The organism is Aedoeadaptatus ivorii, from assembly GCF_900638585.1.
Lineage (GTDB): Bacteria > Bacillota > Clostridia > Tissierellales > Peptoniphilaceae > Aedoeadaptatus > Aedoeadaptatus ivorii.
On the sequence record NZ_LR134523.1, the window covers coordinates 515,814 to 573,484 of the forward strand.

The window sequence follows — 57,671 nt, forward strand, 5'->3', positions numbered from 1 at the left end:
CTTTAAGGGATCCAATCAAATCGCCCCCTATTTCGGCAAATGGATCCGGTACTTATACGAACAGGGAGATGTGGTCGTCACCCCTTCCGCCTACTCCAAGCGGCTCTTAGAAGAAGACGGGGTCGATAAGGATATTTACGTACTCAGCAACGGCATCGATCTCGATTTTTATACCGCCAAGGGCGATGAGCGCAACCGGTTCCGAAAACTCTACGGCTATGGGCCCGAGGATAAGGTTATTATGTCGGTGGGCCTGTGGATCGAGCGAAAGGGGATTTTGGATTTTATCGAATTAGCAAAGTCCATGCCCGAATACCGCTTTATCTGGTTCGGAAAGACCAGCCCGAGCCTGATCCCCGCCAAGGTCGCCCGTGCCATCGAACAGGCGCCCTCGAACCTTCGCTTTCCGGGCTACGTATCCCGCGAGGCGCTGCGCGATGCGTACTTCGGCGCGGATCTGTTCTTATTCCCTTCTTACGAAGAGACCGAAGGCATCGTCGTCCTCGAGGCATTGGCTTCGAAAATCCCCGTGCTCCTCAGAAACATCCCCGTCTACAAAGGCTGGCTCACCCAGGGCCGCGACGTACATATGGCGCGCTCCCACGACGAATTCGCCGAGAAGGCAAAAAAGATTTTGTCCGGTGAGATGCAGGATTTGCGAGAAAACGGGTATAAAGTTGCCCAGTCCCGTTCTTTCGAGAGCATCGGAAAACGGCTGGTGGATATTTATCAAAGCATCGACGCAAATATGTAAAGGAGACACCATGGAATACAAAGTGTATGGAGACGATATCGTCCTGCGCCTGGATCCGGGCGATAAAATCGCAGAGAGCCTCTTGGTATTGGCAGAGAAAGAAAACATTCAGGCGGCATCGGTCGTGGGCCTCGGCGCCACAGACGACGTAAAGTTCGGCATCATGGACCTAAACGCCAAAGAATATACCGAAATGCATCTGAAAAAGCCCATGGAAATCACCATGTTTATGGGCAATTTGACGAGAAAAGACGGCGAGGCCTATCTCCACAGCCATATCAATCTGGGAGATGTAGAGGGCAATGTTTTCGGCGGCCACTTCCACGAGGGCGTTATCTCCGTCACCGCGGAACTCTTTATCCACACCGTCGGCGGCACCGTGGAGCGCGTGTTTGACGAAAAGAGCGGCGTCAACAAGATGGTATTTTGATCGATTGAGAACGAGAGAGCCCGAGAGGGCTCTTTTTTGATGCCTGCATACGAAAACAGCCCTTTCTATGCCATCGCCGGGCGAGAAATTCTGTATTTCTTTCTTATATGTAAGTGGGAAGATAAAATCTGTGTTAAAATCAGATTAGTTAGCGAACTATCAATGTACCTTTGTTTTCGAGGTTCGTCCTTGAAGCCGAGGGAGGAGGTTTAGGAATATGGATGAAAAGTTGGGCATCATCGCCATTATCGTCGAATCCGGTTCCTCGGACTGTGTGGAGCGCATTAACGGGCTCTTGCACGAGTACCGCCACATTATCGTGGGCAGGCTCGGCATCCCCTATCCCAAGCGGGCGCTGTCTTTGATCAGCGTCGTGGTCGACGGGGAGCAGGACAAGATCAATGCGCTTTCCGGGAAGCTCGGGATGCTCGGCGATGTCACCGTAAAGACGACGTTGGCAGGTGTGCGATGATCGAAGGAATTTTAGAAAAAGCGGGAAGCGGCGCGGGCTTCGACCGACGGGAGCTGCGCTATCTCTTAGAGAACCGCGAACAGCTGGAGAAACGGGTGTTTCAGAAGGCGGAGGCAATCAGTCGGAAGCACTTCCACGGAAAAATCTACGTGCGAGGTTTGATCGAATTTACCAATTATTGTAAAAACAATTGTTTCTACTGCGGCATCCGCAGGGACAATGCCGGTTTGGAGCGATTTCGCCTCGATGTCGGGGCGATGGAAGATGCGGTCCGTGCCGGCGCGGCGATGGGCTTTCGCACCTTTGTGCTCCAAGGGGGCGAGGATCCCTATTTTACCGACGAGATTCTTGCCGATCGCATTGCACGGATCAAGGCGATCTGTCCCGACGCCGCCGTCACTTTGTCGGTGGGCGAGCGGAGCCGCGAATCCTATGCGCGGCTGAAGCGGGCAGGGGCGGACCGTTTTTTGCTCCGCCACGAGACCGCCGATGCCGATCACTACGGCAAATTGCATCCGTCGGAGATGGATCCGGAGAAGAGAAAGCGATGCCTGTGGGATCTCAAGGCATTAGGATACCAAGTGGGGAGCGGATTTATGGTGGGAAGCCCCTATCAGAGGATCGAGAATCTGATCGAGGACTTTATGTTCTTACAAGAACTCGAGCCCGCCATGATGGGGATCGGTCCCTATGTCCGCCACCACGCCACGCCGTTTAGGGACTTTTCCTGCGGCAGCGTGGATCTCGCGGCGTATTGTATCGCGATTTTGCGGATGCTCTTTCCCAAGGCAAATATCCCGTCTACGACGGCGATGCAGACCTTGGCAAAAGACGGGCGCAATCGGGGCATCCGGGCGGGCGCGAATGTTTTTATGCCGAATCTGAGTCCGCGGGAAAACCGCAGGCGCTATGCGATCTACGACAATAAGGCGTCCTTTGCATTAGAAGCGGCGGAGAATTTGGAAACATTGAAGGATCAAATCGCAGCCCTGGGCTATACGATCGATATGGGCCGGGGAGATTATAAAGTGGAGGGATGAGAATGTATAACAAGATGTCGCCGAAGGCGGAAGACTTTATCAATCACGAAGAGATACTCGATACCTTAGCCTATGCCGAGGCCCACGCAAAGGACCGGGCGCTTCAGGAAGAAATCCTGGAGAAGGGCAAGAAGATGGAAGGGTTGGACCACCGCGAGGCGGCGGTACTTTTAGTCTCGGAACTTCCCGATGTGCGGGAATCGTTTCGGGAACTCGCCCGGGCGATTAAAAAGAAATACTATGGCAACCGAATTGTGCTCTTTGCGCCGCTGTACTTATCCAACTATTGCGTAAACGGCTGCGTATACTGCCCGTACCACAAGGAAAACGCACATATCGACCGGGTAAAGCTTTCGCAAGAGGAGATCGAACGAGAGGTCGTAGCGCTCCAGGATATGGGACATAAGCGCCTCGCACTGGAATTGGGCGAGGACCCGGTGAACAATCCCATCGAATACGTGTTGGAGAGCATCCGCACGATCTACGGGATCAAGCACAAAAACGGCGCCATTCGCCGGGTGAATGTCAATATCGCGGCGACCACGGTCGAAAATTATCGAAAACTCAAAGAAGCCGAAATCGGCACCTATATTCTGTTTCAGGAAACCTACCACAAAGAAAATTATGAAAAGCTCCACCCGAAGGGACCGAAGGCGAATTGGGCCTACCACACCGAAGCGATGGACCGCGCCATGGACGGCGGCATCGACGATGTGGGTTTGGGGGTATTGTACGGCCTCAACAGCTACAAATACGACTTTATCGGCCAGTTGATGCACGCGGAGCACTTGGAAGCCTATAAGGGCGTCGGGCCCCATACGATTTCGGTGCCTCGAATCCGCCCGGCGGACGACATCGACCCCGATGCCTTTGAAAACGGCGTGCCCGATGCCATTTTCGAGGACATTATCGCCTTGATCCGCGTGGCAGTTCCCTATACGGGGATGATTATCTCCACCCGCGAGAGCATGGAGATGCGCAAAAAGGCCCTGGAACTCGGGGTATCGCAGATCAGCGGCGGCTCCAAGACCTCCGTCGGAGGTTACGACGAGGGGCGCGAAGAAGAAAACTCCGCCCAGTTTGACACCGACGATGCCCGGCCTCTGGACGAGGTGATCGCATGGCTATTGGAGCTAGGGTATTTGCCGAGCTTTTGTACCGCCTGCTACCGCGCGGGGCGCACCGGCGAGACCTTTATGGAAGAGGTAAAGAACTTTCAGATCGCGCAATTCTGCCAGCCCAATGCGATTATGACGCTGGAGGAGTACCTGTCGGATTATGCGACGGCATCGACCCGTGCGCTGGGCGAGCGGCGCATCGAAGAGTTTTTAGACGACGTGGAGCGCGCGGATCTGCGAGAAAAGGCGCGAGAAAATGTCGCCAAGATCCGCGCCGGCGAAAGGGATTTTCGGTTCTGATATGGAGACACAAAAGGGACTGCGCCTGCATATCGGGATTTTCGGAGCGACCAACAGCGGCAAAAGCACGCTGATGAATCTGCTGACGGGACAAAAGACCTCTATGGTATCGGATCTGCCCGGGACGACCACCGATCCGGTGTATAAGAATATGGAGATCGACGGTTTGGGGCCGGTGACGCTGATCGATACGGCGGGCTTTTCCGATGCGACCGCGCTGGGAAATGAGCGCATGCGGCGCACCGTCAAGGTGCTCGACGAGATCGATGCCGCCATTGTTTTGGGAGAGGGCGCCCCGGAGATCCGCGCGGCGCTTTTGGAAAAGAAGATCCCCGTGCTGGCCCTCAGTTGGCCGTTCGAAGCGCGCGATACGATTCTTCAGCGCATTCGAAATCTCTTCAAAGAAAAGGAGCGCGCACCGCGCCTTTTGGAGGGCATTGCATCGCCCGGCGATCATCTGCTCCTGATTATGCCCCAGGACGAATCCGCGCCCCGAGGGCGGCTGATCTTGCCGCAGGTACAGACCCTGCGAGAGATCCTCGACACACAGCTCACCGCCACCGTCGCCACCCCTGAAACTATGGAGGCGGCGATAGAACGCATGGCGGATCCCCCGGATTGGATTGTCACCGACTCCCAGGTTTTCGCCGAGGTGTTCGCGAAAAAGCCCGAAGGCACGAAGATCACCTCCTTTTCGATCCTCTTCGCCCGGGCAAAGGGCGATATAGAGCGCATGGTGGTGGGGGCGCGGACGCTCGATTCCCTTACCGAATCGAGCCGCATTTTGATCTCCGAAGCCTGCACCCACGCGCCCAAGGAAGAGGACATCGGACGGGTGAAGATTCCGCGGCTTCTTCGAAAAAAGATCGGCGAGAGGCTTTGCATCGATTTTTCCCGCGGCATCGATTTTCCCGAAGACGTGGCGTCCTATGATCTGATCGTCATGTGCGGCAGCTGTATGTTTCAGCGGCCCGTGGTGCAGGCGCGGATCGAGGCCGCCGTACGCGCAGGCGTACCGGTCACCAACTACGGGATTTTGATCGCCGCGCTTCGGGGCATTTTGGACGATGTGGATTGGCGATAGCTGTATTGAATGAAAAGAAGGACCCGCTGCATTTGCGGCGGGTCCTTTTTGTGCCCTTCCGTTGTTGAGGGAAACGGGAAGGTTCGTTATAATAGGGTGAGAAACATACGAATGAGGTGGAAGCGTGAATGTATCAATTATATTAGCAGCGGGGGAAGGCACGCGCATGAAGTCGCAAGTGCCCAAAGTGCTGCACAAAGTGGCGGGCAAGGCCATTTTGAGTTATGTGGTCGACAACTGCATTTCGAATGCGATGGACAAAAACGTTGTCATCGTCGGCCACAAAAAAGAAGAAGTGATTTCCTATTTTCAGGACAAGCCACTGAAATTTATAGAACAAAAGGTGGGAGAAGGCATCCCTTACGGCACGGGCTATGCCGTAAAATGCGCCATCGACGAATTCGACGAGGACGATACGGTCTATATCCTCACGGGGGATACCCCCCTGTTTAAGCAGGAGACCATCGCGCGTTTTATGAAGTATGTGGACTATCACGGCTTCGACGCCTGCGTGCTTACCGCCATCGTCAAAAAACCCTTCGGCTACGGCCGAATTATCCGCGGCCAGGACTCCAATATCCTGGGCATCGTAGAGGAAAAGGACGCAAGCGACAAGGAAAAGGCGATCACCGAAGTCAACACCGGGATCTTCGCCTTTAAGGGCAGTGCGCTCAAGGACAACTTGGGGGCGCTGACCAGCGACAACAGCCAACAGGAACTGTATCTGACCGATGTCATTCGCCTGCTCCGCGAACAGGGCAAGAACATCGGCGGATTTACCATCGGTTGTGAAGAGGAAATGCTGGGGATCAACTCCCGCGTACAGCTGGCGCAATGTGAAAATATTCTGCGTCGGCGCATCAACGAGCACCATATGAAAAACGGCGTTACCTTCCTCCATCCGGAATCCACCATGGTGGACTTCGACGTGGAGATCGCCCCGGATACCATTTTGGATCCCGGCGTCCATTTGGAAGGCAAGACGAAGATCGGCGAGGGCGTCAGAATTCGCGGCGCCTCGCGCGTATCGGACAGCGTGATCGGAGACGAGGTGGTGATCGACAATTCCGTCATCGAATCCTCCCAAGTTGCGGCGCGCGTGACCATCGGGCCTTTTGCCCATCTGCGTCCGAATAGCGTATTGGAAGAAGACGTGCACATCGGCAATTTTGTCGAGGTCAAAAAATCCCACATCGGCGTCGGCACCAAAGCGGGCCACCTCGCCTATATCGGCGACGGCGAAGTGGGAGAAGGGGTCAACATCGGCTGCGGGGTGATCTTCGCCAACTACAACGGCAAGGAAAAATTCAAGACCGTCGTGGGCGACCATGCCTTTATCGGCTCGAACTCGAATTTGGTGGCGCCGGTAGAAGTCGGCAAGGGCGCCTATGTCGCAGCGGGCAGTACGATTACGGAAGAAGTGGCGGACAACGCCCTGGCGGTTGCCCGAGACAGACAGAGAAACATTCCCGGCTGGGCCGAAAGAAAGGATAAATAATATGCACAATCACGGAGATATCGTAATTTTTTCCGGAAACTCCAATCCGGAATTGGTGGACAAAATCTGCAAGCTCCTCAAGATTCCCTTGGGCGACTGCAATGTCAACCAATTCAGCGACGGAGAAATTTCCATCGACATTAAAGAATCCGTACGCGGCAAGGACGTATTCGTCATTCAGCCCACCTCGGCGTCGGTAAACGACCACTTGATGGAACTTTTGATCCTGATCGACGCACTAAAGCGCGCCAGCGCCGGCCGGATCAATGCCGTGGTGCCCTATTACGGCTACGCCCGCCAAGACCGAAAGGTGCGCGCCCGCGAACCCATTACGGCGAAGCTCGTCGCCAATCTGATCGCCACCAGCGGCGCCAACCGCGTGGTCTGTATGGACCTGCACGCCGGACAGATTCAGGGTTACTTCGACATTCCCGTGGACCACTTGACGGCCATTCCCTACTTAGCGGATTACTTTAACGAAAATATCGACGTATCCAATGTCGTCGCCGTAAGCCCCGACCTGGGCGGCGTGACCCGCACCCGAAACTTCGCCGAAAAATTGGGCAGCGCCCCCATTGCCATCATCGAAAAGCGCAGACCCAAGGCGAATGAGAGCGAAGTTATGAACGTCATCGGTTCTATCGAAGGCAAGGACTGCATCCTGGTCGACGACATCGCCGATACCGCCGGCACCATGTGCAAGGCGGCGGAAGCGCTGAAGAAATACGGCGCGAAGAAAATCTACGGCTGTGCGAGCCACGGCGTGCTCTCCGGCCCCGCCATCGACCGCATCAACAACTCCGTGATGGAAAAATTCGTGATCACCGACACCATCCACCTGCCGGAAGAAAAGCGATCCGAAAAGATCGACATCGTCAGCGTGGCGCCGATCCTCGCGAGCGCCATTCAGCGGATTAACACCGACAATTCCATCAGCAAGATTTTTGACGAAGAATAATGCTGATCGTCGGTTTGGGAAATCCCGGAGATCGCTACCGACACACCCGCCACAATGTCGGTTTTATGGCATTGGACGCCATTGCAGACCATCTGAATATCTCCGTCAATTCCATACGCTTTAAGGGGCTCTACGGCGAGGGGCGCATACAGGGCAAAAAAGTGCGCCTGCTCAAGCCGAGCACCTATATGAACGAAAGCGGACAATCCGTCAGGGAATGTATGCACTATTTTAAGATCCCGCCGGAGGAGGTGCTGGTACTGGTCGACGACATCGACATCGAATTTGGCACCATCCGCATCCGAAAGTCCGGCAGTGCCGGCACCCACAACGGGTTAAAATCGATTATCTATCAAATACGATCCGATCAGTTCCCCCGGCTCAAGATCGCCGTCGGCAAAAAGAATCCCCATATGGATCTCGCCGACTTCGTCCTCTCCGGTTTTTCCAAAGACGAGATTCCGGTGATGGAGGAGACGGTGGAAAAGGCAAAGCGCGCGGCCATCGCCTGGACGATTGACGGCGTCGACAGCGCCATGAATATGTGGAACGGAAAATAAAAAGCAGCCCAAGATTTTGGGCTGCTTTTTAGGAGGAAATATGTCCGATCTTTATAAAGCATTACTCAATCAGGACCACGCCTTTCAAGAAATCCTCGGCGGCCTCAAAGAAGGGGAGACACCCGTGGGCGCCTTTGGGTTGCCGGGGCAGGTGATCCCCCTATGCGCCGAGACCGTGCGCGCCGCTTTGGACCGCCCGGTTTTAATCGTAACCCACGACCCGGTGCGGGCCAAAAAGCTCGCCGAAGACTTGAGCTATTACGCCGAGGGCGGCGTGTATAATCTCTCGGCCCGGGAGTTGTTTTTCTTTCATCGGGACGCCGGCAGTAACGATTTATTGATCGAACGGCTCCGCGCCCTGCACGGCATGGTAACCGGGCGGGCGAAAATCGTGGTGACCACTTTAGAGGCGATGGCGGGGATTTTTCTTTCGCCCGAAACCATGCGGGCGGGAATTTTTACCGTGGAGAGGGGCGATGTCGTTGAGATCGACGCCTTGTCCGAAAAGCTCTTGCGCGCGGGCTATACGCGGGTCGATTTTGTCGAAGGCATGGGGCAGTTTTCGGTGCGCGGCGGCATCGTTGACATCTACGGGCCCGAGCCCTATCCGTACCGAATCGAGCTCTTCGACGTGGAGGCGGACTCGATCCGCCGGTTCGACCCTAATACCCAGCGTTCCATCGAGAATCTGGAGCGAGCGGAGATCTTTCCCGTCCGCGACATTCTGCCCGATGCGGCGCTGTCGGAAGAGATCGCCGATGCCATGGAGCGGGATCTTGCCAGTGCCAAAAAACTCACGCGGGTGAGTTACGACCGGGCGCGGGAAAAATATTTGCCCTATATCGAAAAACTTCGCAGCGGCGAGACGATCTTTAATACGGACCTCTTGCTGCCCTATATTCCCGAAGAAAAGCGCGCGAGCATCAGCGAATACTTTTTTGCCCCGCCGGTGGTGATGATCGACGAGCCCCGGCGGATGGACGAGATTTCCGAAAAGCAGGCGCAGGCACTGGTAGAGACCATGACGGACCTCGCCGATGCCGGGGAGCTTTTGGAGACGCATTTACACATTCAACTGGACTACGCCGATGTAAAAGAACATTTGCGGTCCTATGATACGGTGGTATTCAGCAATATCGTGCGGAGTTTTCCTGAGTACCCCTTAAAGCGGATTGCGAATTTTCGCGTAAAGACCGTCACCAGTTTCGGCGGCAGGCTTCGCTATTTTCGCGAAGAGATTCGCCGGTATCTCGACAGAAACTACACGGTGGTGCTCTTGGGCGGCACCGAGGAAAAGACGGAGCGGCTCCGAGAAACCCTCGAAGAGATGGACTTTCCCGTTACCCGAAAAAAAGACGAATTTACGGCGGGAATCATTCAACTCGACGTGGGACATGTGCACGGGGGCTTCGAATTCGAAGAGCAGCGCTTCGTCTTATTGAATTCCACCGAGATCTTCGGCGACTTTCAAAAGCGAAAGCGCAAAAAAAAGAAGCGCCGCGCCTTTGACCCGGGCACCTTTCAGGTGGGGGATTATGTGGTCCACGAGATGCACGGAATCGGCCGCTTTTTGGGCACGACCAATTTGGAGGTTCAGGGCGTAAGCCGCGATTATATTTCGCTGCAGTACTCCGGCGGCGACAAGTTGTTTTTGCCCATGGATCAGATGTCTTTGGTGCACCCCTATATCGCGAGCGACGATGCGCCGCCCAAGATAAACCGCCTCAACACCCAGACCTGGAAGCGCACCAAGGCAAAGGCGAAGCGCAGCGTAGAGGAGATGGCGGAGGATCTGATCCGCCTCTATGCCAAGCGCGAAAACGTAAAGGGACACGCCTTTCGAGAAGATACGCCCTGGCAAAAGGAGTTCGAAGACGCCTTTCGCTACGAGGAGACTGACGGGCAGCTGAGCGCCATCGCGCAGATCAAAGAGGATATGGAAGAAGAGACGCCCATGGACCGCCTGCTCTGTGCCGACGTGGGATACGGAAAGACCGAGGTGGCGCTGCGAGCGGCCTTTAAGGCGATTATGGACGGAAAGCAGGTGGCATTTTTGGTGCCCACCACCATCCTCGCCCAGCAGCACTACAACACCATGCGCGAGCGGTTTTCGGATTTCCCCGTCGACATCGCCCTGCTTTCGCGCTTTCGGAGCAAAAAAGAGCAGGCGCGCGATCTCGAGGGGTTGCGGATCGGCTCGAAGGACATCGTCGTCGGCACCCACCGTATCCTTTCGAAAGACGTGGTATTTAAGAATCTCGGGCTCTTAATTATCGACGAGGAGCAGCGCTTTGGCGTACGCCACAAGGAAAAATTGAAGCTCTTAAAGGAAAATGTGGATACCTTGACGCTCACCGCGACGCCGATACCCAGAACGCTTCAGATGTCTATGGCGGGCATCCGCGATATGTCGGTGATCGACGAGCCGCCGGAGGAGCGCTTTCCGGTGCAGACCTATGTGGTGGAATACAACGACATTATGATTCGCGAAGCGATCCTCAAGGAGATCGAGCGGGGCGGGCAGGTCTATTTCGTCTACAATCGGGTACAGTCGATGGAAAAGATGCTCGCCGATTTGATGGACCTGGTGCCCGAGGCGACCTTTGCCATGGCGAACGGCCAGATGAGCGAGCGGGAGCTGGAAGATACTATGCTCCGCTTTGTGGAACGGGAGGTCGACGTCCTCTTGTGCTCCACCATTATCGAAACGGGAATGGACGTCGCCAATGCCAATACCATGATCGTGTGGGAGGCGAACCGACTGGGCCTTTCGCAGCTCTATCAGCTGCGGGGCCGCATCGGCCGCAGCAGCCGCATCGCCTACGCCTATTTCACCTATCGTAGGGACGCGAGCATCTCTGAAATCGCCGAAAAGCGCCTGGGCGCCATACGGGAATTTACCGAATTCGGCAGCGGCTATAAGATTGCCATGCGGGATTTGGAGATTCGCGGTTCGGGCAATATTTTGGGCGAGAGCCAGCACGGGCATATGAACGCCATCGGCTACGATTTGTATATCAAATTTCTCAGGCAGGCGGTGGACAAGGCCAAGGGAAAAGAAGACGCCGAAGAGACCGAGACCACTCTCGATGTCCTGATCGACGCCTATATCCCCAAGCACTATATTCGCGACGAGGCGCAGCGCATGGAGATGTATCGAAAGATCGCCATGGTCACCGACGAGGAGGAAGAGGCGGATGTGATCGACGAACTCATCGACCGCTTTTCCGATCCGCCGAAGCCGGTATTGCAGCTGATCCTCCTCTCGAAGATCCGCCACAAGGCGGCGCGGCTGAAAGTCGAGTCGGTGACGCAGAAAAAAGACGAATATATCTTCCAATTCGTGCCGGGCTATGAACTGCCCCTTTCTCTGCTCAACGAACTCACCAGCGTCTTCGGAAAACGGCTCGTGTTTTCCCTTTCCGACCCGGCTTCCATTGCCCTTACGCCGGCGGAGGATGCGTTGGCGGAGCTGGAGCGGGTTTTGGATATGCTGAAATTACACAATTCCCACACACGCAAGGACTGAGGAATTGTTATAATGGAAAAAAACCGAGAGTCAAAAGAAAGGAAAACTATGAAAATAAAAAACAAATTCGTAAAGATCGCCGTCCTCTCTACGGCCTTTGCCCTGGCGCTTACCGGCTGCAGCAGCAAGGATCCGAATCTCGCCGCCACGGTCAACGGCAAGGAGATTGCCAAAGAGGAATACGTACAGGAATATAAGCTCGCCGCCGAACAGGCCATGGCGCAATACGGCGACGACTTCTTAACCCAAGAGGGCCTCGATGGGTCGGGCAAAAAAATGGGCGAAGTCCTGCGTGAAAACACCCTGAAGGGCCTGATCCAAATGGAAATCTTGAAGCAGGAAGCCGCCAAGGAAAAGATCGAGGTCACCGACGAAGAAGTGGACCAAAACATCTCGCAAATGGCCGAAATGTACGGCGGAAAAGAAGCCCTCGATGCGGCGCTGGAAGAACAGAATCTGACGATGGATACGCTGAAGGAATACACACAAAGAAATCTCCTGATGCAAAAATACACCGAAAAGAAGATGAAGGATCTCGAGCCCACCGACGAAGAGATCCAAAAGCACTACGATCAGAACAAGGATAAGTTCAACACCGTAGAGGCGAGCCATATCCTGGTTGAAAAGAAGGAAGAAGCAGAGGCCATTAAAAAGCAATTGGACGAAGGCGGCGACTTTGCGGCCATCGCCAAGGAAAAGAGCAAGGATCCCGGTTCCGCGGAAAAAGGCGGAAGCCTCGGCACCTTTTCCAAGGGGCAGATGGTCAAGGAATTCGACGAGAAGGTATTTTCTATGAAGCCCGGCGAAATCAGCGATCCCGTAAAGACCCAATACGGTTACCACATCATCAAGCTCGACAAGATCAACGACGATTTCAAGAGCGTAAAGGATGCGGTAAAGAGCGATTTGGTACAGACGAAATTCCAAAACTATATGCAAGATCTCGAAAAAAAGGCCAAGGTAAAGCGCATCGTCGACACCTCTGAAGAAATTTCCGTAGAGGCGCCCAAGAAGGCGAATGCCGACACAAAAGCGGACGGCGACAAAAAAGCCGATACGAAAAACACGGCGGAGAACAAACAGACGGATGCCGCCGATACGAAGAAATCCGACACAAAAACAACCGATGCCAAAGCGGAACAGAGCGACAAAAAGGCCGCCGATACGACCGCCGATGCAAAGGACGAACAAGAATAATGAAGAAAGCGCCCGGTGCGCTTTTTTCTTTGTCGAGACGAAAAGAGCGAGACATAAGATACCGCACAAACGGCTGAAAACGGGCGGAAATGTCCGATTTTACTAGACAAAGACTATCGAGGATAGTACAATACATTAGGTAAAAGGAGGACGGAATGGGAAATATACGAATTGTCGGCCTCGGTCCCTCCGACGGATCGGATTTGACGGCCAAAGCGATCGAAGCGATTTCGGACGATTCCGAAAAGTTTCTGAGAACGGATCGTCACGATACCGTGTCGTATTTTCGCGCTCGCTCCATACCTTATACGAGCTATGACTACTTATACGAGACTATGGACGATTTCGACGCGATCTACCGCGCCATCGCGGACGATCTGTTGGAGAAATCGAAGACTCGTAGGATTAGCTATTTTGTTCCCGGCCATCCGATGATCGCGGAAAAGACTGTCACCTATCTATTGGCGGCGGATCCCGAAATCGAGATCGTGGACGGCTTGAGTTTTCTCGAGCCCGTCTTGCGCCTGGTAGGCCGGGACCCGGTAAAGGGTTTGAAGGTCGTCGACGGAGACGACTTTTCGGATTTGGACCTGGACGTGCACACGGACACGATTCTCACCCAGGTCTACAATCGGCGCATTGTCTCGGAGGTAAAGTTAGCCCTGGCAAATTTGTACGGGGACACCCACGAGGTATACGTCTTGTCCCACGCGGGGAATCCGAAGAAGGAATTCGTCGAACGAAGACCGGTATATACGCTGGATCGTTACGACGATTACGGCCATGAGACGAGCCTATACGTGCCCTGCACGGACCGCGTGAATGCGCTGAGAGATCTGATCGAATTGGTGCGCACGCTCCGGGGGCCCGAGGGCTGTCCGTGGGACCGCAAGCAAACCCATAAAACGATGAAAGCCAATCTTCTGGAAGAGGCCTACGAAGCTGCCTATGCTGTCGAATGCGACGATTACGCGGCTTTGGAGGAAGAACTGGGAGATGTCTTATTTCAAGTGGTCTTCCACGCGGAACTCGCGGCGAGCGAAGGGGACTTTACCCTAAGCGACAGCATACAGCGCGTCGTAGAGAAGCTCGTGGATAGACACCCCCATGTATTCGGTGGGGAAAAATGCGATTGGGAAGATAAAAAAGCCGAAGAAACGGGTAACTATCTACTGTCGCAACAGCTTCGCCATCTCGTCGGCTTGCCGGCGCTGATGCGAGGGCAAAAGATCGCAAGACGCATGAAGGATACCGATTTTCTCGCCGAATGTATCGACCAAACGGATGTGGACGACGAAAGCACCGAGCTCGGCCTGTCTCTTCTACGTACGGTAATCGCCGCAGAAGAGAAGGGGATCGACGCGGAATCGGCTTTGGCCGAGGTCCTATCGAAGCTCACGGAGCGCGTCGCCGCAAGAGAAGGCGAAGGGAAGAACAATCTTTAGGAGGAAACAATGAACAAATCTGAACTTATTTCCAGCATCGCTGAAAAGAGCAACTTATCCAAAAAAGACGCGGAAAACGCATTGAACGGCTTCTTGAGCACCATCGAAGAAGCCCTCTCCAAGAGAGAAAAGGTGCAATTGGTCGGCTTCGGTACCTTTGAAGTGCGCGACCGCAAGGCACGGGAAGGCAGAAACCCCAGAAATCCTGAAGAAGTTATTAAGATTCCCGCTTCCCAGGCTCCCGTATTCCGCGCCGGAAAAGCGCTGAAAGAATCCGTCAATAAATAAGAACAGGGCTCCTATGAGCCCTTTTTTTGCAGGTGAAATTATGCGTATCGATAAATTTTTAAAAAATGCCAGGATTATTAAACGCCGTACGGTGGCCAAAGAGGCCTGCGACGGCGGTCGGGTCAAGATCAACGGCAAGACCGCCAAAGCGGGCGACGAAGTGGCCGTAGGCGATATTATAGAAGTACAATTCGGCAATCGCGGCCAAAAGTTGCGCGTACTGGATATTCGAGACAATGTGCAGAAAAAAGGAGCGGAAGCGCTCTACGAATTGATGGCGGACGATTGAAAATATTGTGAAAACGTGCGATACTATACATGTCGAGGTGGTTAGATGAAAAAGCACGGGAAGAGAAACACGATACCGAGAAAAACGGCATATATAACCTTTGCGGTGGTCGTCTTCCTCTGTGCGGCCATCTCCTTGAATACGTATAGGGAGGCGCGATCCCGAGAGGCGCTTTTGGAAGAAAACAGAAAACGCATTCAGACATTGTCGAAGGACATCAAGCAGACCGGTACGGAAATTCGAAACAGCGACACCGCGGAATTCGCAGAAAAAGTGGCCCGGGAAGATCTGGGCATGGTCAAGCCGAGAGAAGTGATCTATATCGACAAGGATCGGGATCGCGACAACTCTCGCGACAAGAATATTGAGGAGGACAGAAAATAACATATGGCAGTGGAAGTAGGCAGCATTTTAGACGGCGTGGTCACCGGCATCGTAAAGTTCGGTGCATTCGTTCAGCTCGACGACGCGCATAGCGGATTGGTACATATCTCGGAGATTTCCGACGAGTACGTCAAGGAGGTATCCGATCACCTTTCCAAGGGCATGAAGGTCAAAGTCAAGGTTTTGAACATCGAGTCGGACGGAAAGATCGCCTTGAGCATCAAACAGGCACAACCGAAGTCGGCCAACAAAAGACCGCTTCCCCAGGCGGTTACCTTAAGTCGCGAAGTGCATAAATCCGATGCCACCAGCTTCGACGATATGCTGAACAAGTTTATGAAGGTCAGCAACGAAAAGATCGAAAGCGCAAAACAACGCAGAAATGTACGACAGGGCAAGACGAAGAGAAGATAAAAAGGCGCCGCGCTGCGGCGTTATTTTTTTGAACGGGGGCGAAAATGGACGAGATTTTTGCGAAATATATCGGGCCGGAGGATGCGGTCCTCGTCGCCCTCTCCGGCGGGCCGGATTCGGTATATCTGCTCGATCGCCTGCGGGCGTATCGGAGCGGCTGTCCTTTTTTGCTGGAGGCGGCACATCTGCATCACGGACTCCGAGAGGAGGCGGAGGAGGACCTCTCTTTCGTGCGCGATCTGTGCGATCGGTGGCAGATCCCCCTCTATGTCGAACGCGCGGATGTTTCGGCCTACGCCCGAGCGGCGCATTTGGGGATCGAAGAAGCGGGGCGCGTATTGCGCTACGATTTTTTGCGCCGGCACAAGCGCCCGGGCGGCATGATTGCCCTGGGCCATCACCTCGACGACCAGGCGGAGACGCTCCTCTTTCGGCTGATTCGCGGCACGGGACCGGAGGGCATGGTCGGCATGCGCGTGCGGGAAGGGGATCTCTTTCGGCCGCTGCTTTTTACCAGAAAAGCCGAGATCATCGCCTATCTCGAGGCGGCGAATATCCCTTATGTCACAGATGCCACCAATGAAGCGCCGATCTATGCGAGAAACAAGATTCGGCTCGAGATTCTGCCGGCGGCGGAATCGATCAACGAAGGATTTGTCGAGAGCCTGGAGCGCTTTCGTCGCATGATACAGGCCGATGCGGAATACTTGCGCGCGGCGGCGCATACAGAGTTTCATCGCCTCGCAATGTGTAAGAGAGAGGGATTGTTTCTTTCGAAGGCGGTCTTCGATCTGCCGGCCTCCCTCGCCGATCGCGTACTCAGAATGGCGGCCGAGAAAATGCGGGGCGATCTTCAGAATATCGGTTACGAACATATTCGCTCCCTTTACGGCCTAAGGGATGCCGAGAGCGGAAAGGGTATAGATCTACCGGGCGTGCGCATTCGCAGTTCCTACGACGCACTGGTCTTTGAACGGCAGGATCAATATGCAGCGCCGACACAAGTCGTGCCTTTGAAAGACGGAGCGGCGACCTTCGACGGGCACCGGTTTTTTATCACAGAAGATAGGCATCTGCCCTGTGTGTATATTCGCGATCCCGGAGATATTCGGATTCGCACCCGTCGTCCCGGCGACCGCATCGCCATACGGGGCGGCATGAAGAAAATAAAAGACGTCTTTATCGACGCAAAGATCGACCGAGGCCTGAGAGATCGCTGGCCTCTGGTCGTCGAAGGAGAAGAAGTGGTATGGGTCCCGGGACTCAGAAAGGCATATAGACAGGAGGAAAAAGGATGGAAAAAGCTCGCATGGCGTCCATCGAAAAAGGCGTAGGCGAAGTGTTGGTCTCGAGAGAAGAGATCGACGAAGCGGTGGCGCGCATCGGCAAAGCGGTCACCGAAGACTTTCAGGGCGAAGATTTGGTGGTGATCGGCATCTTAAAGGGCGCGGTGGCGTTTATGGCGGATTTGATGCAGGCGATCGATTTGCCCCTCGAGATCGATTTTATGGCGGTATCCAGCTACGGCACCTCCACCACTTCTACGGGAGAAGTGCGCATCCTAAAGGATTTGGAGTGCACGGTAGAGGGCAGAAGCGTGTTGATCGTTGAGGACATCATCGACACGGGAATCACTTTGAGTTATTTAAGCAAGGTGATGGAAAGCCGCGGCGCAAAGCGGGTTTCCATCGCGGCCCTTCTTACCAAGCCCGCCCGCAGGGAGCGCGCCGTGCAGGTGGACTATGTGGGGTATGAAGTCGAGGACAAATTCGTCGTGGGCTACGGCATCGACTACGCCGAAAAATATCGAAATCTCCCCTATGTCGGTGCACTGAAACCTTCCGAATACGAAAAGTAATAGAACTCCCCATTTTGTGGTATACTGTTTTTTAACGAACAAAAAGGAGGGTTCTTATATTGAATAGAAAATGGAGCGGAGTCGCCTTTTATCTGGTGCTTCTCGCCATGTTGCTCTTCGGCATTTTTTACATGAAACCTTCTCAGAAATCGTCCGAAGAGATCAGCTACACAAAATTAATTGAAGAAATCGACAACAAACAAGTCGAGTCCATAGATGTAAAGGGATCGGAAGCCGTGGTCTCGAAAAAAGGCGATACGATCGTGCGGGCGCAAATCCCGCCGATGGTTTGGGATTCATTTTATGAAAACCACCTGAAGGCGCCGGTGGAAGCGGGCGAGATCACCCTCTCCGCCACGCCGGTCTCCGAGGGCGGATCGACCATCGCCGGCTTTTTGCCGACCTTTTTGGTGATGCTCTTTATGGGCTATATCTTCTTCAGCATTATGAAGTCCCAGCAGGGCGCCGGCGGCCGCATGATGAATTTCGGCAAGAGCCGGGCGCGCGTCGTCGAAGAAAAAGACGGAAAGACTATCACCTTCGACGATGTGGCGGGATTGGAAGAAGAAAAGGAAGAACTTTCTGAGATCGTAGAGTTCTTGAAAAATCCCAAAAAGTTCACGACTATGGGCGCGCGCATCCCCAAGGGCGTGCTTTTGGTGGGACCGCCGGGAACCGGAAAGACGTATCTTTCCAAGTCGGTGGCGGGCGAAGCCAAGGTGCCTTTTTATATTATGAGCGGTTCGGACTTCGTAGAAATGTATGTTGGCGTCGGCGCGAGCCGCGTGCGGGATCTCTTTGAGACGGCAAAGAAGAATGCGCCCTGCATTATCTTTATCGACGAAATCGATGCCGTGGGGCGCCGCCGGGGCGCGGGCCTCGGTGGCGGGCACGACGAGCGCGAGCAGACCTTAAACCAGCTCCTCGTCGAGATGGACGGCTTCGGCACCAATGAAGGGGTCATCGTGATGGCGGCTACGAACCGGGCGGACATTCTCGACCCGGCGCTGTTGCGCCCCGGTCGCTTCGACCGGCAGATCTACGTGGGATTGCCAGACGTGCGGGCGCGGGAGGAGATTTTAAAGCTCCACGGCCGCAAAAAGCCGTTGGCGGACGATGTGGATATGCGCATCGTGGCCAAGCGCACGCCCGGATTTACACCGGCAGATCTGGAAAATCTGATGAACGAGTCCGCGCTATTGGCGGCGCGAGAAAATCATAAAAAGATTCCCATGTCCGTCATCAACGAAGCCAGCATCAAAGTCATAGCAGGCCCTGCTAAGAAGAGTTCCGTCATCCAAGAAAAAGAGCGCAAGCTCACGGCGGTACACGAAGCGGGGCACGCGGTGGTATCGCGCCTTTTACCGGAACACGACCCCGTGCATATGATCACGATTATTCCCCGGGGACAAGCGGGCGGTTTTACGGCCTATTTGCCGGAGGACGACATTCTGCACTTCACCACCAAGACCGAGATGACCCACCGATTGGTGAGCCTCTTGGGCGGAAGGGTCGCAGAGGCTTTGGTACTCGACGACATCTCCACCGGGGCGAGTAACGATATAGAGCGCGCTACGGCCATCGCCCGGGAGATGGTGACCAAATACGGCATGAGCGAAAAGATTGGCACGTTGAGCTACGGCAGCGATTCCGAATCGGTATTTTTGGGCCGGGATCTCAGTCATACCAAGGATTATTCCGAAGAGGTGGCGGCGGAAATCGACGAGGAAATGCGCCGCATTATCGGCGAAGCCTACGATAAGGCCTCCTCGCTCTTAAAATCCCATATGGATACCCTTCTGCGCGTATCCGATGCACTACTGGATCGGGAAACCATCAGCGGCAAGGAATTTGAAATCCTCTTTAACGGCGGTTCGCTGAAAGCTGACCCCTACGGAAGCGGAGAGAAAATCGAACAATCCGAACTTTCGGAGGAAGCGGAAGAAGCGCTGGAAGATAATAAATAGAGCATAAAAAAGAACATGCCGAAGGCGGTATGTTCTTTTTTTGTACAAAAAATGAGAACGCCGCGGACGAAGATAGATCAAAATATTTAGATTTGACATTGACAGAGAGGCGTAAAAATCGTATACTCATTACATCAATATATATTGATATGAGGTGATATCGTGGAAGAATACAAGGAGATCGCCAAGATCTTTAAGGCATTCTGTGACGAGCGCAGATTGGCGATTTTGGATTTGTTGCGCTCAGGGGAGGAATGTTCCTGCGTGCTATTGGAGCATTTGCCGCTCACCCAGTCCGGTCTTTCGTATCACATGAAGATTTTGACGGAATCCGGCATCGTCGTCGGCCGCCAAGAGGGCAGGTGGACCTATTACCGCATCTCCGAAGCGGGCAGAGAAGCTGCCATAGAGGTGCTGATGCAGTTGACGCAATCCGAGGAATAGCCATCCCAAAGGATGGCTGCTTTTTCATCCGATACATCAAAAAACATTGATGTGTAAATATATATATTGGAGGTAGCTATGAAAACAAAAGTCGCATTTATCTGCGTACACAATTCTTGTCGAAGTCAAATTGCCGAGGCATTGGCCAAAAAATTCGGCGGAGATCGGTTGGAGGTATACTCCGCCGGTACCGAGGTCAAAGGATCGATCAATCCCGATGCCGTTCGCCTGATGCGCTCGGTCTACGGCATCGATATGCAAAAAGAACAGAGACCGAAGACGATTTCAGAAATCCCCGCCGTCGATCTCGTGATTACGATGGGGTGCAATGTCGTATGTCCCGTATTGGATTACGATTATGTCGCGTACGATTGGGACTTGGACGATCCGACGGGCAAGGACGATGCCGCCTTTATAGAGACTATGCGGACGATCGAAAAAAAGGTGAAGGATCTCGTCGAAGCGGTGGAAACGGGGGCCGAATATGCAGGATAAGGGTATCGGATTTTTTGAACGCCATCTCACCATCTGGGTCTTACTCTGTATGGCAATCGGCGTTGCCATCGGACGCTTTATTCCCGAAATCCCCGCCGCATTGGGTCGCCTGGAGTTCTATAATGTATCGGTGCCGACGGCGATTTTACTGTGGATTATGATCTATCCTATGATGTTAAAGATCGACTTTGGGAGTATTCGAGAGATCGGGAAAAATCCCCAAGGGCTTTGGATTACCTGGATCGCCAATTGGATCGTAAAGCCGTTTACCATGTATTTTATCGCAAAATTTTTTTTCTTCGGCATCTATCGCAACTTGGATCCGGCCGTCGCCTCCCAATACTTGGCGGGCGCGGTACTCTTGGGAGCCGCACCCTGTACGGCGATGGTGTTTGTCTGGAGTAAGCTTACGAGGGGAAATCCCGCCTATACCTTGGTGCAAGTGGCATCGAACGATCTGATTTTATTGTTTGCCTATGTGCCCATCGTGAGTTTTTTATTGAAGGTCGGCGATATCGCAATCCCCCGAGAAACGCTGATTCTGTCGATTCTTCTGTTTATCGTCGCGCCTCTGGGATTCAGCTACCTGACGCGCCGGTATCTGTTACGGCATAAGGGCGAGGATTATTTAAATGAGCGATTAATTCCCGCTTTTGACAAATACACGATGGTGGGGTTGCTCCTCACATTGGTGATTATTTTTTCCTTCCAAGGGGATACGATTATCGCAGAACCGCTGAATATTCTGCGCATAGCCGTTCCGTTGATCTTACAGACTATTTTAATCTTCGGTCTGACCTTTTATGCCGCCTATCGGGCGAAGTTGCCGTATTCCGTCGCCGCGCCCTGCGGCATGATCGGGGCCTCTAATTTCTTTGAGCTCGCAGTCGCCGTCGCGATCTCGCTATTCGGCCTCGCATCCGGCGCCACGCTTGCCACCGTGGTGGGCGTCTTGGTAGAGGTGCCGGTGATGCTGTTGCTCGTTCGCATTGCCAACGCATTACAAGACAGGTTTGCCGCATAGATCCCCACAAAAAAACGCCTCGATGTTTTCGCATCGGGGCGTTTTTGTTTCGCGCTATCGCTTAATGGATTCGAATCGATCGAACAGATCGGTATTTTGTTTCAGTACATCGGAATTTCCCATGGCGACGACGTGGTTTTGCGCCATAACCTTTTGTATCATGGGACCGTAGCTTTTTAAATCTTGTACGGTCGTGGCGAGGGCCTCTTCTTTTCGCTTCTGAATCTCTTCGGCGGTGGTGCCGTTCAGATAGCGCTTAAAGTCCAACACGCCGTAGGCGGGAGGCGAAAGATGGGGATCGAAGGCGTTCATAGTGCCGATGATCATATCGTCGAGATCGCGCTTTTTCATCTCGAGGGTCGCGAGAAATTCCGCCATTTTGTCGTAGACCGCGATGGTCTCGGGCACGCGGGGGTCGCGGTAGGAATAGCAGGCGACTTCGCCCGCGCGGGTGATGCGCACGCCGGCGCCGTAGGCACCGCCTTTGGCGCGGATTTCGTTGTGCAAAAAGCGGTTACTCAGCACATTGGAAAGCACCGCGAGCCGGCCGTCGTAGTCGAAACCCGCCGCGTGAATGTCGCCGCCCTTTGCCACATAATTGACTTGGGAGCTGGCGAGAAAGGCTTCGTTTTCGCGGCGAACGGAAAAGGCGAGCGCCACATTATCGTAGCGGATCTTCGGGAATTTTTCGAGGAAGGGGGCGAGTGCCGTCTTTGCGGCATCCAGGTCCTTTTCCTCGGCGATCAAATTGATCTTTAGGCGGCTGGTCGTAAAGAGTTTTTCATATACCCCTTTGAGTTTTTGTGTCAAGGCTTTAAAGTCGCCTTTCTTTAGGAGATCGGCGAGGAAGAAATAGAGATTGAGCCCGTTTAAGAGATCGTCCACATAGGCGGCCTCGTGAAAATGGGCGCGCACCCGGGCGGAGACGATTTGATGTCCCGATTGGAGAAGCGATGTGGCGATGTCCGCCTTTACCGACTCCAAGATGGTGCGAATGCGCGCCGCATCGTCGAAGCGGGAGCGCGTCATAATCTCGTGGAGCACGTCGTAGCAGCGCGTCAGCTGCCGGGGCAGGGCGCCGGTGGAGATAAAGAAATAGGGCGTATAGCCGTCGTCACTTTTTTCTACCGGGGTCTCGAAGGTGATGCCGCCGCCGGAGAGATAGATTTCGGTATCGAGGGCGGCGGGATCGTAGGCTTCGGTCTCCACTTTTGACAAGAGATCGCTTAGGATCGACGCGTAATAGAGTTCTTCTTCGTCGAGATGCCGCATATCGAAGGCGAGATTGGTATAGACGATGCCATTGGTCTCTAAGGCATTTTCCGTTCCCGATACGCCGGCGACTTCGATCGCTTTGCGGGGGATGGGGGTGATATTCGGCTCCACGTCCTCGGGTTCGAGTTTGGGGATGCTCGCCTTATCCTCGGGGGAATCGGGCGTCTGTTGGTAGAGAATGAGCGCTTCGGCTTCGGCGCGAATCCGCTCTTTTTCCGCTTCGGGAAGGACGCTGAGCGCTTCGCGTTCTCTTTCTCTTTGGGCGGCATCGAGGCGCTTTTGCTTGCCCGCTTCGGGATCGATCCGCATGGCGATCTGTTGCGGGGCGTTTAAGAAGTATTCGCGAATTTTTTCGGAGAAATAATCGCTTCCGATTTTCAGACGAAGGGCATTGAGTTTCGGCAGCAGTTCGATTCCGTCCAAGGGATTTTTGTCGTAGAGCCAGGTATTCAGCGCGCCGATATAGCTCAACAGATCCGCATGGGCGCCGCCGCCGCGACGAACCGAAAATTCGAATTTGGCGAGGGTTGCCCGCAGTATGTCCTCGTCGAAGCCGTTTTCGGCGAGATCTTCGAGGGTATTTGTCACGATCTCTTTAAAGCGTTCGTACTGCTCTTTTTCCGCGTGGTAGGCGACGATCGTAAAGTCCCAAGTATTGCCCGCGGAAAGCTCGGTATAGATGTCTTCGCCGATTTCCGCCTCGCGAAGCTTTCTCTTGAGTATGCCGTTTTCCGATTCCACCAAGAGCTCCTGAAAGAAGCTGCGCAACAGTAGGTCTTCGGCATCGGGATTTTCCTTTGCCGTATAGGCCATGGCGAAATACGATTTTCCGTGGCCGTCTTCGCCTTCTTCCAGGTCGTAGGTGTCGAAAAATTCCTGCGGTTCGGAATAAAAGTCGTGGCCCACGATTTCGGAGGCGGGATCGCGGCGGTTAAACTGCGAAAGATATTCGCGGTCCAAATAGTCCAACCGCTCCGCAAAGTCCATATCGCCGGCGAGGAGGATATAACTATTGGACGGGTGGTAAAAGCGCTCGTGGAAGGCGAGGAAATCTTCATAGCGCAGTTCGGGGATATGTTCGGGATTGCCGCCGGAATCGTGAGAATAGGTGCCGGCGGGGTGGAGGCGTTCCCGTACGATGTCCGATACCTGATTGGACGGGTCGGAGTAGACGCCCTTCATTTCGTTATAGACCACGCCGTTTTTAATCAGCCGGTCGTCTTGGATCTCAGCGTGCCAGCCCTCTTGGTAGAATATATTTTTGTTTTCTTTCATCGAGGGATAAAAGACCGCATCCAAATAGAGGTCCATCAGTTGCCGAAAGTCCTTGTCGTTTCGGGAGCTGATGGGATAGATCGTCTTATCCGGATAGGTCATGGCGTTTAAGAAGGTCTGCAGACTGGAGCCGACCATATCCATAAAGGGTTCCTTGGTCTTGTATTTGCGCGAGCCCGACAGGGTGGAATGTTCCACGATATGGGCGACGCCGGTCGAGTCCTCCGGCGGCGTGCGAAAGCCGATCGAAAATGTCTTGTTGTGGTTTTTATTGTCGATTAAGAGGAGGCGTGCTCCCGTTTTTTTGTGCTCTAAAAGGGAGACTTCCCCGTGTAGTTCGGGAATCTCCCGCTTGTCGATTTCGATATAGTTTTCGTTCATAGATTCACTCCTATTCTGATGGTATATACCCGAAAGGGTAAGGGAATATCAAATTCCGGGCAAGGAACGGCAAATGCGTTCCCATCTTTTTTGCGCGGCCTGAAACTGTGCTATAATTCTAGAGAATGAATGGAGGAAACTATGAAAATCAAAGATGATTTGGAGCAACAGGGACCGATTCGCGTCGCCGTCGTCGGGGCGGGACTGATGGGAACGGGCCTGGTCGCCCAATTGTTAAAGATAAAGGGCATGGAGCCCGTGCTGTGGGCGTCGAGAAACGCCGACGGACTGCAGCAAAAACTCGAGGACCTCGGGCTCGCCTACGATGCATTTGTAGACGCCAAGACGATCGATGCGGCGAAGGCCGCCCGCAGCCGGGGCGAAATCGCCCTTACCACCGAAAACCGACTTGCCTGGGAGTGGGCGGCGGTGGACGTGATCGTCGACTGCACAGGCAATACCGAGGCGGGGGCGGAAATCAACGAATACGGCCTGGAGAACGGAAAGCATATCGTCTCTTTGAATGTGGAATGCGACGTTCTGCTCGGACCCTACTTTTTGAAGAAGGCCCGGGAAAAGGGACTCTGCTACACCGGCACCGCCGGGGACGAGCCGGGTTCGATAATGGAACTCTATGAATTTGCCGACTTCCTCGGATTCGATATCGTCTGCGCCGGCAAGGGAAAGAACAATCCCCTCCGCACCGACGCCACGCCCGAGGAGTTGGCGGAGGAGGCGGCGAAAAAGGGGATCAGCCCGCGTATGCTCACCTCTTTTGTCGACGGCACCAACACCATGATCGAGCTCAATGCCGTATCCAATGCCACGGGTCTGGTGCCCGACGTCTTCGGCTGCCACGGCATCGAAGCGGATATCCACGGGCTAAAGCGCGAGGCGCGGCAAAAAGAAGACGGCGGCCGCTTTTCGAAAAAGGGCGTGGTGGAATTCGTCCACGGCATTGCCCCCGGGGTGTTCGTCGCCGTAAAGACCGACGACGAAGTGATTCGCCGGGAGATGCCCTATCTTTCGATGGGAGAGGGCCCCAGCTATATCCTCTACCGGCCCTACCACCTCACCAATATCGAGACGCCCATGACCATCGCCAAGGCGGTGTTGTATCAGGAGCCGACCATCGCGCCGACAAAAGGCTATATCGCCCATACGGTCGCCATCGCCAAGCGCGCCATAAAAAAGGGAGAGACCCTCGGCGGCATCGGCTCCGATGCGGTCTACGGCAAGATCACCGAGGCGGCGCATTGTTACGGCGAGGGGCTTGTGCCCGTGGGATTGATCACAGAAGGCGCCGTCGCCAAGCGGGATATCGCCGCGGGGCATCTGTTGACCTTTGCAGACGTCGTCTTAGACGAGGAAACGAAGCTCGTCGAGATGTTTCGGTGCGAGCACGAGGATTTCTATTCTTTACCGAACTAAACAAAAGTGTTATAATTGATACTCAACCGGAGTAGAAGGAGGGCCAAAGTGAGACTGACGCAGGAAATAGACTATGCATTTCGAATTATCGCCCATTTGGCAAGCAACGAGGGCAAAGTAATCGGCGCTCCCAAGATCGCCCGCGCTATGGACGTACCCGAACGGTTTACCCTGCGTATCTTAAGAAAGCTGAACTTGGCGGGTCTGACCCGTTCCAAGAGGGGCGCAAACGGCGGCTATATCTTAAACAAGCCCGCCGCATCCATTACCCTCTACGACATCATCCTCGCCGTAGACGGCCCCATCGAACTCAATCGATGTTTGCACGCCGACGATCCGCAGTGCAATCGCTACGAAGGCAAGGCCATTCAGGGTTGCAAGTTCCATCGCACCCTTTACGGCATACAGGAAGAAGTCATTCAGCAATTTCAAAACGTGCCAATTACAAATTTTATCGAAACCGTAGAAGCCGAAGATTGAATCTCCCTGTCCACAGAGAGGCGCAGTGGCTGAAAAGCGCCGTCATAGATTTGATCGCATCACCTTCTTCAGAGCCTCCGGGCCGTCTTACCGCGTTAAGGTATCGAGTGATAGTAACCTATAAGTAGGGTGGTACCGCGTATAATTGCGTCCCTTCGTCTTTTGACGAAGGGACGTTTTTATAAATTAAAAACAACAAAGGAGTGTATTATGGCAAAGTTTCAGACCTTATCGACCGATCCCGCCGATGTACGGGAACGTCGAATCGTGGACTACTGGCAAGAGATCGACCTGTTAAAGCGTTCGGTCGAGGCCCGAGAAGACAGCGAAGACTTTATCTTTTACGAAGGCCCGCCGACGGCAAACGGCAAGCCGGGCATTCACCACGTAATTTCCAGAACCTTAAAGGATTTGACCTGTCGCTATAAGACGATGCAGGGCTATAAGGTAAAGCGCAAAGCGGGGTGGGATACCCACGGGCTGCCGGTGGAAATCGAAGTGGAAAAGAAGCTGGGCCTAAAGAATAAGCAGGATATCGAGAAATACGGCATCGAAAAATTCAACCAAAAATGCCGCGAATCCGTCTTCGAATACGAAGATCTGTGGCGCAAGATGACCGCGCGCATGGGTTATTTGATCGACCTCGACGAAGCCTATATCACCCTGAACAACGACTATATCGAATCGGTCTGGTACATCCTCAATAAGATGTTTCAGGACGGTTTGATCTACGAAGGCCATAAGATTCTGCCCTATTGTCCCCGCTGCGGCACGGGCCTCGCTTCCCACGAAGTGGCGCAGGGCTACCAAGAAGACAAGACGCCGACGATTACCGTCAAGTTCAAGGCGAAGGACGAAGACGCCTATTATTTGGCCTGGACCACGACCCCGTGGACCGTCCCTTCGAACGTGGCGCTTGCGGTGCATCCCGACGTGGAATACGCCAAGGTACGATACGCCGACGGCAATGTGTATTATCTCGCTTCGGCGCGGATCGACGATGTGCTCAAAGACGAATACGAGATTCTCGAGACGATGCCGGGAAGCGCATTGGAGTACCGGGAATACGAGCAGTTGATCGATCAGGTCTCCATTGAAGGCAAGGCCTTTATGGTGGTCTGTGCGGACTATGTCACCACCGACAACGGAACCGGGATCGTGCATACCGCGCCGGCTTTCGGGGAAGACGACTACCAGACCGGCCACCGCTATGGCTTAGGATTCGTACGGCCCGTGGACGAAGAGGGGAACTTTACCGAGACCCTGTGGAAGGGCCGCTTTGTACACGACGTCAACGAAGAGATCATCGACTTTTTGAAAAAAGAAGACAAGGTCTTCTCCAAAGAGACCATCGTCCACAACTATCCCCACTGCTGGAGATGCAAGACGCCGCTGATCTACTACGCCCATCCGTCTTGGTATATCGCGGTGACCAAATACAAAGAAAAATTGGTCGAAAACAACGCCGGCGTCGACTGGTATCCGGATTTCGTCGGCGAAAAGCGATTCGGCAATTGGCTCGAAAACCTAAACGACTGGGCGATCTCCCGCTCTCGCTATTGGGGCACGCCCTTTCCCGTATGGCGCTGTCCGGACTGTGGCAAGATCGATTCGGTGGGCAGCCGCAAGGAATTGGCGGAGCGCGCCATCGAAGACATCGACGAAAACATCGAACTGCACCGCCCGTATGTGGACGACGTGCATCTGCAATGCGACTGTGGCGGCGAAATGGTGCGGGAAAAAGACGTCATCGACTGCTGGTTCGATTCCGGCTCCATGCCCTTTGCCCAATGGCATTACCCCTTTGAACACGCCGACGATTTCGACGAATTGTTCCCGGCGGCATTTATCAACGAGGGGATCGACCAGACGCGCGGCTGGTTCTATTCGCTGCTCGCCATCTCGACCTATATGACCGGACAATCTCCCTACAAGAGCGTCTTGGTCAACGACCTGATCCTCGACAAAGAGGGCAAAAAGATGAGCAAGAGCCGGGGCAATACCGTCTCTCCCGAAGCGCTCTTTAAGGAATACGGCGCCGATGCCGTGCGCTGGTACCTGATGTATGTCTCTCCGCCGTGGACGCCGACGAAATTCGACGAAGACGGCCTGCGCGAGGTAAAGGGCAAGTTCTTCCGCTCTCTGCGCAATCTGCACAATTTCTTTACCCTCTATGCCAACTTAAACGGCGTAGACCCTCGAGAAGAGATGGAAGTCGAATACGAAGAGATCGACCGCTGGGTTCTCTCCAAGTACAACAGCCTCCTGCAAAATGTAATCGAAAATATGGAAGCCCACGAGATCACCAAAGTCGTGCGGGAAATCCAAGATTTCGTCGCAGAAGACCTGTCCAACTGGTATATCCGCAGAAACAGAAGGCGTTTCTGGGACGAGGCGGACAGTCCCTCGAGAAATGCCGTCTTTAAGACCACTTACGACGTCCTCTTGGGCGTCTGCAAGATGATCTCTCCCATCGCCCCCTTTGTCGCCGAGGAATTCTACGAAACCCTCGTCGGCGGCGAGAGCATCCACTTGGAGCGCTATCCCGCCGTGGACGAGGAGGCCATCGATGTGCAGCTCGAGAAAAAGATGGACATCGTGCGCACCCTGGTCACTTTGGGCCGCGCCGGCCGGGAAAATGCCAAGATCAAGGTGCGTCAGCCCTTGTCGCAGGTCTTGATCGACGGCGACTTAGAAGACCTCGTCGGCGACCTCACCGGACTGATCAAAGAAGAACTGAATGTCAAAGACGTCGTGTTCAAACAAGATCTTTCCGAATATATGCATTACAATTTGAAGCCCAACTTTAAGACCGTAGGCAAAAAATTCGGCTCGAAGATCCGCGACTTCAAAAAAGAACTCGCTACACGGGATGCCAAGGCGTTGTATGCCGAACTCAAGGAAAAGGGATCGGTCACCATGACCTTAGAAGGCGAAGAGACCGAAGTGCTCTTGGAAGACGTCTTGGTGGATATCACCGCGAAAGAGGGCTTTGACGTCAGCATGGAGGACAATCTCTTCGTCATTCTCGATACGGAACTCACCGAGTCCTTGGTGGCGGAAGGCTATGTCCGCGAATTTATCTCCAAGGTACAAAAGCAGAGAAAATCCAACGACTACGAAGTCACCGACCGCATCCGCATCCGCTACAACTGCTCCGACAAGGTGGCGGAGGCGCTGGAAAATGTCAAGGACGACATTATGGATGAGACTCTCGCCGAAACCATGGACAGAGCCGAACTCATTTGCGACGCCACGGAACTCAACGACGAAATGATTCAATTCGACCTCACCAAAGCGGAGTGATCGAGCTGTATATTCTCCGCCACGGCCAGACGGAGTGGAATCGGGAAGATCGCATCCAGGGCCGACAGGACTCGCCCTTAACCGAGGCGGGGATAGAGGAAATCGAAAAAATGGCGAAAACCCTCGCCCATCTGCCGTTTCGATCCTGTTACTGTTCCGACCTGGGGCGGGCAAAAAAGACCGCCGAGATCTTGCGTAACGACAGAAAATTTCCCATAATAGAGGTAGAAGCGCTACGGGAACTCCCGCTGGGTCCCTGGGAGGGGAAGCTCTTTTCAGAGATCCAAGACGACCCGATGTGCAAGATCTACTTCGAATCGCCGGAGGCTTTCGGTTTTTCGGGGACGGAAAACTTTCACGATCTGTACCGAAAGATCGAATCCTTTCTTCGGCACATCGAGACCGAAGAGACGGGCCCGATCCTCGTCGTGGCACACGGCGTCAGCATTCGGGCGATGCTCAACTGCATGGAAGGCGTTTCGATCGAAAACTTTTGGCACCGGCCCATCCCCGAAAGCGCCGGACTCTCTGTGGCGCGCTACGACGAGAAGCGATGGGAAGTGCTGCAAACCGCCGACAAAAAAGACGGAGTATCATATTGAGGTGATCCCATGAAAAAATTGACTTTGGCGAATACGCCGACGCGCATCGAGCAAGTACAGTTGATGGATGCGGATTTACCCGCCAATCTCTTCGTAAAACGAGACGATATGACCGGTATATCCGTAACCGGAAATAAGATCCGTAAGTTGGAATATATATTGCAAAAAGCGTTGGACGACGGCATTACCGACATCATCACCACCGGCGCCGCCCAGAGCAACCATTGCCGCGCCACGGCGATGGCCTGTGCGCGAATGGGCTTCGACTGCCATCTGCTTTTGGGCGGAAGGGAAGATGTGCCGCCGGAGGGGAATGTGTTTTTGGACATCCTCGCCGGGGCGAAACTGCGCTTTATCAGCGGAGAAGACTACAACAACCGCCGGGACGAACTGATGGAAGATTGGAAGGCGGAGCTGGAGGCCGAGGGGAAAACGGTCATGATCATCCCCATGGGCGGCGCCAACGGCCTGGGGAGCTTCGGCTATGTGGACTGCTTCGACGAGATCCTCGCCCAGGAAAAAGAGATGGGGATCGAGTTCGACACCGTGATCTCCACCACCGGATCCGCGGGGATGTTGGCGGGCCTTTTATATGCCGATGCCCTGCGAAAAACGAAGAAAGATATTATCGGCATCAGCATCTTTGCCCCGGCAAAGAACATCAAAGAAGTCATGTTGCCGCCGATTCTCGCCGAAATGAACGAGATCGCCGCAACCGACGTCGTCGTCGAAGATCCCCACGTCATAGACGGCTACCAGGGCATCGGCTACGGCATCAGCCGGCCCGAAGAATTGGAGTTTATCCGCGACTTCGTCTCCCAAACCGGGATCATCCTCGATCCGGTCTATACGGGAAAGGCGATGTACGGCACGATTTCCGAGCTGTTGAGCGGCAACTGGAAGGACAAAAAGAACGTGCTCTTTATCCATTCCGGGGGCGCCTTCGGCTGGACCCGATCCAAGATCGACCAAATGCTGGGCGACAATCCCTATTGATTTTGAAAAGACGAGCGAGGGCTCGTCTTTTTTTAGTTGCAGTGGCGAACCTTTTCCCGAAAGCGATCCGTAAATTTTTTAAATACACTGCGCGGCATAAACGGCATGTGAGATCATCGGTTCGAATGGTGAAATTGTTATCAATAGACTGAAAAAAATGCGCGTTTATGGTATAATCGTACACATAAAAACGTTTCCGCAAGGGAAACCGCACGATAGGAGGAATTACACATGAAAGTCTATAACACCAGTCAGGTCCGTAACTTGGCCCTCGTAGGCCACAGCGGTTCCGGGAAAACGAATTTAACCGAGGCCATGCTCTTCCAATCGGGAGCGACCAAAAAGATCGGCCACGTGGACGAAAAAAATACCGTCTCCGACTTCTCCAAAGAGGAGATGGAGAGAGGGACGTCCATCGGTACGAGCATTATTCCTATCGAATGGCGGAAGATGAAGCTGAACATCATCGATACGCCCGGCTATATGGATTTTATCAGCGAATCCATCGGCGCACTGCGCGCCGCCGAAGCGGCACTGATGATTATCGATGCCACCGCCGGGGTGCAGGTGGGAACGGAACGGATGTGGAAATACACCGAAGAGATCGGATTGCCGCGGATTATCTTCGTCAATAAAATCGACGGCGAGAACGTAAATTTCCGCGCCTTGATGGAACAGATCGAGAGCCTTTTCGGCAAAAAGGTCATTCCCTTCTCCGTGCCCATCGGAGAGGGCGAAGAGTTCGTCGGCGTTACCGACGTTATCTTCCAAAAGGGATTCCGTTATACCGATGCGGCGCCGGCGGAAGTCGAACTCAACCACGACCAGATCAAGGCGACCGAGCGGATGTACGAAGAGATTGCGGAGGTCGTCGCCGAGTCCGACGAGGTCCTGATGGAAAAGTATTTCAGCGGCGATAAATTCACCCGCGACGACCTGCTGCGCGGCGTAACGACGGCGCTTTTGGAAGGGGACGCCGTGCCGCTATTGGTCGGCAGTGCCGAAAAGGGAATCGGGATCGACATTCTCTTGAACACCATCGTCAACTATATGCCCGCACCCGACGACGAGCGCGCCCATACGGGCTTCCGCTACGAATCCGGCGAAGAGCGCGAAATCGGCGATGCGGATCCCTTCTCGGCGGTGGTATTTAAGACGATTACCGACCCTTATGTGGGAAAAATCTCGATCTTTAAGGTGCTGAGCGGCGTATTCAAAAAGGATATGGGACTCTATAATGCCTCCCAAGGCGTCGAAGAGAAAAACGCCGGGGTCTTTGCGATTCGCGGTAAGGAGCAACTCCCCGTAGACGAGATTCACGCCGGAGACATCGGCGCCGTCGCGAAATTGACCCATACCAAGACCGGCGATACCTTGGCGGATAAGGCGCATCCGGTTATCTACAAAAAGGTAAAGATGCCGCAACCGGTATATTTCTACGCCATCGAAGCGGCGTCGAAAAACGACGAAGAAAAGCTCTCGACGTCGCTCCGCAGACTCCAAGAGGAAGATCCGGGCATCGTCATCGTCAGAAATCCCGAGACCAAACAACTTACCGTGGGCGGACAGGGCAATGTCCACCTGGACGTGATCCTCGAAAAGCTTAAAAATACCTTCGGGGTGGCGGTCAACAAAGTGCCCTTTATCATTCCCTATCGCGAGACGATCCGAAGCACCGCCTCGGTACAAGGGAAGCATAAAAAACAATCCGGCGGCGCCGGCCAGTACGGCGATGTGTGGATTCGCTTTGAGCCCACGGACGAGGACTTCGTATTCGACGAAGAAGTCTTCGGCGGCAGCGTCCCCAAAAACTACTTCCCCGCCGTAGAAAAAGGCCTTGCCGATGCCATGGAAAAGGGCGTCCTCGCGGGCTATCCCGTGGTCGGCGTCAAGGCCGTGCTCTATGACGGCAGCTACCACGATGTGGACTCCAACGAAATGAGCTTTAAGATGGCGGCGTCCCTCGCCTTTAAGAAGGGGATCCCCGAGGCGAACCCCGTGCTGCTCGAGCCCATTATGCGGGTAGAAGTCACCGTACCCGACGACTATATGGGCGATGTCATGGGAGACATGAACAAACGCAGAGGTCGCATTCTGGGTATGGACCAGCAAAAGGGCGGCGGCCAGCTGATTATCGCCGAGGCGCCCCAGGCGGAAATGTTTGAATACGCCATCGATCTGCGGGCGATGACCCAGGGTCGCGGCGCTTTCACCATGGAGTTCGAGCGCTATGAAGAAGTGCCCGCCCAACTGGCGCAGGAAATTATCGAGAACGCGAACAAAGAATAAACCCAATATAGAGAAAACGCACGGACCGCGCGGTCGGTGCGTTTTTTGTTTGCTCCTCGTCGGGGTCTATGCAATGGCTCTTCGGCTTCGCCAATGGATTGCATTTTTGGTCAAATCGGTCAACAACGGGCAACGAGATGCCTGAAAAACGGCAACCCTACAAATTCGGGAAAACGCGGTCAACAAGTGCCCAACGCATTTCATAGACGGAAACAAAGTGGCTATGATATATTTTTTCTAAGCTCAAGCATATGGTATAAATATTTATGAAAGGATTGGAATATGTCGAAAGAACATGTAAAGATTTCCGTCATCGGGGCAGGCGCCGTGGGTGCCTCCACCGCTTTCTCTTTGACCATGGCAGGCCTCGCCAACGAACTCGTCGTCGTCGATTTGAACGAAGAATTGTCCGAAGGCGAGACCATGGACCTCAATCACGGGGCCAGTTTTATCAATCCCATGACCATTACGGCGGGGGATTATGCCAAGACCGCAAACTCCGATATCGTCGTGATTACGGCGGGCGCCGCCCAAAAGCCCGGAGAATCGCGGATCAATTTGGTGGGAAGAAATATTAAGATTTTTGAATCCATTATTCCGCAAGTCACCGCGTATAGTCCCGATGCGATCCTCTTGGTCGTATCGAACCCGGTAGACATTCAGTCGCTTTTGTCGCTCAAATTGTCGCACTTTCCGAAGGAGCGAATCATCGGCTCCGGTACGGTTCTCGACAGCTCCCGCTTAAAATACGAAGTGGCGCGCCGCTTGGATGTCAGCCCCCACGACGTACAGGCCTATGTGCTGGGAGAACACGGAGACACCTCTTTTGTATCCTGGGATCTGATGACGATTCAAGGCATTCCGATCGAGACCTTTGCCGAACAAAAAGGGATCGAGTTCACCCCCGCCCTTCGAGAAGACATCGAAAACGACGTGCGCAATGCCGCCTATGAGGTCATTCAGCGCAAGGGCAACACTTCGTATGCCATCGCCATGTCCGTAACGCGGATTGTAAAGGCGATCCTCAAAGACGAACACTGCATTCTACCGGTCTCTACCTTCTTAGAGGACAACAACGGCATCAGCAATGCTTATCTGAGTTTGCCCGCCATTGTGGGGAGAGAGGGCGTCGTACAGACCTTAAATATCGAACTGAAGGGCGAAGAACGCGAAAAGTTCAACCACTCCGCGAGCGCGCTCCAGGACGTCATCGCCGCCCATGGCGCCTTGGCATAACGAGAAACACATCGGGCATTGTCCACACCCCTTATGCGACATAAAAAATTGTGCCGGCGAGATTCGGTTCTCGCCGGCACGATTTTTTTGCGAAGAAAATTCGATCGACGGAATTTCTAGTCCCTCGAAGGGTTAAAGATCTTCTCGTATTTGGTCAGCAAAGATTCCAAACTGTCCGCGTCGTAGGCGATATAGGCATTGTTGGCTTCTAATTCTCCGAGAAGGCTTTCAAAGAGATCCATCAATCGGGGATCGGTCACGACGGAGATCTCTGCGGTCTTCGCCAATTTGCTATTTTTTAAGAAACACTGCGTTCCGTTGTAGTGGAAGTTAAATTCCTTGTAGTTCTTTAGATTCCTCGTGGCGAAATCGTCGATCAGATAAAATTGAATCTTGGGGTTGTTGCGCATACATTCGATGATATGGGCATAGTGGCGGGATCGCTGTTCGGGGCGCAGCCGGTAGTGAATGCCGCAGTGCATGATATAGCCGTGTTCCATATATTCGAAGAGGGAGGAACGGGGCATAAAAAAATCGATCTCCGCGTTGATAAAGAGCTCTTCCCAGATCACTTCCAATTTCTTGATCTCTTGGATTTCCGCCGAGGTGCCGTCCCCGTTTTGATTGCTCTCGACGATGTCGGAGACGACTTCGGGCGGCAGGAGGAACTCGAATCCGTAGCCGTTTAAGAATTTGAACTGGCTTCCGGTGTAGAAGTTTGTGCGGAAATTGCTGCTCGCCACCTCTTCCGAGTCGATGGTCTTGAGCGCATAGTCGGGATTGGGTACCTTGGCCGTGATAAAATCCGAAAATTCCCGCACGAGATCCAGATCGAAGCTATAGGTGACGGTCTCAAAGTTTCCTTCGTTGTCGATGGTAAAGTTGGAAAAGAACTTGTCTTCAATCACGATAAATTTAAAGCCGCTGAGGGGACTCGTATCGTAGAGCTCAATCGAAAGATTGCTGTATGCGCTCATCAGTCGATAAAGTTGTAGGGAATTTGCCGTCTCGTCGAATGTGTAGCCCGCCGCTACGGTAATCTGACGATCGTTCAGCTGGTACTCTTTGATAATGTCCAGGATAAACTTCATCTGCGGCGAAAACACGTCAAAATTCGTCCAAATATAGAGCGGTTCCGCATCGCCCAGGATTATCAAGTCCTTTAAGATTTCCGCAATCTGTTTTTTCACTTTGTAGGTTCCCGCGTGAAAGGCGAGCTCGTTGCCGCCCACTTCGACAAAGGGCTCCGGCGCCGCTTCGTAGTAGGCGTCGTTTAGAATTTGTGTGATCTTTTTTGCGAGCTGGTCTTCGGTAAGATCTTGAAGACCCCGGCGGTCGATATGGAAGGTATGGTAGAAAAAGGGGAGCGCGTCCTCTTCTATAATGGCTTCGGCAAAGATCGCACCGAGGGTGTCGTTGATCTCGTGGATCGCCTTTGCCGTGGGCAATTTAGTGCCGGAACACCATTTGCTGATATACGAGGTGTCGTAGCGCAGGGCATTGGCGAGGACGATCAGTTTGGTATCTGTAAAATCGATGAAACGCTTTAATAGTTCGGAATAGCTTCGAATCACTATGTATTCTCCTTTGGAATTTCTGTCAAATGGGTGTATGGGTATTATATAGTACATTCGGCGCGGCGTCAGGACCTCCTCGCATTCGGAGATCAAAAAAACGAGCGAACCGATGTCCACTCGCTTGGGGTTTTGGCGGGGTCGTCTACTGATCGGTTTTACGCATTTCGCGAACGGAGGCGAGGAATAAAAAGAGTCCGATCAAAAACATTATCACCAGCGAAAAGATCGCCCGGGATTGGCTGCCCAACAAGGTCGTGAGCGTCGAGATCATAAGCGTGCCGATGATCGATGCGCCCTTGCCGAAGATGTCGAAGATGCCGAAGTATTCGCCGCTTCGTTCCGGGGGGATCAGGCGGACAAAGTGAGAGCGGCTCAAGGACTGGATCCCGCCCTGAAAGAGGCCGACGGCGACGGCGAGGAACCAAAATTCCGCCAAGCTGTCGAGCTGTACGGCAAATAGGGCGATGCCCGCGTAGCAGACGATACAGAGGGCGATCAGCCGGTACGCGGGGTATTTTTTGGAGAGCCGCGCAAAGAGCAAAGAGGCGGGGAAGGCGACGATTTGGGTCACCAAAAGCGCGAGCAAAAGACCCGAGGAATCGAGCCCCAGCGATTCGCCGTAGGCGGTGGCCATATTGATAATGGTATAGACCCCGTCGATGTAGAAGAAAAAGCTCAATAAAAACAGATAGAGCGCCTTGTCCCTGCGAATGTGTTTCAGGGTCTTCGCCATATCGGAAAACGAGGCGGCCTCTGTCGAAAAGTGGGTTTGCCGATAGGTCTTTAGGACCGGCAGCGTAAAGAGGAGCCACCAAAGCCCGTTGATAAAAAAGACGATTCCCATGGCGACTCCGGTATCGAGGCCCATCTTGGGAAAAAGCAATATCACCGCCAACGAGAGGACAAAGGGAATGCAGCTTCCGATATAGCCCCATGCAAAGCCCGTGGCGGAGACGCGGTCCATATTTTCGGGGCTCGTCACGTCGACGAGCATCGAATCATAAAAGATCAAAGAGGCGTTATAGCCCGCCTTCGCCAATATAAAGGCGATCAGAAAACTGCGCCAATCGGGGAAAAACGGAAATAGCAATGAAACCGTGACCGCAAAGGCGACGGAGACCAAAAAGCTCCTGCGCCTGCCGATCTTTCCGTCGGCGATGCGACCCAGAAAGGGGCCCGCCAAGGCGATCAATACGGTCGAGATCGTCATTCCCAGCCCCCAGTAGCTGAAGTAGTCGGTGGCGGAGATGCCCGCCCGATCGGTAAGGCTTCGAAAGTAGATGGGGAGAATGGTCGTCACCAAGAGGACGAAGGCGGAATTGCCGACGTCGTAGAGCATCCAATTGCGTTCGGAAACGGTAAAGTTTTTCATGTCACACTCCACTGAAATTCAGATCAAAAAACGGCGGATAGGCGTCCTCGCCTTCATACAGCGCCTCGATCGCCTCGACGGCGACGGGATAGGCGAGGCGCATGCGTGTCATTAAGGCGGGGGTGGTGATATAGCGGGATTCGAAAAATCCTTTGTCGTGCATCAACTTGCCGCCGAAGGATTTTTGCATGCCCAACAGGCGCAGTAGTCGCATCTTTCGATCGTACGCGCCGGGGGAGGAGACGTGAAAGAGCATCTCCACGAGGCGAAAGGAAAACAGGGCACTGCGTACGGCGTGGATGTCGCCGCCTTCGTAGCGGCCGTAGACCGGCACGATGGCATCCGCCACCTTATCCGGATGGGGAAGAATGTCGCGGCTAACGAACCGAAGCGGATCGATGCCTTCTTCTTCGAGCACCGCGCGGTCGTGCTCCCGCTCCATGGTCATATGGTCCAGGGCGACTCTGTCTTCGATGCGATCGATAAAGGGGTGCAGGGAGATGTCCAAAGAAAAATGGCAGAGCAGGCCCAAAAGATAGGCCCAGGTAGGATTGTTGCGATCGGAATAGCGGATCCAACCGCGATTTTGCCGCAGCAGTTTTGACAGGCTCTCGGCGTGAATGCGGCTCCCGAGATTGTCCGCCCGATAGGGTAAGGCAAAGAAAAAAATATCGGGTCCCTGATTGCCGATTAAAAAATGCGCTTCGTACTTTTGGGCGACCGCTTGCGCGGCATCCGGCAATAGGGTAAGGATACGCTTTCCGAAAAAATAATGGGCGATATGACTTGCCATAACATCTCCTTTCGTGCTTTTGCTATACTGGGTATAGGAGGTACACATGGACAAAAAAACAATCGATTTTATAGAGAGCCTCTCCGGGGACTATGCGGAGGATCTGAACCGCATATCCGACGAAGTGGAGCGACTCCACGCCGCCGGGGAGACCGAGCGCGCCGAAGCCCTACTGGAATACGGCAAGCGTCGCATACGAGAAAGGGACGCCGGAGAAGAGGAGTTTCGAAGCGTAGCGGCATCCGAAGGGGATCTCGGCCGCTTTTACATCCTGTTGGAAGGCGTCTTTGAAAAGATTTTACAAGAAGATTTTGCTGCGGCCGACGCGATTGCAGAAACCATCGCCGAAGAATCGCCGGTGATTGCCGTCGCGCTGGCGGCATTGGAAGACGACGAGCCGCTGCGTTCCTTTCAATCTTTGGTCGAAGAAGTGTTATACCGCGTGGCGCATACGGACGAGAGCGTGCCTATCGCGGGCCCCGAGATCGAAATCTATTTGAGCGTGCGGGGCGGTTTGGCGCTGGAGCTGAAGGCCTTTGACCGGGCGGAGCGCTATTTGAACGACGCGCTGGCGGTCAATCCCGCATCGGTCACCAATAGGCTGACGCTTTCGAAGCTGTATCGCATGACCGGCCGAGAGGACGAAGCGAAGGCGATGAATCGAAAGGCATTTCAAAACGCCTACCGCGCCGCCGACTTCGCCGAATGTTTTGCCAACGAAGGCTATTTCCTCTATAAAGAGGGCCGCGCGAATTTGGCCCTCGCCTGTTCGATGATCGCGCTGGATTACGACGAAGAAAATAGCGAGGCGGAGGGCAATCTCATCCTCCTGCGCCAAAAATATCCGGAGGTAGAGCCGGCGTCGGAAGACGAATTTGCCGACTATCTGCAGGCGAATGGGATTACCGGCACCCTATCGGAGGGGCGTGCGGAGATCCTCAAAAAGCTCGCCGAGCGCGCGGAATCCGACGAAAATTATGAACTCGCCGCCGATATCTGGATCGATCTGGAAACCATCCTCGGAGACGATGCGATCCACGAACATATTCACGAACTGATGCACAAGATGGAGCAAGCCCCCTCTATCTTTGCAGGCGATGCGGACGGCGGCTCCTGTGGCCATCACGACGAAGGGCACCATCATGCGTGCCGCCACGGGGAAGGCCATCACCACGGGAAAGGGCATCATGCGTGCCGCCACGGGGAAGGCCATCATCATGGGGAAGGACATCACGGTTGTCGCCACAGCGAGGATTCGAAAAAGGGCGACTGCTGCGGCGGCGAATGCGATTCCGAGAACGTATAGATATGCACATCCGCCGTCTTCCTTTATAGAATATGGCGCATGCGATCGTATATATTAGATCATAAGTTTGTAAAATCGAGATCAGGATATAAGAAAAGGCAGGTCAATTTTGACCTGCCTTTTGCCGTCCTGTGATTATTCACCGAATTTTTCTTTGATGTATTTGTCGATGCCTTCTGCGGCTTGTTTGCCCGCGCCCATGGCGAGGATAACCGTCGCCGCACCGGTGACGGCGTCGCCGCCGGCGAAAATATCATCGACGGAACTTTGTCCCAATTCGTCGACGATAATGCCTTCGCGTTTATTGGTTTCGATATCGGGGTTGGTCGAGGTGATCAAGGGGTTGGGGTTGGTACCCAGCGCCATGATGACGGTGTCGACTTCCAATTCGTAGTCCTGTCCTTCGAGAGGGATGGGGCGTCTTCTGCCGGATTCGTCGGGTTCTCCCAATTCCATGGGACGCACCGTCATGCTCTTGACCCAGCCGTCTTCGTCGGCGTGGATTTCTACGGGGCTGGCGAGGAAGCGGAATTCGATGCCCTCTTCCATGGCGTGGTGCACTTCTTCCAGACGAGCGGGGAGTTCTTCCTGCGTTCTTCGGTAGACGACGGTGACGTCTGCGCCCAATCGCTTGGCGACGCGGGCCGCGTCCATGGCGACATTGCCGCCGCCGATGATGGCGGTCTTTCGGCCGGCGATAATCGGGGTGTCGTAGCCGGCTTCGTAGGCGTGCATCAGATTGGTACGGGTGAGGAACTCGTTGGCGGAGAATACGCCGTTGTAGTTTTCACCGGGGATATTCATAAAGCGAGGGAGTCCGGCGCCGGTTCCCAAGAAGATCGCATCGTAGCCTTCGAGGCGAATGCCGTCTACGGACATGGTGCGGCCGACGATGGTGTTGGTTTCGAATTTGACCCCGAGGTCCTTCAGTTTTTGGACTTCGCTGTCGACGACCTTGTCGGGCAGACGGAATTGGGGAATGCCGTAGACCAATACGCCGCCGGCGTTTTGCAGAGATTCAAATACGGTGACGTCGTAGCCTTTTTTCACGAGTTCGCCGGCGACGGTAATGCCCGCGGGGCCCGCGCCGACCACGGCGACTTTGTGGTCGTTGGGAGCTTCGACTTCCATGGTCTGAATATTATTTTCACGGGCGTAGTCGGCGGCAAAGCGTTCCAATTTGCCGATACTGATCGCATCGCCTTTGTTTTTCAATACGCAGTGCATTTCGCATTGGCTTTCCTGAGGACATACCCGTCCGCATACGCCGGGGAGGGCGGTGTACTTGGATAATTCCCTGGCGGCCTGTTCGTGATTGCCTTCGGAGATTTCGTGGATAAAGGCGGGAATGTCAATGGAAACCGGGCATCCGGTGCGACATTGGGGATTTTTACAGTTCAGGCAGCGTTTTGCCTCGGTCATCGCCTCTTCTTCGTTGTATCCGTAGCAAACCTCTTCAAAGTTTTTGTTTCTCTTGTCGGGTTCCTGTTCCCGTACGGGAACTCTCTTAAAGCGATCCATCATGCATTCCTCCAAACTTGTTGGCCTTTCGTCTTTTCCACGTCGATATATTGTCTTTGCCGCTTCATCGCCAAATCGAAGTCTACCTTGTGGCCGTCGAATTCCGGGCCGTGTACGCAGGCAAATTTCGTCTCGCCGTCGATCATAATTCGGCAGGCGCCGCACATGCCGGTGCCGTCGACCATGATCGGGTTCAAAGATACGATGGTGTGCAGATCGTATTTCTTCGTGGTGAGGCAGACGAACTTCATCATAATCATCGGTCCGATGGCGACGCATACGTCGTATTCGTTGCCTTCGGCGATCAATTCGTCGATCTTTTCGGTGACCATGCCCTTAAAGCCGTAGCTGCCGTCGTCGGTACACACATAGAGATTGCAGTCCAGATCTTTGAATTCTTCTTCGTAGATGACCGCGTCTTTGTTCTTAAAGCCGATAATGACATCGCAACGGATGCCGCGTTCGGAGAAATAGCGAACTTGGGGATACACCGGGGCGGCGCCGATGCCGCCGCCGACAAATAAGTACTTTTTCGTCTTGAGCTCTTCATCGTCGATATGGATAAATTCCGAGGGAACGCCTAACGGGCCGACGAAGTCCTTCAGATGATCGCCGACTTCCTTGGAAGCGAGCTTTTTCGTGGAGGGACCGGTGGCCTGCACGACGAGGTCGACCCAGCCTTCTTTGCGGTCGAAGTTGGCGATGGTGAGGGGAACTCTCTCGGCCGTCTTGTCTGCGATAACGATTACAAACTGTCCGGGTTGTGCCGCTTTGGCGACGCGGGGGGCGTCGATGCGCAACAGAAACACATTTGGCGCCAAGTCTTTCTTTTCTTGAATCTTAAACATATTTTCCTCCCATATATTCTCCTTTTCTCCATTATAATAGATAGGGAGAAGAATTTCTACCGATTAGTGAAAATATTATCGAAATATGAAAACCTATTCTCGCCCTTGATTCCGACCATCAAGTGGCGTAAACTGTTTTCTAATAAATTAAGAAAGGCATTGAACGAGAGGAGAGAGCGATGCAGTATTATTCCACCCGAGACCGATCCCAAATCGCAGACGAGAAAGAGGCGATTTTTCGCGGTCCCGCGCCCGACGGCGGGCTCTATGTGCCCGAAACCCTGCCGAAGTTTTCCTATGCGGATTTTCTTGACGCGCCGTACCCGGCGCTCGCCGCGGCGGTGCTCGCGCAGTTTTTCCCGGCTTTCGATTACGATGCGCTAAGTTTCTGGACGCAGGCGGCCTATGGCGATTTTCGCACGCCCGGCGTCGTGGGGTTTTGCGATCTCGGCGAATGTACGGTGGCGGAGCTCTTTCACGGGCCCACGGCGGCGTTTAAGGACTTCGCCCTTCAGATGCTGCCCCGCTTGATGTCCGCCTCGGCAGAGGGGCGCCGGGTGCGCATCCTTACCGCCACCAGCGGCGACACGGGAAAGGCCGCTTTGGCGGGATTTCAAGACGTGGAAAACACCGATATTTTCGTATTTTATCCGGCGGGCGGGGTAAGCCCCATGCAGATGCGGCAGATGGCGACGCAGCAAGGGAAGAATGTACACGTCTATGCCGTGCGGGGCAATTTCGACGACGCCCAGCGCACGGTCAAGGAGATCTTCGCCGACGAAGGAATTCGGCGCCGAGGAGAAGAAGCGGGGATCGCGTTTTCCTCGGCGAATTCCATCAATATCGGCCGATTGGTGCCGCAGATCGTCTACTATATCTACTCGTACTTGGAACTGGTGCGCCGCGGCACGATCGAGATGGGAGAGAAGGTGGATGTGGCGGTGCCCACGGGAAACTTCGGCAATATTTTGGCGGCCATGTACGCAAAGGAGATGTCTCTGCCCATCGGAGATTTTATCTGCGCCTCCAATCGAAACAATGTACTTACCGATTTTATTCGCACGGGCGTTTACGATGCGAATCGCCCCTTTTACAAGACGACTTCGCCGTCGATGGATATTCTGGTGGCGAGCAATATAGAGCGGTATCTGCACCGCATACTCGGTAGGGACTACAAGATCCGCGAGCGGATCGACGCCCTGAAAGAGGCGGGGAAATATAGCGTACCCATAGACGCGATTCGCCGCTCTAAGCTGGTCGGCTACTGGTCCGGTGATGCGGAGGCGGAGGCGCGAATTCGCGAGGTCTTTGAGAGGGACGGTTATTTGATGGATCCCCATACCGCCGTGGCCTACGACGGGATGAAAAAGCACGGTGCCGCGCGCCACGTGTTGGTAATGGCGACGGCGAGTCCCTATAAATTCCCCGACACCGTAGCGCGAGCTCTGGGCATCGACGAAGACGACGAGCGCGCGCAACTGGAAAAGATCGAAGCGCTAAGCGGCGTCCCGATCCCCGCGCCCTTGGCGGCGGTCTTCGACCTGCCCCTGCGCTTTGAAGATACGATCGATGTAGAGGAAATGCGTACAGTCGTACAGGAGGGTTTTTATGATTGAGGTAAGGGTGCCGGCGACGACGGCAAATATGGGGCCGGGTTTCGACGTGATCGGCATGGCGCTAAATCTACACAATACCTTTACGTTTTCTATGGACGGCGGCGAAGTGGATCGGGATTCGATGATCTACCGTAGCGCCGAGGTCGTATTTCGACGGGCCAAGCGGCCGATGGACGGCTTTGTCTATGCGGTAGAAGCCGAGGTGCCCATGGCGCGGGGGCTGGGAAGCAGCGCCACCTGCATCGTGGGCGGTATGGCGGGGGCGAACGCGCTTTTGGGCTCTCCCTTTTCTCGCGACGAGATCCTCGAGATGGCGTCGGATTTCGAGGGGCATCCGGACAATGTGGCACCGGCGTTGTTGGGCGGCTGTGTCGTAAGCGCCCCCGGACCGGACGGGGTGTTTTACCGCAAACTGAAGCGGGCGTCGGACTTTACGCCCATCGTCGCCATTCCGGATTTCGATCTGTCGACGGAGAAGGCGCGGGCGGCGCTCCCCGAGGCGTTGGCCTATGGCGATTGCGTCTATAATATCGGCAATATGGCGTTTTTGGTCTACGGCTTGGAGACCGGAGATTTCGAGGCGCTCCTACGGGGTGCGGGCGATCGCATCCACCAGCCTTACCGGGGGCCGCTGATTCAAGGCTATGATGCCATGGCGGCGATCGAAGAGACGAAAAAAGGGAAAATGCTGATCAGCGGTGCCGGTCCGACGCTTCTGTTTTTGACCGCGGCGACCGAGGACGCGGAAGCGATTCAAAGCGCATGGGAGCGCATTGCCGCTCCCCTCGATGCGCATTGGGAGATCCGCACCCTCGCGGTGGACGATGCCGGCGCCGTCGTTCGGAAGATCTAAAACGGGCACAAAAAAATCGGCCGAATAGCCGATTTTTTATTGCGCCGATGCCAGTTCGCTTTGGATTCGCATCAAAAATGCCTCCATAATATGCGCCATATCGCGATAGGCGACATTTAATTGGACGCGGTACATATTGCCCGTGCCGTCGATGCCGTCTCTTTCTTTTTCCAGATCGTTTAAGATCTTCTTCAGATCCACATGGGTATCCTGACTGCGGATCACGTGGATCTGAGCCTCGCTGCCGTTGGGAATGCCGTAAATCTGTACGGTGCGGGGTTTTCTTTGGATGGCGCCGGTCAAATTTTTGAAGTTCTTAAAATTGATGTTTTCGAGGGTCAGATAGATATAGCCGTAGCCGTTGATGCTCCGGCGGCGGTCCATAAATTCCTGTACCTGCTCCAGTCCGAGGCGGGATTCCAGTTCCTGTTTTTCCTGCTTTAGGGTGTCGATCTGTCCCTGTAATTTTTTGACCGCCTGCCAAATGCCGGCGGGGGCGTCTTCCTTAAGATATAAGGACAGATTGTTTTTCAGGTAGCGATGCTTCCGATAGTCCTCGAGCGCTTCCGCGCCGCAGAGGAAATAGAGGCGAATGCCGTCTTCGGTTTTTTCGGCATCGGTGATCGCAAAGAGCGCCAACTCGCCGGTGGCGCTCGGTGCGGGGGCATAGGAGACTGCGGATTCTACGCCCGAGACCGAGAGCTTTCCGTCTTTTTCTACTACGGGCAGATTCGATTCGATCAGGTGATTGACCAGGTTTTCCAGCTTTTCCAAGGTCATAAAGCCCACATCTTGGGTATCAACCAGAAGATAGCATTTGTCTTCGGTTTCGGCGCCCAGCACGTCCGCGTGCAGCAGCGTCGCCGCCGCATCGGCAAAGAGGATGCGTGCCAAATTGTTCTGCATATTCTGCAGTCTGCGGGACCAATCTATGGACAAAGTTCCCGTCTCGCCGGCGGAGATGTCCTTTATGCGGTATTGAATCCTGCCGTTTTCATCGACGGAGTACGAGATGGGTTTATCGTTATAATAGGCGAGATCGCCGCGGGTATAGCCCTCCACCGGGGGTTGAACGATGCTGTCTTCCAGTAAAAAGTGCTCATATCCCTTGCTATGTACCGTCGGGGGGATGGTGATTTCCATCTTCTTCCGATAGGGATCGGTCATATATAATGCCATAGATGCCTCCTTCGCAGTTTTCCTCTATTTTAACACAAATACTCGGTTTAGGAGAGTGTAGCCGTGAAACGACCGTGGTTTCTCCTGTGTTCGGCGTTCGCCGCGGGATGCCTTCTCGCCGATTGCGTCTCGAGCGATCTGTTCTTTTTAATTTTTCTGTTTGCCGTCGGCGGCGCCGCCTTATGTAGGCGGGGCGGGCTTGTTTTGGGTGCGCTTTTGATGGCGGCGTCGTTTGCGTGGTGTATGCACGAGACGGCATCGGTTACAGCGGGGCCGTATCGGTTTGCGGCGCGGGGACGGGTGGTGAAGAGCGAGGCGCATTACTATGATCTTTCGGCGGGGATCGGCAAGAGGACACGGGTGCTGTCGGAATCCATGCCGCCGGCGGGGACGGAGATGGTCGTGCGGGGACCGGTGCGCTATCCCGAGCGACCAAAAAACCCCGGGCAGCCGGACGATGTGCGCTACGCCCTCTCCCGCGGCATAGTGCGTACGATACGGCCGGTGGCGGAAGAGACGCTTTCTAAAGCGGAAACAGATCCGCCGGGATCTCTATTGGCGGGGCGCGAATCGCTCGTGCGGCGACTGCGGGGCGTCTTCGATCGGCATTTGCCGCCGCGGGATGCCGATGTGCTTTCTGCCATGGTGTTGGGTACCCGCGCGGAGGCGAAGAGCACGGACAGTTTGCGAACGCTGGATCTGGTACATATCCTCTCGGTGTCGGGGCTGCATATCGGCGTGTGGATCCTGCTTTGGGAGAAGGTGCTCCGCCGCCTCACCGCACCCGTCGCCTTTCGCGTACTCTGGATCCATCTGTTTTTGGCGGCCTATCTCTTTCTCGCAGACTTTCCCGTGGGCGGCATGCGGATTTGGGCGATGGTCCTCTTTCGCGATCTCGCCCGGGCAAAGAATGTGCCGGCGGATCCGATGTATGCGCTCTTTTTCAGCGCCGGCGTATTTTTGCTGTGCAATCCCTTTTACATATTCCATAGGGGCTTTTTGTTCAGTTTCTTTTCCGTATACGGTCTGTTTTTTCTGTACCCGAAACTCCGACCGCTGCTTCCCACCGGCGGCGTCCTACGCGACGGACTCGTCGCCTCTGTCTCGGTAACGGCACTGATCGCACCGCTGTTGCTTGAGACCGCCGGCGGCATCTCGTGGGCGGGTATTCTCGCCAATGTCGTGGTATTGCCCGCGGCATCGATCGTTTTGATCGGCGGCATACTGTTGCTTGGATTTGCGGCGATCGCACCGCCCCTCGCTTTGGGGACGGCATTTTTCCTGCACCTCGTGCTGAGCGCGCTGTTCGGCTTTACCGATGCGATCGCTATGCTTTCCTCGAGCTGGGTGCTCCCCGCTTTTTCGCTTCCGGAAAGCGCGGCGTATATCGCGGCGATCCATGCGGCGGTGCTCTTTCCGTGGCGCCGGCTTACGCAACGGGCGGGGCGGGTGCTCATTCTGCAGGCGGTGGGGGTCGCATTTGCGGCACTCAGTACAACCTATATCCTGTCGCCGCCGCTTACGATCACCCAGCTCTACGTCGGCCAGGGCGACTGCGCCTTTGTGCGTAGCGGGGATTTTTGCGCGCTGATCGACACCAGCGGAAGCGCGGGTGCGAACGATCCGGCGCGGCGCTATGTGCTGCCGTTTCTTAGAAACCAAGGCGTAGGGCGCCTCGATGCGGTGGTTCTTTCTCACCACGATATGGACCATGCACAAGGCATATTCTCTATAAAAGATGCGGTGCCGATCGATGCCGTATATGGGCCGGCAGCGGATGGAAACGACGCGTTGTTTCGAGAAATCGAGCGCGTAGCGGGTCGCGTGCACACGGCGCCGGGTATGTATAAAGCGGGGCAGGGTCGAATTCTGCTCTACCCGTCGGTGGGGCGGGGCGATAACGCCGCATCCATGGTGGCGGAGGTATTTTACGGCGAGAATGCCGCGCTTTTTATGGGCGATCTTCCCCAAAGAGAAGAGGAGATTCTGTTTCAAAGGCCCGGCAAGCGCGGGATCGTAAAGCTCGGCCACCACGGTTCCCGCACATCGACCGGGGAAGCGTTCCTGATAAACACTCGGCCCGATTTGGCATTGATCTCGGCGGGAAAAGACAATCCTTACGGCCATCCCCACGAAGAAGTGTTGGAACGCCTGAAAGAGCATAGAATTCCCTATAAAAAGACCGAGGACGGGGCGGTGCGCATGGATTTTTACGGCGATAGCATCGCGGTCGATGCCTTTCGCACGACGCGGATTTCTATGGCGCGCGGTATGATTTTTTTCCTCTTCATGGTACTCTGTATAGGCATCGTCCGAATGGGCGCCGAATATTGTAAGAAAAGAGAAGAGATATGGACACAATGGACTATAAGGGGGCCTATCTCCTCCACGGGCCGGAAAAATACGGTATGGAGGAGCGGCGCCGAAAAATAGAAGAAAAATATATCGACGCGGCCATGCGGGATTTGAACTACGACGTGGCGGCCCCCGTCGCAGAGGAGATTATCGCTAAGGCGAACACCCTGCCTTTTATGAGCGAAAAGCGCATGGTGGTGGTAAAAGATAGCGGCGTGCTCGCCGGGGCACCGGACATCGACGCGTTTTTGGAGGCGGTCTTCGAGATTCCCGATTCTACGATCCTCCTCCTCTTAGAGGGGGAGACGGCGATTCGGAAGAATCAAAAGCTCTACACCCGCTTCAAAAAACGCGACCGCCTAATCGCCATGGAGCGGCCGAAGGGCCGGCAACTCAGAAACTATATCGCTTCGTACTTGGCCGGCTACGGCCGAAAAATTCGCCCGGAGGTTATGGAGCGTTTTATCCGCCAGTCGGGTTACGAAGAGCGTCGTTACGAGGGCGATTTGCGAGAATTGGTCAATACCTTGGATCAGATTGTCAGCATTTCCGGCAAAGAGGTGACGGCGGAAGCCGTAGACAGCTTTATGGTGCTCTTTTCGGTCGAGACCATATTCGATCTATTGGATGCCGTCGCCAAAAAGGATGCCCCGCGTATGCTCCGCCTACTCGACGAATTCGAGGCGAAAGAAGAGCCGGCGCCCCGCATCCTCTATATGATCGCGCGGCAGACGGGCAATTTTTTGTTCTATAAGTATATGCGCGCCACCGGTCTGAACGATGCGGAAGTGTTTCGCTATATGGGCGTAAAGCCCTATGAGGGAAAAAAGATCGCCGCCAACAGCCGCGGCCTTTCCGAAGCACAGCTCAAGCGACATTATGCGCTGATTCTCTCGGCGGAGCGGAAGATGAAGACCTCTTCGGGATCCGATCGCGCGGTGATGGAAGGTTTGCTCTTGGATATGCTTCGAGTATAGAGGCATAAAAAAACCCGATCCGTCGCGGATCGGGTCATTTTTTAGTTGGCCATGCCGAGTTTTTTGGACAGGCGGCTCATTTTGCGCGCCGCTGCGTTCTTATGGATAATGTTCTTAGAAGCGGCCTTCTTCATCTTCTTGTCGACAGTGCGGAGGAGTTCTCTCGCTTCGTCGACATTGCCGTTTTCAAGAGCATCTTCAAACTTGCGGATGGAAGTCTTGATACCGGTTTTAATGGTTTTGTTGCGCAAGGTTTGCTTTTTCGTAACGTCAATTCGCTTAATCGCGGACTTGATATTTGCCATGGTTCACCTCCGACTGTGAAATTATCCCTACGGACCTTAACTTGTAAAATTTTACCACAGCCCCTTTGAATTTGCAAGAACACAGTGGCTTTCGCGAGATTTTTGCTGCATCTGTGGGAAATCGGGATTTTATGATAAAATGAATAGTCAGATTAAGAAAGGGGAAATGGTTTGAAACGTGAAGAAAAGTCGCAGTCGTTCGCCATGGAAGCGATAAAACTGGTCGTAACCGCCATTGTATTGGCCTTACTCATTCGTACATTTATCTTTAATACCACCATGGTGATCGGCCAGAGCATGGAGCCGACATTGCACCAAAACGAGCGGTTGATATGTTTGGTATTCCCGAACTACTACTCCGACCCCGCCCGGGGCGAAGTGGTGATTATCGACGCGCCGGACGGCTCCGGCAAGGAATACGTAAAGCGCGTAATCGGCTTGCCCGGGGACACGGTCTCGATCGAAGGCGGAAAAGTCCTCGTCAACGGCGTGGCCCTCAAAGAGCCGTATATCCATCCCGGTATCGAGACGGAGATCTATCGGGAGAGCAGCTGGCGTTTGGGAGAAGGGGAATTTTTCGTCTTGGGAGACAATCGACAACCGGGCATGTCCGTCGATAGCCGCTATTTCGGACCGGTTCAGAAAGAACATATCCGTTCGCGCGCTGCGCTCCGCTACTACCCCTTTCAGAAATTTGCGTTATTTCGCTCCGGTGGAACGGAATAAGGAGGATCGATGACAGACAGACAGACATTTATTCGAAACTTTTCTATTATCGCGCATATCGACCACGGAAAGAGCACCTTGGCGGATCGCTTGATCGAAAAGACGGGGATGCTCACCGAACGGGAGATGGACACCCAGGTGCTGGATTCCATGGCGCTGGAACGAGAGCGGGGCATTACCATTAAACTCAAGGCGGTGCGCCTGATTCACCAAAGCGCCGACGGCGACGAGTATATCTTCAATTTGATCGATACGCCCGGCCACGTCGACTTTAACTACGAAGTCTCGCGTTCCCTTGCGGCGTGTGAAGGGGCATTGTTGGTGGTCGACTCTACCCAGGGCGTGGAGGCGCAAACCCTCGCCAATGTGTACTTAGCCTTGGATCAGGATCTCGAGTTGGTGCCGGTCATCAACAAGATCGACCTGCCCTCGGCCCGCACCGACGAAGTGAAACAAGAAATCGAAGACATTATCGGGCTCGACGCCGAAGAAGCGCCCCTGATCAGCGCCAAAAAAGGCATCGGCATCGACGAAGTTCTAGACGCCATTATCCGCGAAGTGCCTGCCCCCACCGGCGATGCGAAGGCGCCGCTTAAGGCCTTGATCTTCGATTCCTTCTACGACGCCTACCGGGGCGTGGTCTGCTATGTGCGCATCTTCGACGGCACCGTAAAGGCCGGCGATGCGATCAAGATGTGGGCGACCCAAAAGGAATTCGAGGTCGTGGAGGTCGGCGTAAATGCCAACGGCCACATTCCGCTGGAGAAGCTCTCGGCCGGGGACGTCGGCTATATCACCGCGAGCATTAAAAATGTAAAAGAGGCGCGGGTCGGCGATACCATTTTCGACCCCGCCAACCCGCCGGCGGAAGCGCTGCCCGGCTACAAAAAAGTGGTGCCCATGGTGTATTCGGGAATCTACCCCGCGGAAGGGGAGTCCTATACCGACGTGCGCGACGCCCTGGAAAAACTCCAGGTCAACGACGCAGCGCTGGTATTCGACGCGGAGACTTCCGTCGCCTTGGGCTTCGGGTTCCGCTGCGGGTTCTTGGGGCTCTTGCATATGGAGATTATTCAGGAGCGCCTGGAGCGCGAATTCGACCTGGACATCATCACCACGGCGCCGTCGGTTATCTACCGCGTCTATACCGTAGAGGGAGAGATGCTCGAGATCCAAAATCCGTCGAATCTGCCGGATCCTACCGAGATCGAATATATGGAAGAACCCTTTGTGCGGGCGGAGATTATGTCGCCCACCGACTATGTAGGCACAATTATGGAGCTCTGCCAGGATCGACGGGGGCGCTATATCAGCATGGATTATCTGGAGGAAACGCGGGTAACTATCACCTACGAACTTCCTTTGAACGAAGTCATCTACGATTTCTTCGACGCGCTGAAGAGCCGAACCCGGGGCTATGCTTCCTACGACTACGAGCTGATCGGCTACGAACAGGGCGATTTGGTCAAGATGGACATCCTGATCAATGGCGAATTGGTCGATGCCTTTTCTTTGATCGTGCACCGGGAGAAGGCGTACGAGCGCGGCAGAAAAATCTGCGAGCGCCTCACCGGCGTCATTCCCCGGCATCAATTCGCCGTGCCGATTCAAGCGGCCATCGGCTCCAAGATCATCGCCAGAGAGACCATTCGCGCCGTGCGCAAGGACGTCCTGGCGAAGTGCTACGGGGGAGACATTTCCCGAAAGCGCAAACTGTTGGAAAAGCAAAAGGAAGGAAAAAAGAGAATGCGCTCTATCGGAAACGTAGAAGTGCCTCAGGAAGCCTTCCTCGCGGTATTGAAATACGACGAAGACCAATAAGACGAGCGGATCCTCAGGGTCCGCTTTTTTCATAGGAGAAAACAGTATGCAACCACTGTCCGTATACATTCACATTCCCTTTTGTGCCGCCAAATGCGGCTATTGTGACTTTTATTCCCACCGGCCCCGAGAAGGGGAGGCGGATCGCTATATTCGCGCCCTCAAAAACGAGATTGCGCTCTATCGAAATCTCTTGGACGCGCGGGGCATCTACACGGTCTATATCGGCGGGGGAACGCCGTCGCTATTGGGCACGGATCGACTGCTCGCGGTTTTGGGCGCACTTATGCCGCAAATGGCCGATGCGAAGGAGATAACAATAGAAGGAAATCCCGAAAGTATGCTCGATTTAGATATATCGACGCTGATCGATGCCGGCGTAAATCGCTTCAGCATGGGCGTACAGAGTGCAAGCGACGCGCTTCTTACCCGCATGGGACGCATTCACGACGCCGAGACGGCGATGCGCGCCTTTCGCCACCTAAGGAGCGGGGGCGCCGACAATATCAATCTCGATTTTATCTCCTCGGTGCCGGGGGAGAATGCCGCCGATGTAGAAGCGTCTCTCGCGATGATTCGTGCGCTTCAACCCGAACACGTAAGCCTCTATAGCCTGATTTTGGAAGAAGGCACGCCCTTTTACGAACGGTATTTTGACAGCAGGGATTCGGCCTCCGAAGAACGTGACCGCCTTCATGTGCATGCCTACGCCCGCGGCCTTTCGGAGATGGGCTATGGGCAATACGAAATCTCGAATTTTGCAAAGCCTGGGCGCGAATGCCGCCACAATCTGCACTACTGGGATCTGGGCGAGTATATCGGCATCGGCGCCGCCGCCTGCGGAAATCTGGGGGATACGCGCTATGGCAATCATCGATCGATGCGTGCCTACTTTGCGGCGACAGAGGCGAAAAGATCCCCCAGGGAATATACCGAGCGGCTTAAGCCCATCGATCGGGACAACGAATATATCGTCCTGGGGCTTCGAAAAAACGTGGGAATCGCCTTCGATGCCGTGCTTCCCTCCGGCGCCACATTCGGCGCCGCCTATACAACGGAAATCGAAGAGTTTACGAAAAGCGGACTCCTGCATACACACAAAGGGCGCATCGCCCTTACGGACCGGGGACGGGATCTCGCCAATATCGTCGAGCTGGGATTTTTCCGCCTCGAGGAAGACGCAAAGTAGAGAATTTTAGCAATCGGACTTGACAAGTGCTAATAAGGGACCTATACTATAACTGTAAGCGATTAGCACTCATTCGAATCGAGTGCTAAAAACGATGGGGGAAGGAGCATATGGACCAGAGAAAGACGGACATCTTAAATATCATCATCGAGTCCTATATCGGCTCTCCCGTACCCGTCGGCAGCGGTACCATCTCCAAGGAATCCGACCTCAAGATCTCGTCGGCCACCATCCGAAACGAGATGAGCGATTTGGAAGAGATGGGCTTTTTGACGAAGCCCCATACCTCTGCCGGCCGTATTCCTTCGGAAAACGCTTATAGATTTTATGTCGACGAATGGATTTCCGAGATCGGCCATTCCGACGCCCTCGTGGGCCTCTTTCGAGAGGCCATGCCGCCGTCTCTGTTGGGGACGGAGGAATTTTACGAATCGGCGATCGGTGCATTGGCGGATCATACAAAAAGCATCGCATTTATGCTGATGCCCAAGCGGGGCGATCGGACCATAAAATATATGGATCTGATCCCGGTTTCGGAACACCTCGTCATGTTGCTCGTGGTGGGGGACCGAGGCGTGGTCGTTAAGCGACTGCTCCCGGTGGAGTTTCCCGCCGACGAAGAAGAGCTTCGTTATATTCGCGAGGTGTTATCCCGAGCCTTTGTAGGCATTTCTTTTACGGAATTCGACGGCGTGAAATTCGTCTTATCGGGCGGGCTGATCCGCTATGAAGACTTTGTCCTTCGGGTGACGGAGGTACTCTCTCGGGTCGCTTCGGCGGTCGAAGAAGTAGAGGTCATCACCGGCGGCATCAGCAATCTGTTCCGCTATGAGGAATTTCGCGATTCCTTCAAAATCCGATCCCTGTTGGAGTATTTGGGAGAGAAGAGAAATCTCTTGCGGCTTGCGGCGAATATGCCCGACACGCCGAGGATACAATTCATCATCGGCTCCGAAAACAGCGACGAAATCATGCGAGAGTATAGCGTCTCGGGGCAGAGCTATCCCATAAACGACTCTGATTTTGCAAAGGTGGGATTGATCGGTCCTTTGCGTATGAACTATAAAAAATCGGCAGAGGCGCTGGGCGCTTTTACCCAAGCTTTATCCGAGAGACTTTGGAAAGAACGTTGAGGTGGAATGTGGTAGTGGAAAATAACGAACAAAAACCCGTAAATCCGGACGAGACCCCCGAAGAGGAGCGCCGTCCGGAAGAAGAAGCACAGCGGGAAGAGGACTCCCGCGAAGCGGAGGTCGAACAGATCGAAAAGGAAAAATACGACGAGCTGGAAGACCGCTATATTCGCCTTCAGGCGGATTACAGCAACTTCCGGCGCCGCAGCACCGAACAAAGCGTTCGGCTCCGCGAAATGGGCATGGAAAAACTCGCCCTGGACATCCTGCCGGTGCTCGACAATTTTGAACGGGCGCTGGAGACGGAAGACGTGGGCGATGAAAAGTTTTACGAAGGCATGGCAATGATCGCCGACCAGTTCCGAAAAGAACTGGAGAAAAACGAGATCGTTGAGATCGACGCGTTGCATGCGCCCTTCGACCCCAATCTGCACCACGCCGTTATGCTCGAAGAAAAGGAGGGCGTGGAACCCGACGTGGTCGTGGAGGTGCTCCAAAAGGGGTATACCCTCAAAGAACGTGTCATCCGACCGGCCATGGTCAAGGTCTCGAAATAAGCATAGAGTAAGCGCAACTATATATATTCAGGAGGAAACAGAATGGCAAAAATTATCGGTATCGACTTAGGAACCACCAACTCCGCAGTGGCGGTAATGGAAGGTGGACAGTCCACGATCATCCCCAATATCGAAGGAAACCGTACGACCCCTTCGATCGTGGCATTTACCAAGGACGGCGAAAGATTGGTAGGGGAAACGGCAAAGCGGCAAGCCATCACCAACCCCGACAGAACCATCGCATCCATTAAGCGCCACATGGGTACGGACCACAAGGTCACCATCGACGGCAAGGATTACTCGCCCCAGGAAATCTCCGCGATGATCCTGCAAAAGCTGAAATCCGACGCCGAAAGCTATCTCGGTGAAACCATCACCGAAGCGGTTATCACCGTACCGGCATACTTTACCGACTCCCAAAGACAAGCGACCAAGGACGCCGGACGGATCGCCGGACTGGATGTAAAGAGAATCGTTAACGAGCCCACCGCGGCTGCCCTCGCCTATGGCGAAGACGAAGACGCGGAATCCAGCACGATTATGATCTACGACTTGGGCGGCGGTACCTTCGACGTATCGATCCTCGAACTCTCCGACGGCGTGTTCGAAGTACAGGCCACCCGCGGCAACAACAAACTCGGCGGCGACGACTTCGACGAGCGGATTATCGACTGGATCGCCGATTCCTTTAAGAAGGAAAACGGAGTCGACCTCAAGGCGGACCGCATGAGTATGCAGCGTCTGAAGGAAGCGGCGGAAAAGGCGAAGAAGGAACTCTCCTCGACCATGAGCACCAATATCAACCTTCCCTTTATCACCGCGACCGCCGAAGGACCGCTGCACTTGAACATGGACCTGACCCGTGCGAAGTTCGAAGAGCTCACCGCGGATCTCGTCAAAAAAACCGAAGAGCCCGTACTCTCCGCACTAAAAGACGCGGGCCTCAGCGCATCGGAAATCGACAAAGTCCTCTTGGTCGGCGGTTCTACCCGAATCCCCGCCGTACAGGCACTCGTTAAGAAGCTCACCGGTAAGGATCCCCAAAAGGACATCAACCCCGACGAATGCGTGGCCTTGGGCGCCGCCATCCAAGCGGGCGTATTGAGTGGCGACGTAAAGGACCTCTTGCTCCTCGACGTTACCCCCCTCTCTTTGGGTATCGAAACCATGGGACAGGTAACCACGCGTCTGATCGAACGCAATACCACCATTCCCACCAAGAAGAGCCAAATCTTTACCACCGCTGCCGATAACCAAACCAGCGTAGACATCCACGTACTGCAAGGGGAACGCCAAATGGCGAGCGACAACGTCACCTTGGGTCGTTTCCAACTGGACGGCATTGCGCCGGCACGCCGCGGCGTACCCCAAATCGAAGTCACCTTCGACATCGACGCCAACGGCATCGTAAATGTTTCGGCGAAGGACTTGGGTACCGGCAAGGAACAACACATCACCATCACCTCTTCGTCCAACCTGACGGAAGACGAAATCGAAGAAAAGGTCCGCGAAGCGGAAATCCACGCAGAAGATGACAAGAAGAAGAAGGAATCCATCGAAGTGAAAAACAACGCCGATTCCGTCATCTACGCATCCGAATCCGCATTGAAGGACGTAGAAGGTAAGATTTCCGAAGACGACAAGAAGAAGGTCGAAGCGGCCATCGAAGATCTGAAATCTGTCAAGGACACCGACGACATCGAGGCCATCAAGACCAAGACGGAAGCGCTGCAAACCGCCTTCCAATCCGTTTCGGAAGTTCTCTATCAACAAGCCCAACAAGAAAGCCAAGGAGCCGAAGGACAACAAGCTCCCCAAGACGACGATGTGGTCGATGCCGACTACGAAGTCGTAGACGAAGACGAAGAGTAAGCTATGGGCAAAAAGGGCGCTGCGGTGCCCTTTTTTATTTTGTCGTCTTTTCAAAGCCCGCATTTTGCGATATGATTATCATTTGATCAGAGTGGAAAGAGATGGTGTGTATGAGAGATTTTTACGAAATTCTGGAGATCGAACGGGACGCTTCTATGACAGAAGTGAAAAAAGCGTATCGCAAAAAGGCGAAGCAATATCACCCCGACCTCCATCCCGGCGACGAAGAAGCCGAGCATAAATTTAAGGAAGTGAACCTCGCCTACGAAGTCCTTTCGGACGAGTCGAAGCGACAGACCTATGATCTGTACGGCGAGGACGGCCTGCGCAACGAATATGCCGGCGGCGGTGGTGGATTCGGATTCGGCGATATTTTCGGCGACCTGTTCGACATCTTCGGCGGCGGTTTCGGCGCGAATTTCAGCAGCGGCAATACGGCGAAGGCCCCCAGAGACGGCGGGCATATCCGCTACGACTTGAACCTTACGTTCAAAGAGGCGGTCTTCGGCACCGAAAAGGACATTCAGATCCGGCGGACCGAAACCTGTTCCCGCTGCGGTGGCACCGGTGCCGAGGAAGGAACCGACATCCATACCTGCGACAAATGCGGCGGCAGCGGCCAAGTGCGCGAAGGCACCAATTCCGCCTTCGGCCGGTTTGTGCGCGTGGTTCCCTGTGACGAATGCGGCGGTACGGGTAAGATTATCGAAGAACCCTGCAAACACTGTAAGGGCGCGGGCAGAGAGACCATCAACCGCAAGCTCCACATCCGAATCCCCGCCGGGGTCGACGATCGCAGCGTGATCACCATGACCGGCGAAGGACACGCCGGCGAAAACGGCGGACAGCCCG

49 protein-coding genes (2 of these 49 cut by a window edge) are annotated in these 57,671 nt (G+C 54.3%); 41 read left to right on the forward strand and 8 right to left on the reverse strand.

All coding sequences use genetic code 11. From position 1 onward, the window contains the following. From EL294_RS02585 to arsB, 22 genes are all read left to right on the forward strand, one after another. Positions 1-754, forward strand: partial view of a glycosyltransferase family 4 protein gene (locus EL294_RS02585; protein WP_126464970.1) — the 3' portion only. The gene continues 248 nt to the left of window position 1, outside the view; 754 of the gene's 1,002 nt are visible here — the last part of the coding sequence; its start codon lies beyond the left edge, outside the window; it ends in the stop codon at positions 752-754. 10 nt (positions 755-764) lie between these two features. Continuing rightward, positions 765-1,184, forward strand: coding sequence for a PPC domain-containing DNA-binding protein (locus EL294_RS02590; RefSeq protein WP_126464972.1), 420 nt, complete (start codon positions 765-767; stop codon positions 1,182-1,184). Between the two features lie 217 nt (positions 1,185-1,401). Beyond that, complete coding sequence (locus tag EL294_RS02595) at positions 1,402-1,656, forward strand: TM1266 family iron-only hydrogenase system putative regulator (RefSeq protein WP_126464976.1); 255 nt, start codon at positions 1,402-1,404, stop codon at positions 1,654-1,656. After that, positions 1,653-2,696: a [FeFe] hydrogenase H-cluster radical SAM maturase HydE gene (gene hydE / locus EL294_RS02600; RefSeq protein ID WP_126464978.1), complete on the forward strand. Its 1,044-nt coding sequence runs from the start codon at positions 1,653-1,655 to the stop codon at positions 2,694-2,696. The genes EL294_RS02595 and hydE overlap by 4 nt, the downstream gene beginning before the upstream one ends. Beyond that, the gene (gene hydG / locus EL294_RS02605; RefSeq protein WP_269471182.1) at positions 2,693-4,114 is read left to right on the forward strand and encodes a [FeFe] hydrogenase H-cluster radical SAM maturase HydG; all 1,422 of its coding nucleotides are present in this window, start codon (positions 2,693-2,695) and stop codon (positions 4,112-4,114) included. Before hydE ends, hydG begins: the two co-directional genes overlap by 4 nt. A 1-nt stretch (position 4,115) precedes the next feature. After that, positions 4,116-5,198: a GTPase gene (locus EL294_RS02610; protein ID WP_126464981.1), complete on the forward strand. Its 1,083-nt coding sequence runs from the start codon at positions 4,116-4,118 to the stop codon at positions 5,196-5,198. A 124-nt stretch (positions 5,199-5,322) separates the two neighbouring features. After that, positions 5,323-6,696, forward strand: coding sequence for a bifunctional UDP-N-acetylglucosamine diphosphorylase/glucosamine-1-phosphate N-acetyltransferase GlmU (gene glmU / locus EL294_RS02615; RefSeq protein ID WP_126464982.1), 1,374 nt, complete (start codon positions 5,323-5,325; stop codon positions 6,694-6,696). Between the two features lies 1 nt (position 6,697). Beyond that, on the forward strand, positions 6,698-7,654 hold the full coding sequence (locus EL294_RS02620; RefSeq protein ID WP_197721108.1) for a ribose-phosphate diphosphokinase: 957 nt from the start codon (positions 6,698-6,700) through the stop codon (positions 7,652-7,654). Further along, positions 7,651-8,214, forward strand: a complete 564-nt coding sequence (gene pth, locus EL294_RS02625) for an aminoacyl-tRNA hydrolase (protein ID WP_126464984.1) — start codon at positions 7,651-7,653, stop codon at positions 8,212-8,214. Before EL294_RS02620 ends, pth begins: the two co-directional genes overlap by 4 nt. Positions 8,215-8,254: 40 nt before the next feature. Next, the gene (gene mfd / locus EL294_RS02630) at positions 8,255-11,743 is read left to right on the forward strand and encodes a transcription-repair coupling factor (protein WP_126464986.1); all 3,489 of its coding nucleotides are present in this window, start codon (positions 8,255-8,257) and stop codon (positions 11,741-11,743) included. A gap of 48 nt (positions 11,744-11,791) precedes the next feature. Continuing rightward, positions 11,792-12,940 carry a peptidylprolyl isomerase gene (locus EL294_RS02635; protein WP_164715188.1) on the forward strand — a complete coding sequence of 383 codons (1,149 nt, stop codon included), beginning with the start codon at positions 11,792-11,794 and terminating at the stop codon, positions 12,938-12,940. A gap of 155 nt (positions 12,941-13,095) precedes the next feature. Beyond that, positions 13,096-14,385, forward strand: a complete 1,290-nt coding sequence (locus tag EL294_RS02640) for a MazG nucleotide pyrophosphohydrolase domain-containing protein (protein ID WP_126464990.1) — start codon at positions 13,096-13,098, stop codon at positions 14,383-14,385. A 9-nt stretch (positions 14,386-14,394) separates the two neighbouring features. Then, positions 14,395-14,673 carry a non-specific DNA-binding protein Hbs gene (gene hbs / locus EL294_RS02645; protein ID WP_126464992.1) on the forward strand — a complete coding sequence of 93 codons (279 nt, stop codon included), beginning with the start codon at positions 14,395-14,397 and terminating at the stop codon, positions 14,671-14,673. 40 nt (positions 14,674-14,713) lie between these two features. Continuing rightward, entirely contained in the window at positions 14,714-14,962 is a 249-nt protein-coding gene (locus EL294_RS02650; RefSeq protein WP_126464993.1) for an RNA-binding S4 domain-containing protein, read from the forward strand. Between the two features lie 45 nt (positions 14,963-15,007). Next, a complete protein-coding gene (locus EL294_RS02655; RefSeq protein ID WP_126464994.1) occupies positions 15,008-15,346 on the forward strand; it encodes an FtsB family cell division protein in 339 nt (112 codons plus the stop codon). A 3-nt stretch (positions 15,347-15,349) separates the two neighbouring features. Continuing rightward, the gene (locus EL294_RS02660; protein ID WP_126464995.1) at positions 15,350-15,760 is read left to right on the forward strand and encodes a S1 RNA-binding domain-containing protein; all 411 of its coding nucleotides are present in this window, start codon (positions 15,350-15,352) and stop codon (positions 15,758-15,760) included. A 44-nt stretch (positions 15,761-15,804) separates the two neighbouring features. Beyond that, positions 15,805-17,094 (forward strand): tRNA lysidine(34) synthetase TilS, encoded by a 1,290-nt coding sequence (gene tilS, locus EL294_RS02665; RefSeq protein ID WP_126464996.1) that lies wholly within the window; start codon positions 15,805-15,807, stop codon positions 17,092-17,094. Continuing rightward, positions 17,055-17,618 (forward strand): hypoxanthine phosphoribosyltransferase, encoded by a 564-nt coding sequence (hpt, locus tag EL294_RS02670; RefSeq protein WP_232006498.1) that lies wholly within the window; start codon positions 17,055-17,057, stop codon positions 17,616-17,618. Before tilS ends, hpt begins: the two co-directional genes overlap by 40 nt. Before the next feature lie 59 nt (positions 17,619-17,677). Further along, entirely contained in the window at positions 17,678-19,585 is a 1,908-nt protein-coding gene (gene ftsH / locus EL294_RS02675) for an ATP-dependent zinc metalloprotease FtsH (RefSeq protein WP_126464997.1), read from the forward strand. Between the two features lie 162 nt (positions 19,586-19,747). Then, on the forward strand, positions 19,748-20,029 hold the full coding sequence (locus EL294_RS02680) for an ArsR/SmtB family transcription factor (protein WP_197721109.1): 282 nt from the start codon (positions 19,748-19,750) through the stop codon (positions 20,027-20,029). 78 nt (positions 20,030-20,107) lie between these two features. Continuing rightward, entirely contained in the window at positions 20,108-20,524 is a 417-nt protein-coding gene (locus EL294_RS02685) for an arsenate reductase ArsC (protein WP_126464999.1), read from the forward strand. Then, positions 20,514-21,548, forward strand: coding sequence for an ACR3 family arsenite efflux transporter (arsB, locus tag EL294_RS02690; RefSeq protein ID WP_126465002.1), 1,035 nt, complete (start codon positions 20,514-20,516; stop codon positions 21,546-21,548). Before EL294_RS02685 ends, arsB begins: the two co-directional genes overlap by 11 nt. A gap of 54 nt (positions 21,549-21,602) precedes the next feature. Here arsB and EL294_RS02695 read toward each other — a convergent pair whose 3' ends face one another. Then, positions 21,603-24,479 carry an insulinase family protein gene (locus tag EL294_RS02695; RefSeq protein ID WP_126465004.1) on the reverse strand — a complete coding sequence of 959 codons (2,877 nt, stop codon included), beginning with the start codon at positions 24,477-24,479 and terminating at the stop codon, positions 21,603-21,605. A 141-nt stretch (positions 24,480-24,620) separates the two neighbouring features. Here EL294_RS02695 and EL294_RS02700 point away from each other — a divergent pair, with 141 nt between their 5' ends. From EL294_RS02700 to EL294_RS02730, 7 genes are all read left to right on the forward strand, one after another. Further along, complete coding sequence (locus EL294_RS02700) at positions 24,621-25,910, forward strand: NAD(P)H-dependent oxidoreductase (RefSeq protein WP_232006499.1); 1,290 nt, start codon at positions 24,621-24,623, stop codon at positions 25,908-25,910. A 48-nt stretch (positions 25,911-25,958) separates the two neighbouring features. Further along, positions 25,959-26,390, forward strand: coding sequence for an RrF2 family transcriptional regulator (locus EL294_RS02705; protein ID WP_126465008.1), 432 nt, complete (start codon positions 25,959-25,961; stop codon positions 26,388-26,390). A gap of 210 nt (positions 26,391-26,600) precedes the next feature. Next, on the forward strand, positions 26,601-29,696 hold the full coding sequence (gene ileS / locus EL294_RS02710) for an isoleucine--tRNA ligase (RefSeq protein WP_126465010.1): 3,096 nt from the start codon (positions 26,601-26,603) through the stop codon (positions 29,694-29,696). Further along, the gene (locus EL294_RS02715) at positions 29,693-30,298 is read left to right on the forward strand and encodes a histidine phosphatase family protein (RefSeq protein WP_164715189.1); all 606 of its coding nucleotides are present in this window, start codon (positions 29,693-29,695) and stop codon (positions 30,296-30,298) included. The genes ileS and EL294_RS02715 overlap by 4 nt, the downstream gene beginning before the upstream one ends. 9 nt (positions 30,299-30,307) lie before the next feature. Further along, on the forward strand, positions 30,308-31,294 hold the full coding sequence (locus tag EL294_RS02720; RefSeq protein ID WP_126465013.1) for a 1-aminocyclopropane-1-carboxylate deaminase/D-cysteine desulfhydrase: 987 nt from the start codon (positions 30,308-30,310) through the stop codon (positions 31,292-31,294). A gap of 231 nt (positions 31,295-31,525) precedes the next feature. Then, entirely contained in the window at positions 31,526-33,583 is a 2,058-nt protein-coding gene (gene fusA, locus EL294_RS02725) for an elongation factor G (protein ID WP_126465015.1), read from the forward strand. 282 nt (positions 33,584-33,865) lie between these two features. Further along, positions 33,866-34,819: an L-lactate dehydrogenase gene (locus tag EL294_RS02730; protein WP_126465017.1), complete on the forward strand. Its 954-nt coding sequence runs from the start codon at positions 33,866-33,868 to the stop codon at positions 34,817-34,819. Positions 34,820-34,935: 116 nt separating this feature from the next. Here the strand turns inward: EL294_RS02730 and EL294_RS02735 are convergent, their stop codons facing one another. The 3 genes from EL294_RS02735 to EL294_RS02745 all read right to left on the reverse strand — a co-directional run bounded on the left by EL294_RS02735 (position 34,936) and on the right by EL294_RS02745 (position 38,561). Beyond that, positions 34,936-36,393, reverse strand: coding sequence for a hypothetical protein (locus tag EL294_RS02735; protein ID WP_126465019.1), 1,458 nt, complete (start codon positions 36,391-36,393; stop codon positions 34,936-34,938). A 145-nt stretch (positions 36,394-36,538) separates the two neighbouring features. Beyond that, a complete protein-coding gene (locus EL294_RS02740) occupies positions 36,539-37,768 on the reverse strand; it encodes an MFS transporter (RefSeq protein WP_126465021.1) in 1,230 nt (409 codons plus the stop codon). A gap of 1 nt (position 37,769) precedes the next feature. Further along, complete coding sequence (locus EL294_RS02745; protein WP_164715190.1) at positions 37,770-38,561, reverse strand: zinc dependent phospholipase C family protein; 792 nt, start codon at positions 38,559-38,561, stop codon at positions 37,770-37,772. Positions 38,562-38,607: 46 nt separating this feature from the next. On the opposite strand from EL294_RS02745, the gene EL294_RS07945 reads away from it, so the two are divergent. Continuing rightward, positions 38,608-39,867 carry a tetratricopeptide repeat protein gene (locus EL294_RS07945; RefSeq protein ID WP_197721110.1) on the forward strand — a complete coding sequence of 420 codons (1,260 nt, stop codon included), beginning with the start codon at positions 38,608-38,610 and terminating at the stop codon, positions 39,865-39,867. A gap of 135 nt (positions 39,868-40,002) precedes the next feature. Here the strand turns inward: EL294_RS07945 and gltA are convergent, their stop codons facing one another. Together gltA and EL294_RS08145 are read right to left on the reverse strand one after the other, a co-directional pair. Then, a complete protein-coding gene (gltA, locus tag EL294_RS08140) occupies positions 40,003-41,391 on the reverse strand; it encodes an NADPH-dependent glutamate synthase (RefSeq protein ID WP_307383151.1) in 1,389 nt (462 codons plus the stop codon). Then, the gene (locus EL294_RS08145) at positions 41,388-42,236 is read right to left on the reverse strand and encodes a sulfide/dihydroorotate dehydrogenase-like FAD/NAD-binding protein (protein ID WP_307383153.1); all 849 of its coding nucleotides are present in this window, start codon (positions 42,234-42,236) and stop codon (positions 41,388-41,390) included. Before EL294_RS08145 ends, gltA begins: the two co-directional genes overlap by 4 nt. 179 nt (positions 42,237-42,415) lie before the next feature. Between EL294_RS08145 and thrC the strand changes: the two genes are divergently transcribed. Further along, positions 42,416-43,852: a threonine synthase gene (thrC, locus tag EL294_RS02760; protein ID WP_126465025.1), complete on the forward strand. Its 1,437-nt coding sequence runs from the start codon at positions 42,416-42,418 to the stop codon at positions 43,850-43,852. Beyond that, complete coding sequence (thrB, locus tag EL294_RS02765; RefSeq protein ID WP_126465027.1) at positions 43,845-44,705, forward strand: homoserine kinase; 861 nt, start codon at positions 43,845-43,847, stop codon at positions 44,703-44,705. The genes thrC and thrB overlap by 8 nt, the downstream gene beginning before the upstream one ends. A gap of 36 nt (positions 44,706-44,741) precedes the next feature. Here thrB and EL294_RS02770 read toward each other — a convergent pair whose 3' ends face one another. After that, positions 44,742-45,884: an alanyl-tRNA editing protein gene (locus EL294_RS02770; protein WP_126465028.1), complete on the reverse strand. Its 1,143-nt coding sequence runs from the start codon at positions 45,882-45,884 to the stop codon at positions 44,742-44,744. Positions 45,885-45,947: 63 nt separating this feature from the next. On the opposite strand from EL294_RS02770, the gene EL294_RS02775 reads away from it, so the two are divergent. After that, the gene (locus EL294_RS02775) at positions 45,948-48,317 is read left to right on the forward strand and encodes a DNA internalization-related competence protein ComEC/Rec2 (protein ID WP_126465030.1); all 2,370 of its coding nucleotides are present in this window, start codon (positions 45,948-45,950) and stop codon (positions 48,315-48,317) included. Then, the gene (gene holA / locus EL294_RS02780; protein WP_126465032.1) at positions 48,236-49,216 is read left to right on the forward strand and encodes a DNA polymerase III subunit delta; all 981 of its coding nucleotides are present in this window, start codon (positions 48,236-48,238) and stop codon (positions 49,214-49,216) included. Before EL294_RS02775 ends, holA begins: the two co-directional genes overlap by 82 nt. Before the next feature lie 41 nt (positions 49,217-49,257). Here the strand turns inward: holA and rpsT are convergent, their stop codons facing one another. Then, positions 49,258-49,521, reverse strand: a complete 264-nt coding sequence (rpsT, locus tag EL294_RS02785; protein WP_126465034.1) for a 30S ribosomal protein S20 — start codon at positions 49,519-49,521, stop codon at positions 49,258-49,260. A 171-nt stretch (positions 49,522-49,692) separates the two neighbouring features. Between rpsT and lepB the strand changes: the two genes are divergently transcribed. From lepB to dnaJ, 7 genes are all read left to right on the forward strand, one after another. Then, positions 49,693-50,247: a signal peptidase I gene (gene lepB / locus EL294_RS02790; protein WP_232006500.1), complete on the forward strand. Its 555-nt coding sequence runs from the start codon at positions 49,693-49,695 to the stop codon at positions 50,245-50,247. A 9-nt stretch (positions 50,248-50,256) separates the two neighbouring features. Continuing rightward, complete coding sequence (gene lepA / locus EL294_RS02795; RefSeq protein ID WP_126465036.1) at positions 50,257-52,068, forward strand: translation elongation factor 4; 1,812 nt, start codon at positions 50,257-50,259, stop codon at positions 52,066-52,068. A 46-nt stretch (positions 52,069-52,114) separates the two neighbouring features. Beyond that, entirely contained in the window at positions 52,115-53,257 is a 1,143-nt protein-coding gene (gene hemW, locus EL294_RS02800) for a radical SAM family heme chaperone HemW (RefSeq protein ID WP_126465038.1), read from the forward strand. Between the two features lie 110 nt (positions 53,258-53,367). After that, positions 53,368-54,390, forward strand: a complete 1,023-nt coding sequence (gene hrcA, locus EL294_RS02805) for a heat-inducible transcriptional repressor HrcA (protein WP_126465040.1) — start codon at positions 53,368-53,370, stop codon at positions 54,388-54,390. Positions 54,391-54,404: 14 nt separating this feature from the next. Further along, positions 54,405-54,947: a nucleotide exchange factor GrpE gene (grpE, locus tag EL294_RS02810; RefSeq protein WP_164715191.1), complete on the forward strand. Its 543-nt coding sequence runs from the start codon at positions 54,405-54,407 to the stop codon at positions 54,945-54,947. Between the two features lie 42 nt (positions 54,948-54,989). Then, positions 54,990-56,819: a molecular chaperone DnaK gene (gene dnaK / locus EL294_RS02815; RefSeq protein ID WP_126465044.1), complete on the forward strand. Its 1,830-nt coding sequence runs from the start codon at positions 54,990-54,992 to the stop codon at positions 56,817-56,819. A gap of 110 nt (positions 56,820-56,929) precedes the next feature. Beyond that, positions 56,930-57,671, forward strand: the 5' portion of a protein-coding gene (gene dnaJ / locus EL294_RS02820; RefSeq protein WP_126465046.1) for a molecular chaperone DnaJ. The gene runs 383 nt beyond the window's last position; 742 of the gene's 1,125 nt are visible here — the first part of the coding sequence; the start codon lies at positions 56,930-56,932; its stop codon lies off the right edge, out of view.

Coding starts and splice junctions, on each gene's coding strand:
- EL294_RS02590 (WP_126464972.1), top strand. CDS start 765: ATGGAATACAAAGTGTATGGAGACGATATCGTCCTGCGCCTGGATCCG.
- EL294_RS02595 (WP_126464976.1), top strand. CDS start 1,402: ATGGATGAAAAGTTGGGCATCATCGCCATTATCGTCGAATCCGGTTCC.
- hydE (WP_126464978.1), top strand. CDS start 1,653: ATGATCGAAGGAATTTTAGAAAAAGCGGGAAGCGGCGCGGGCTTCGAC.
- hydG (WP_269471182.1), top strand. CDS start 2,693: ATGAGAATGTATAACAAGATGTCGCCGAAGGCGGAAGACTTTATCAAT.
- EL294_RS02610 (WP_126464981.1), top strand. CDS start 4,116: ATGGAGACACAAAAGGGACTGCGCCTGCATATCGGGATTTTCGGAGCG.
- EL294_RS02620 (WP_197721108.1), top strand. CDS start 6,698: ATGCACAATCACGGAGATATCGTAATTTTTTCCGGAAACTCCAATCCG.
- mfd (WP_126464986.1), top strand. CDS start 8,255: ATGTCCGATCTTTATAAAGCATTACTCAATCAGGACCACGCCTTTCAA.
- EL294_RS02635 (WP_164715188.1), top strand. CDS start 11,792: ATGAAAATAAAAAACAAATTCGTAAAGATCGCCGTCCTCTCTACGGCC.
- EL294_RS02640 (WP_126464990.1), top strand. CDS start 13,096: ATGGGAAATATACGAATTGTCGGCCTCGGTCCCTCCGACGGATCGGAT.
- hbs (WP_126464992.1), top strand. CDS start 14,395: ATGAACAAATCTGAACTTATTTCCAGCATCGCTGAAAAGAGCAACTTA.
- EL294_RS02650 (WP_126464993.1), top strand. CDS start 14,714: ATGCGTATCGATAAATTTTTAAAAAATGCCAGGATTATTAAACGCCGT.
- EL294_RS02655 (WP_126464994.1), top strand. CDS start 15,008: ATGAAAAAGCACGGGAAGAGAAACACGATACCGAGAAAAACGGCATAT.
- EL294_RS02660 (WP_126464995.1), top strand. CDS start 15,350: ATGGCAGTGGAAGTAGGCAGCATTTTAGACGGCGTGGTCACCGGCATC.
- tilS (WP_126464996.1), top strand. CDS start 15,805: ATGGACGAGATTTTTGCGAAATATATCGGGCCGGAGGATGCGGTCCTC.
- hpt (WP_232006498.1), top strand. CDS start 17,055: ATGGAAAAAGCTCGCATGGCGTCCATCGAAAAAGGCGTAGGCGAAGTG.
- EL294_RS02685 (WP_126464999.1), top strand. CDS start 20,108: ATGAAAACAAAAGTCGCATTTATCTGCGTACACAATTCTTGTCGAAGT.
- arsB (WP_126465002.1), top strand. CDS start 20,514: ATGCAGGATAAGGGTATCGGATTTTTTGAACGCCATCTCACCATCTGG.
- EL294_RS02695 (WP_126465004.1), bottom strand. CDS start 24,479: ATGAACGAAAACTATATCGAAATCGACAAGCGGGAGATTCCCGAACTA.
- EL294_RS02700 (WP_232006499.1), top strand. CDS start 24,621: ATGAAAATCAAAGATGATTTGGAGCAACAGGGACCGATTCGCGTCGCC.
- ileS (WP_126465010.1), top strand. CDS start 26,601: ATGGCAAAGTTTCAGACCTTATCGACCGATCCCGCCGATGTACGGGAA.
- EL294_RS02720 (WP_126465013.1), top strand. CDS start 30,308: ATGAAAAAATTGACTTTGGCGAATACGCCGACGCGCATCGAGCAAGTA.
- fusA (WP_126465015.1), top strand. CDS start 31,526: ATGAAAGTCTATAACACCAGTCAGGTCCGTAACTTGGCCCTCGTAGGC.
- EL294_RS02730 (WP_126465017.1), top strand. CDS start 33,866: ATGTCGAAAGAACATGTAAAGATTTCCGTCATCGGGGCAGGCGCCGTG.
- EL294_RS02740 (WP_126465021.1), bottom strand. CDS start 37,768: ATGAAAAACTTTACCGTTTCCGAACGCAATTGGATGCTCTACGACGTC.
- EL294_RS02745 (WP_164715190.1), bottom strand. CDS start 38,561: ATGGCAAGTCATATCGCCCATTATTTTTTCGGAAAGCGTATCCTTACC.
- EL294_RS07945 (WP_197721110.1), top strand. CDS start 38,608: ATGGACAAAAAAACAATCGATTTTATAGAGAGCCTCTCCGGGGACTAT.
- gltA (WP_307383151.1), bottom strand. CDS start 41,391: ATGATGGATCGCTTTAAGAGAGTTCCCGTACGGGAACAGGAACCCGAC.
- EL294_RS08145 (WP_307383153.1), bottom strand. CDS start 42,236: ATGTTTAAGATTCAAGAAAAGAAAGACTTGGCGCCAAATGTGTTTCTG.
- thrC (WP_126465025.1), top strand. CDS start 42,416: ATGCAGTATTATTCCACCCGAGACCGATCCCAAATCGCAGACGAGAAA.
- thrB (WP_126465027.1), top strand. CDS start 43,845: ATGATTGAGGTAAGGGTGCCGGCGACGACGGCAAATATGGGGCCGGGT.
- EL294_RS02770 (WP_126465028.1), bottom strand. CDS start 45,884: ATGGCATTATATATGACCGATCCCTATCGGAAGAAGATGGAAATCACC.
- holA (WP_126465032.1), top strand. CDS start 48,236: ATGGACACAATGGACTATAAGGGGGCCTATCTCCTCCACGGGCCGGAA.
- rpsT (WP_126465034.1), bottom strand. CDS start 49,521: ATGGCAAATATCAAGTCCGCGATTAAGCGAATTGACGTTACGAAAAAG.
- lepA (WP_126465036.1), top strand. CDS start 50,257: ATGACAGACAGACAGACATTTATTCGAAACTTTTCTATTATCGCGCAT.
- hemW (WP_126465038.1), top strand. CDS start 52,115: ATGCAACCACTGTCCGTATACATTCACATTCCCTTTTGTGCCGCCAAA.
- hrcA (WP_126465040.1), top strand. CDS start 53,368: ATGGACCAGAGAAAGACGGACATCTTAAATATCATCATCGAGTCCTAT.
- dnaK (WP_126465044.1), top strand. CDS start 54,990: ATGGCAAAAATTATCGGTATCGACTTAGGAACCACCAACTCCGCAGTG.